Annotated in this window: 58 protein-coding genes and 3 tRNA genes (1 of these 61 running past the window's edge); 45 read left to right on the top strand and 16 right to left on the bottom strand. The window is 39.7% G+C overall.

Translation table 11 applies throughout. The features are described 5' to 3' along the window. Window positions 1-42: 42 nt before the first annotated feature. Window positions 43-118: transfer RNA gene (locus DK866_RS07920), tRNA-Gly, on the top strand. A 719-nt stretch (window positions 119-837) separates the two neighbouring features. Here DK866_RS07920 and queG read toward each other — a convergent pair. Beyond that, complete coding sequence (queG, locus tag DK866_RS07925) at window positions 838-1,992, bottom strand: tRNA epoxyqueuosine(34) reductase QueG (RefSeq protein WP_109408470.1); 1,155 nt, start codon at window positions 1,990-1,992, stop codon at window positions 838-840. A gap of 224 nt (window positions 1,993-2,216) precedes the next feature. On the opposite strand from queG, the gene tsaE reads away from it, so the two are divergent. The 17 genes from tsaE to rplI all read left to right on the top strand — a co-directional run bounded on the left by tsaE (window position 2,217) and on the right by rplI (window position 18,690). After that, window positions 2,217-2,684, top strand: a complete 468-nt coding sequence (gene tsaE, locus DK866_RS07930) for a tRNA (adenosine(37)-N6)-threonylcarbamoyltransferase complex ATPase subunit type 1 TsaE (RefSeq protein ID WP_109408471.1) — start codon at window positions 2,217-2,219, stop codon at window positions 2,682-2,684. 13 nt (window positions 2,685-2,697) lie between these two features. Then, window positions 2,698-4,023: an N-acetylmuramoyl-L-alanine amidase gene (locus tag DK866_RS07935; protein WP_109408472.1), complete on the top strand. Its 1,326-nt coding sequence runs from the start codon at window positions 2,698-2,700 to the stop codon at window positions 4,021-4,023. 23 nt (window positions 4,024-4,046) lie between these two features. After that, window positions 4,047-6,023: a DNA mismatch repair endonuclease MutL gene (gene mutL / locus DK866_RS07940; RefSeq protein ID WP_109408473.1), complete on the top strand. Its 1,977-nt coding sequence runs from the start codon at window positions 4,047-4,049 to the stop codon at window positions 6,021-6,023. After that, window positions 6,016-6,957: a tRNA (adenosine(37)-N6)-dimethylallyltransferase MiaA gene (gene miaA / locus DK866_RS07945; protein ID WP_109408474.1), complete on the top strand. Its 942-nt coding sequence runs from the start codon at window positions 6,016-6,018 to the stop codon at window positions 6,955-6,957. The genes mutL and miaA overlap by 8 nt, the downstream gene beginning before the upstream one ends. A 109-nt stretch (window positions 6,958-7,066) precedes the next feature. Beyond that, window positions 7,067-7,354: an RNA chaperone Hfq gene (gene hfq / locus DK866_RS07950; protein ID WP_072069604.1), complete on the top strand. Its 288-nt coding sequence runs from the start codon at window positions 7,067-7,069 to the stop codon at window positions 7,352-7,354. A 94-nt stretch (window positions 7,355-7,448) separates the two neighbouring features. Next, complete coding sequence (gene hflX / locus DK866_RS07955) at window positions 7,449-8,732, top strand: ribosome rescue GTPase HflX (protein ID WP_109408475.1); 1,284 nt, start codon at window positions 7,449-7,451, stop codon at window positions 8,730-8,732. A gap of 92 nt (window positions 8,733-8,824) precedes the next feature. Continuing rightward, on the top strand, window positions 8,825-10,099 hold the full coding sequence (hflK, locus tag DK866_RS07960; protein ID WP_109408476.1) for an FtsH protease activity modulator HflK: 1,275 nt from the start codon (window positions 8,825-8,827) through the stop codon (window positions 10,097-10,099). 2 nt (window positions 10,100-10,101) lie between these two features. Continuing rightward, the gene (hflC, locus tag DK866_RS07965) at window positions 10,102-11,106 is read left to right on the top strand and encodes a protease modulator HflC (RefSeq protein WP_069369876.1); all 1,005 of its coding nucleotides are present in this window, start codon (window positions 10,102-10,104) and stop codon (window positions 11,104-11,106) included. A 182-nt stretch (window positions 11,107-11,288) separates the two neighbouring features. Beyond that, window positions 11,289-11,459, top strand: a complete 171-nt coding sequence (locus DK866_RS19925; protein WP_164525857.1) for a hypothetical protein — start codon at window positions 11,289-11,291, stop codon at window positions 11,457-11,459. Window positions 11,460-11,561: 102 nt separating this feature from the next. Then, on the top strand, window positions 11,562-12,860 hold the full coding sequence (locus DK866_RS07970; RefSeq protein ID WP_109408525.1) for an adenylosuccinate synthase: 1,299 nt from the start codon (window positions 11,562-11,564) through the stop codon (window positions 12,858-12,860). Window positions 12,861-13,286: 426 nt separating this feature from the next. Further along, complete coding sequence (nsrR, locus tag DK866_RS07975; protein WP_109408477.1) at window positions 13,287-13,715, top strand: nitric oxide-sensing transcriptional repressor NsrR; 429 nt, start codon at window positions 13,287-13,289, stop codon at window positions 13,713-13,715. A gap of 39 nt (window positions 13,716-13,754) precedes the next feature. Then, window positions 13,755-16,244: a ribonuclease R gene (rnr, locus tag DK866_RS07980; RefSeq protein WP_109408478.1), complete on the top strand. Its 2,490-nt coding sequence runs from the start codon at window positions 13,755-13,757 to the stop codon at window positions 16,242-16,244. Window positions 16,245-16,333: 89 nt separating this feature from the next. Continuing rightward, window positions 16,334-17,077 carry a 23S rRNA (guanosine(2251)-2'-O)-methyltransferase RlmB gene (gene rlmB / locus DK866_RS07985; protein WP_006535748.1) on the top strand — a complete coding sequence of 248 codons (744 nt, stop codon included), beginning with the start codon at window positions 16,334-16,336 and terminating at the stop codon, window positions 17,075-17,077. 163 nt (window positions 17,078-17,240) lie between these two features. After that, window positions 17,241-17,639, top strand: a complete 399-nt coding sequence (gene rpsF, locus DK866_RS07990) for a 30S ribosomal protein S6 (protein ID WP_072069598.1) — start codon at window positions 17,241-17,243, stop codon at window positions 17,637-17,639. An 8-nt stretch (window positions 17,640-17,647) separates the two neighbouring features. Beyond that, the gene (priB, locus tag DK866_RS07995) at window positions 17,648-17,968 is read left to right on the top strand and encodes a primosomal replication protein N (RefSeq protein ID WP_109408479.1); all 321 of its coding nucleotides are present in this window, start codon (window positions 17,648-17,650) and stop codon (window positions 17,966-17,968) included. A 4-nt stretch (window positions 17,969-17,972) separates the two neighbouring features. Then, complete coding sequence (gene rpsR, locus DK866_RS08000; protein WP_000135199.1) at window positions 17,973-18,200, top strand: 30S ribosomal protein S18; 228 nt, start codon at window positions 17,973-17,975, stop codon at window positions 18,198-18,200. 40 nt (window positions 18,201-18,240) lie between these two features. Next, a complete protein-coding gene (rplI, locus tag DK866_RS08005; RefSeq protein WP_023583606.1) occupies window positions 18,241-18,690 on the top strand; it encodes a 50S ribosomal protein L9 in 450 nt (149 codons plus the stop codon). 89 nt (window positions 18,691-18,779) lie between these two features. Here the strand turns inward: rplI and DK866_RS08010 are convergent, their stop codons facing one another. Beyond that, window positions 18,780-19,448 carry a LysM-like peptidoglycan-binding domain-containing protein gene (locus DK866_RS08010; RefSeq protein ID WP_109408480.1) on the bottom strand — a complete coding sequence of 223 codons (669 nt, stop codon included), beginning with the start codon at window positions 19,446-19,448 and terminating at the stop codon, window positions 18,780-18,782. Window positions 19,449-19,501: 53 nt separating this feature from the next. Further along, window positions 19,502-21,196 carry a hypothetical protein gene (locus DK866_RS08015; RefSeq protein ID WP_109408481.1) on the bottom strand — a complete coding sequence of 565 codons (1,695 nt, stop codon included), beginning with the start codon at window positions 21,194-21,196 and terminating at the stop codon, window positions 19,502-19,504. 238 nt (window positions 21,197-21,434) lie between these two features. Here DK866_RS08015 and DK866_RS08020 point away from each other — a divergent pair, with 238 nt between their 5' ends. From DK866_RS08020 to DK866_RS08035, 4 genes are all read left to right on the top strand, one after another. Next, window positions 21,435-21,683: a type B 50S ribosomal protein L31 gene (locus DK866_RS08020; RefSeq protein WP_109408482.1), complete on the top strand. Its 249-nt coding sequence runs from the start codon at window positions 21,435-21,437 to the stop codon at window positions 21,681-21,683. Between the two features lie 13 nt (window positions 21,684-21,696). Further along, entirely contained in the window at window positions 21,697-21,822 is a 126-nt protein-coding gene (gene ykgO, locus DK866_RS08025; protein ID WP_006535739.1) for a type B 50S ribosomal protein L36, read from the top strand. 4 nt (window positions 21,823-21,826) lie between these two features. Beyond that, window positions 21,827-22,474 (top strand): metal-binding protein ZinT, encoded by a 648-nt coding sequence (gene zinT, locus DK866_RS08030; protein ID WP_109408483.1) that lies wholly within the window; start codon window positions 21,827-21,829, stop codon window positions 22,472-22,474. A 242-nt stretch (window positions 22,475-22,716) separates the two neighbouring features. Next, window positions 22,717-23,193 carry an Hcp family type VI secretion system effector gene (locus tag DK866_RS08035; RefSeq protein ID WP_109408484.1) on the top strand — a complete coding sequence of 159 codons (477 nt, stop codon included), beginning with the start codon at window positions 22,717-22,719 and terminating at the stop codon, window positions 23,191-23,193. A 31-nt stretch (window positions 23,194-23,224) separates the two neighbouring features. Here the strand turns inward: DK866_RS08035 and DK866_RS08040 are convergent, their stop codons facing one another. The 3 genes from DK866_RS08040 to DK866_RS08050 all read right to left on the bottom strand — a co-directional run bounded on the left by DK866_RS08040 (window position 23,225) and on the right by DK866_RS08050 (window position 26,281). Beyond that, complete coding sequence (locus DK866_RS08040) at window positions 23,225-23,626, bottom strand: DUF1240 domain-containing protein (RefSeq protein WP_088493996.1); 402 nt, start codon at window positions 23,624-23,626, stop codon at window positions 23,225-23,227. Then, window positions 23,619-24,455: a hypothetical protein gene (locus DK866_RS08045; protein WP_109408485.1), complete on the bottom strand. Its 837-nt coding sequence runs from the start codon at window positions 24,453-24,455 to the stop codon at window positions 23,619-23,621. The genes DK866_RS08040 and DK866_RS08045 overlap by 8 nt, the downstream gene beginning before the upstream one ends. 377 nt (window positions 24,456-24,832) lie before the next feature. Further along, on the bottom strand, window positions 24,833-26,281 hold the full coding sequence (locus DK866_RS08050) for an NAD-dependent succinate-semialdehyde dehydrogenase (protein ID WP_109408486.1): 1,449 nt from the start codon (window positions 26,279-26,281) through the stop codon (window positions 24,833-24,835). Window positions 26,282-26,541: 260 nt separating this feature from the next. Here DK866_RS08050 and DK866_RS08055 point away from each other — a divergent pair, with 260 nt between their 5' ends. Both DK866_RS08055 and cysQ read left to right on the top strand, forming a co-directional pair. Beyond that, window positions 26,542-27,162 (top strand): peptidylprolyl isomerase, encoded by a 621-nt coding sequence (locus tag DK866_RS08055; RefSeq protein WP_036939421.1) that lies wholly within the window; start codon window positions 26,542-26,544, stop codon window positions 27,160-27,162. 142 nt (window positions 27,163-27,304) lie between these two features. After that, window positions 27,305-28,045 (top strand): 3'(2'),5'-bisphosphate nucleotidase CysQ, encoded by a 741-nt coding sequence (gene cysQ / locus DK866_RS08060; RefSeq protein WP_109408487.1) that lies wholly within the window; start codon window positions 27,305-27,307, stop codon window positions 28,043-28,045. Between the two features lie 54 nt (window positions 28,046-28,099). Here the strand turns inward: cysQ and DK866_RS08065 are convergent, their stop codons facing one another. After that, the gene (locus DK866_RS08065; RefSeq protein WP_109408488.1) at window positions 28,100-28,660 is read right to left on the bottom strand and encodes a YtfJ family protein; all 561 of its coding nucleotides are present in this window, start codon (window positions 28,658-28,660) and stop codon (window positions 28,100-28,102) included. A gap of 282 nt (window positions 28,661-28,942) precedes the next feature. Between DK866_RS08065 and DK866_RS08070 the strand changes: the two genes are divergently transcribed. Beyond that, on the top strand, window positions 28,943-29,149 hold the full coding sequence (locus DK866_RS08070) for a DUF1107 domain-containing protein (protein ID WP_036939412.1): 207 nt from the start codon (window positions 28,943-28,945) through the stop codon (window positions 29,147-29,149). A 75-nt stretch (window positions 29,150-29,224) separates the two neighbouring features. Here the strand turns inward: DK866_RS08070 and DK866_RS08075 are convergent, their stop codons facing one another. Both DK866_RS08075 and msrA read right to left on the bottom strand, forming a co-directional pair. Further along, window positions 29,225-30,607, bottom strand: a complete 1,383-nt coding sequence (locus tag DK866_RS08075; RefSeq protein WP_072069589.1) for a hemolysin family protein — start codon at window positions 30,605-30,607, stop codon at window positions 29,225-29,227. 150 nt (window positions 30,608-30,757) lie between these two features. Then, window positions 30,758-31,396: a peptide-methionine (S)-S-oxide reductase MsrA gene (gene msrA, locus DK866_RS08080; RefSeq protein ID WP_109408489.1), complete on the bottom strand. Its 639-nt coding sequence runs from the start codon at window positions 31,394-31,396 to the stop codon at window positions 30,758-30,760. Window positions 31,397-31,522: 126 nt separating this feature from the next. On the opposite strand from msrA, the gene tamA reads away from it, so the two are divergent. The 3 genes from tamA to DK866_RS08095 are packed head-to-tail and all read left to right on the top strand — an operon-like array spanning window position 31,523 to window position 37,439. Next, a complete protein-coding gene (gene tamA / locus DK866_RS08085; protein ID WP_109408490.1) occupies window positions 31,523-33,265 on the top strand; it encodes an autotransporter assembly complex protein TamA in 1,743 nt (580 codons plus the stop codon). Beyond that, complete coding sequence (tamB, locus tag DK866_RS08090; protein WP_432206647.1) at window positions 33,262-37,086, top strand: autotransporter assembly complex protein TamB; 3,825 nt, start codon at window positions 33,262-33,264, stop codon at window positions 37,084-37,086. Before tamA ends, tamB begins: the two co-directional genes overlap by 4 nt. A gap of 5 nt (window positions 37,087-37,091) precedes the next feature. Continuing rightward, window positions 37,092-37,439: a gamma-glutamylcyclotransferase family protein gene (locus DK866_RS08095; RefSeq protein WP_023583593.1), complete on the top strand. Its 348-nt coding sequence runs from the start codon at window positions 37,092-37,094 to the stop codon at window positions 37,437-37,439. Between the two features lie 320 nt (window positions 37,440-37,759). Here the strand turns inward: DK866_RS08095 and ppa are convergent, their stop codons facing one another. Then, complete coding sequence (ppa, locus tag DK866_RS08100; protein WP_072069581.1) at window positions 37,760-38,287, bottom strand: inorganic diphosphatase; 528 nt, start codon at window positions 38,285-38,287, stop codon at window positions 37,760-37,762. A gap of 199 nt (window positions 38,288-38,486) precedes the next feature. Further along, window positions 38,487-39,494 carry a class 1 fructose-bisphosphatase gene (gene fbp, locus DK866_RS08105; RefSeq protein WP_023583589.1) on the bottom strand — a complete coding sequence of 336 codons (1,008 nt, stop codon included), beginning with the start codon at window positions 39,492-39,494 and terminating at the stop codon, window positions 38,487-38,489. 164 nt (window positions 39,495-39,658) lie between these two features. Here fbp and mpl point away from each other — a divergent pair, with 164 nt between their 5' ends. Further along, the gene (mpl, locus tag DK866_RS08110) at window positions 39,659-41,038 is read left to right on the top strand and encodes a UDP-N-acetylmuramate:L-alanyl-gamma-D-glutamyl-meso-diaminopimelate ligase (protein WP_109408491.1); all 1,380 of its coding nucleotides are present in this window, start codon (window positions 39,659-39,661) and stop codon (window positions 41,036-41,038) included. Window positions 41,039-41,101: 63 nt separating this feature from the next. On the opposite strand, the gene argR is transcribed toward mpl, so the two are convergent. Then, complete coding sequence (argR, locus tag DK866_RS08115; protein ID WP_006535714.1) at window positions 41,102-41,572, bottom strand: transcriptional regulator ArgR; 471 nt, start codon at window positions 41,570-41,572, stop codon at window positions 41,102-41,104. A 445-nt stretch (window positions 41,573-42,017) separates the two neighbouring features. Here argR and mdh point away from each other — a divergent pair, with 445 nt between their 5' ends. Beyond that, a complete protein-coding gene (mdh, locus tag DK866_RS08120) occupies window positions 42,018-42,956 on the top strand; it encodes a malate dehydrogenase (protein ID WP_109408492.1) in 939 nt (312 codons plus the stop codon). A 102-nt stretch (window positions 42,957-43,058) separates the two neighbouring features. Here mdh and DK866_RS08125 read toward each other — a convergent pair whose 3' ends face one another. Continuing rightward, window positions 43,059-43,325, bottom strand: a complete 267-nt coding sequence (locus DK866_RS08125; protein ID WP_109408493.1) for a helix-turn-helix domain-containing protein — start codon at window positions 43,323-43,325, stop codon at window positions 43,059-43,061. A gap of 186 nt (window positions 43,326-43,511) precedes the next feature. On the opposite strand from DK866_RS08125, the gene DK866_RS08130 reads away from it, so the two are divergent. Together DK866_RS08130 and DK866_RS08135 are read left to right on the top strand one after the other, a co-directional pair. Beyond that, window positions 43,512-43,862 carry a DNA-binding protein gene (locus DK866_RS08130; RefSeq protein WP_109408494.1) on the top strand — a complete coding sequence of 117 codons (351 nt, stop codon included), beginning with the start codon at window positions 43,512-43,514 and terminating at the stop codon, window positions 43,860-43,862. Window positions 43,863-43,944: 82 nt separating this feature from the next. Further along, entirely contained in the window at window positions 43,945-44,361 is a 417-nt protein-coding gene (locus tag DK866_RS08135; protein WP_036939375.1) for a DNA-binding protein, read from the top strand. A 49-nt stretch (window positions 44,362-44,410) separates the two neighbouring features. Here the strand turns inward: DK866_RS08135 and ispB are convergent, their stop codons facing one another. Continuing rightward, a complete protein-coding gene (gene ispB / locus DK866_RS08140; RefSeq protein WP_109408495.1) occupies window positions 44,411-45,382 on the bottom strand; it encodes an octaprenyl diphosphate synthase in 972 nt (323 codons plus the stop codon). A 263-nt stretch (window positions 45,383-45,645) separates the two neighbouring features. Between ispB and rplU the strand changes: the two genes are divergently transcribed. From rplU to cgtA, 3 genes are all read left to right on the top strand, one after another. Next, window positions 45,646-45,954, top strand: a complete 309-nt coding sequence (rplU, locus tag DK866_RS08145) for a 50S ribosomal protein L21 (protein ID WP_036939370.1) — start codon at window positions 45,646-45,648, stop codon at window positions 45,952-45,954. 19 nt (window positions 45,955-45,973) lie between these two features. Further along, window positions 45,974-46,231, top strand: a complete 258-nt coding sequence (rpmA, locus tag DK866_RS08150) for a 50S ribosomal protein L27 (RefSeq protein ID WP_006535706.1) — start codon at window positions 45,974-45,976, stop codon at window positions 46,229-46,231. 130 nt (window positions 46,232-46,361) lie between these two features. Next, complete coding sequence (gene cgtA, locus DK866_RS08155; protein ID WP_109408496.1) at window positions 46,362-47,534, top strand: Obg family GTPase CgtA; 1,173 nt, start codon at window positions 46,362-46,364, stop codon at window positions 47,532-47,534. A gap of 74 nt (window positions 47,535-47,608) precedes the next feature. Here the strand turns inward: cgtA and dacB are convergent, their stop codons facing one another. Next, window positions 47,609-49,051, bottom strand: a complete 1,443-nt coding sequence (gene dacB / locus DK866_RS08160) for a serine-type D-Ala-D-Ala carboxypeptidase (protein WP_109408497.1) — start codon at window positions 49,049-49,051, stop codon at window positions 47,609-47,611. A gap of 408 nt (window positions 49,052-49,459) precedes the next feature. On the opposite strand from dacB, the gene greA reads away from it, so the two are divergent. Further along, a complete protein-coding gene (greA, locus tag DK866_RS08165; protein ID WP_072069572.1) occupies window positions 49,460-49,936 on the top strand; it encodes a transcription elongation factor GreA in 477 nt (158 codons plus the stop codon). A gap of 121 nt (window positions 49,937-50,057) precedes the next feature. Here the strand turns inward: greA and yhbY are convergent, their stop codons facing one another. Continuing rightward, window positions 50,058-50,351, bottom strand: a complete 294-nt coding sequence (yhbY, locus tag DK866_RS08170; protein WP_036914752.1) for a ribosome assembly RNA-binding protein YhbY — start codon at window positions 50,349-50,351, stop codon at window positions 50,058-50,060. 145 nt (window positions 50,352-50,496) lie between these two features. Between yhbY and rlmE the strand changes: the two genes are divergently transcribed. From rlmE to nusA, 9 genes are all read left to right on the top strand, one after another. Further along, the gene (gene rlmE, locus DK866_RS08175; protein WP_036939360.1) at window positions 50,497-51,126 is read left to right on the top strand and encodes a 23S rRNA (uridine(2552)-2'-O)-methyltransferase RlmE; all 630 of its coding nucleotides are present in this window, start codon (window positions 50,497-50,499) and stop codon (window positions 51,124-51,126) included. Between the two features lie 47 nt (window positions 51,127-51,173). Continuing rightward, window positions 51,174-53,120, top strand: coding sequence for an ATP-dependent zinc metalloprotease FtsH (gene ftsH / locus DK866_RS08180; RefSeq protein WP_109408498.1), 1,947 nt, complete (start codon window positions 51,174-51,176; stop codon window positions 53,118-53,120). 82 nt (window positions 53,121-53,202) lie between these two features. Next, complete coding sequence (folP, locus tag DK866_RS08185; RefSeq protein WP_109408499.1) at window positions 53,203-54,045, top strand: dihydropteroate synthase; 843 nt, start codon at window positions 53,203-53,205, stop codon at window positions 54,043-54,045. Continuing rightward, the gene (gene glmM, locus DK866_RS08190; protein ID WP_109408500.1) at window positions 54,042-55,379 is read left to right on the top strand and encodes a phosphoglucosamine mutase; all 1,338 of its coding nucleotides are present in this window, start codon (window positions 54,042-54,044) and stop codon (window positions 55,377-55,379) included. The genes folP and glmM overlap by 4 nt, the downstream gene beginning before the upstream one ends. Before the next feature lie 165 nt (window positions 55,380-55,544). Next, window positions 55,545-55,889 carry a preprotein translocase subunit SecG gene (secG, locus tag DK866_RS08195; RefSeq protein WP_036914692.1) on the top strand — a complete coding sequence of 115 codons (345 nt, stop codon included), beginning with the start codon at window positions 55,545-55,547 and terminating at the stop codon, window positions 55,887-55,889. 59 nt (window positions 55,890-55,948) lie between these two features. Beyond that, window positions 55,949-56,038, top strand: a tRNA-Leu gene (locus DK866_RS08200). A gap of 60 nt (window positions 56,039-56,098) precedes the next feature. Next, window positions 56,099-56,175 (top strand) — tRNA-Met (locus tag DK866_RS08205). 202 nt (window positions 56,176-56,377) lie between these two features. Beyond that, window positions 56,378-56,830 (top strand): ribosome maturation factor RimP, encoded by a 453-nt coding sequence (gene rimP, locus DK866_RS08210; RefSeq protein WP_072069568.1) that lies wholly within the window; start codon window positions 56,378-56,380, stop codon window positions 56,828-56,830. A 20-nt stretch (window positions 56,831-56,850) separates the two neighbouring features. After that, on the top strand, window positions 56,851-57,671 hold the 5' portion of the coding sequence (nusA, locus tag DK866_RS08215; protein ID WP_006535691.1) for a transcription termination factor NusA. 688 nt of this gene lie beyond the right edge of the window; only the first 821 of its 1,509 coding nucleotides appear in the window; its start codon is at window positions 56,851-56,853; the stop codon falls past the right edge of the window.

Genomic DNA, 57,671 nt, shown 5'->3' on the forward strand with positions numbered 1-57,671 from the left:
CGCTCCAAATCTTTTACTAACTATTGTCAAAACTTACCAAATGCGGGAATAGCTCAGTTGGTAGAGCACAACCTTGCCAAGGTTGGGGTCGCGAGTTCGAGTCTCGTTTCCCGCTCCAAGTTTTTCTCTTCTGTTTCAAAAAATCTTACTTTTAATCCCCATAAAGAAAATTTTAAGTTTTTCCTCTCGCTTTTTTAAATATCGACTACACTGTTTTAGGATCATAAATTAGGGAATTTTACTTAATACACGTAAAGAGAGTGTGAGTGATTATTGTGCAAAAAAAGAAATGTCGTTAATGCATGTAAGATCAAGCTATTTTTTTGTGATCTATCTTTGATCTTTGCTTGCTTTTCTATTTTGACGGCACTAGAATGTGCGCCTTTCCTCATTTAAGGGGGAAATAAAAGGCAAGATCATTTTTTCGGTTTTAGGCCTTTATTCTGTTAAACATGCATTGAATAGTATTTTAGAAAAAAGAAAGGGTTTTAGGCGCTTTTCTTTAAAAAAATGTAATAAATATTCTACTATTCTTAAAATCTTCCCAAATTGATTTATCCACAGTGAGATGCTAATAACCACCGCATCTAAGCACTATTTATTTTTTTACTGCACAGAGTTATCCACAGATACTTATCATTAAGTGATAAGGATATTATTCTCTTCAATAAATCAATTGGATTTTATATCTATTTGATAATTCAGTTTATTTTAATTTTTTTGAAAATTGAGTCTTAGTTCGCTTGAATTTTTTTTTCATGTTGATAGGCAAGGGATTTTTATTTTATTCACAGGTGAAATTAAAGATTACTCGTTATATGTTTATTATGTTAAAAACTAAGCATCTCTCGGTAAGCCTTTAGTTATTGCTCTTACTAGACGTTTTTGTTGTGAAGTCTGTATTTTTACCTCTTTTTCATTTCGTTTTGCTGTCTGCTGGGCAATTGCCCAATTCAAATGTTCATCTAAAACATCACTTAATCCAAAGCGCTCTTTCAAGGCAAGTATAATTTTATCTTGATAAGGCGCATTTCCTAACGCCACGCTAATATTTCTAAGCCAGCGTAAGTAACCAATACGACGGATCGGCGAACCTTCTGTTATACGAAGAAATTTTTCTTCACTCCATTGAAAAAGATCGAGTAATTCAGGTGTATGAAGTGCTCGGCGGGGAGAGAAATCCTCTTCATCTGTCAATGATGAGAAGCGATTCCAAGGACAAATAAGCTGACAATCATCACAACCATAGATGCGGTTACCCATTAATGGGCGAAATTCTTCAGGGATCGCGCCATCAAGCTCAATTGTAAGATACGAAATACACCGCCGTGCATCGATAGTATAAGGCTCGACAATGGCGCCAGTCGGGCACGTTGTCATGCAAGCGACACATTTACCACATTGTTCTTCGACAGGGCTATCTGTGGGTAAAGGCAAATCGATAAGTAACTCACCTAGAAAGAACCAAGAGCCAGCTTGGTTGTTGATAACAAGTGAGTGTTTACCAACCCAGCCAAGTCCAGCTTTAACCGCTAAAGGGCGTTCCATTATAGGTGCTGAATCAACGAAAGGACGAAAATTGACGATCCCTTGATATTCATATTGTTGGCAATATTGAGTAATTTTTTCGCCGAGCTTTTTAAGACGCTGCCTTAATACTTTGTGATAATCCCGACCTAGTGCATAGCGACTAATATAGCCTTGTTCTGGATTATTTAATGTTCGTGCGAAAGCAGCATCTGTGGGAAGGTAATTCATTCTTACGCTAATAACCCGCAATGTGCCAGGCACAAGTTCATGAGGTCTTGCACGCGTCATACCATATTTCGCCATCCATGCCATTTCGCCATGATATTGTTTATCTAACCAAGCTTGTAAGCGAGGCTCTTCAAGTGATAAGTCAGTATCACATATCCCAGTTTGTTGAAAACCTAGCTCAGAACCCCATAATTTAATGTTTTGAGCGAGAAGATTAAGATCGAGTGATGACATGAATAAACCGAATCAATAGGTAAGAGGTGAGTCCTAAGAGCGCGCAGTGTATCATAGTGAGCCAGTAGGAAAAATCCTCGCAATAAATAGATTTATGGTATGGTTATTTGATAGTTATTTCGATAACTATTTGCCTTAAGAGAACATATAAAGCTTGGTATTTGAGGTTATCCAACGATCTCTCTTTATTAAGCCGTTATAACTTAACAATAGATTATATAAATATGAAAGAATGGGTTGTTACATTAGAAGATGAAGCGGCAACAGTTGAACTAGGGCGTACTGTTGCAATGGCGACTAATCATAGCGGATTGATCATTTATTTATATGGCGATCTTGGTGCTGGAAAAACAACCTTTAGCCGAGGCTTTTTGCAAGCGCTTGGTCATCAAGGGCATGTTAAAAGCCCAACATATACATTAGTTGAGCCTTATATGCTTTCGCCAAATGCTGTTTATCATTTCGATCTTTATCGTTTAGCATCGGCGGAGGAGCTGGAATTTATGGGAATACGCGACTATTTTGAGCAAGACGCGTTATGTCTTATTGAATGGCCATCACAAGGCGAAGGCTTTTTACCTAACGCCGATTTAGAACTTCATTTAAGCTATGAAGATGAAGGTCGAAAAGCGCGTTTTGTTGCCCTTACACAAAGAGGGAATACTGTTTTATCCCATATTCAGTCTGCATAAAGGAATATTGATTATGTCGAGTCTCATCACTATTGTGAGTCAAAGTCAGCGCTATGTTGTTGCCTTTCTGTTGGTTGTTTTGTCTTTATTTTTTGTGCAAATAGCACAAGCCGCTACTGTGACAGAAGTAAAAGCAGAAAACGGTATTTCAGCAACAACCCTCACATTCTCTTTTAGTGGTGGGAAGCCTAGCTATCGATATTATTCATTAAAAAATCCTGACCGTTTGGTGATGGATTTTAAACAAAGCACAAAAATTACAGGGTTGCCTGCAACATTAGGCAATGGGCAGTTAGTTCATAAAATTCGTGCAACGCAATCAAAAGATAGCCAATACCAAAGTATGGTCGTGGAACTTGCCCAGCCAGTTGTTGTGACTGAAAGTCTAATGAATGTAAGCGGTGATTATAAGTTAGCGCTTACTATCAAACCAATGAATGCTCGACAAAATAATCACTCTCAACCCACCGTGAATGTGGTCGCTTTAGCGCCGACAACAATGACGGCGTCAGCCTCAAATACAAATAGAGAAATGGCGCCTTTAACCATGACACCCAAAACAGAGATTGCCCCAGTTGCTCCTATTGTGAAACCACGTACCACTCCATCAAAACCACAAGCGGGCTCTCGTCAAATTATTATTGCGATAGATGCAGGTCATGGTGGGCAAGATCCTGGTGCGATAGGCCAGAAAGGTAATCGTGAAAAAGATGTCACTTTAAGTGTGGCAAGAAAATTAGAAACTCGTTTACATAACGATCCGATGTTTAAACCGGTATTAACTCGTAATGGTGACTATTTTATTTCCGTTGCTGGACGTTCAGAAGTTGCCCGTAAGCAAAATGCGAATATGTTAGTTTCTATCCATGCAGACTCGGCCCCTAATCGCAGCGCAAGAGGCGCTTCTGTGTGGGTGCTTTCTAATCGTCGAGCAAACAGTGAATTAGGTAAATGGCTTGAACAAAGTGAAAAGCAATCTGAATTACTTGGTGGTGCAGGTGATGCTTTATCTGATGGGGCTGATCCTTATTTAAGTCAAACGGTACTTGATTTGCAATTTGGTAATTCACAGCGTGTGGGTTATGACGTTGCTGTTGCTGTGTTATCTGAGTTGAGAAAAGTTGGGTCTTTACATAAAAAGACACCAGAACATGCGAGTTTAGGCGTGTTACGTTCACCGGATATCCCTTCAATTTTAGTTGAAACGGGTTTTATTAGTCATGCAGCTGAAGAGCAGTTACTGATTTCTGATGCTTATCAAGAAAAACTTGCCGCTTCTATTCATGCGGGTTTAAGAAATTATTTTCTGGCTCATCCTTTGCAAAATGCACCCAATTGATTGAGTAAAAGGGAATAAAGGTAATGGCGATAAATTTATTACCTCCTCAGCTTGCAAATCAAATTGCCGCAGGGGAAGTTGTTGAAAGACCTGCATCTGTGGTCAAAGAGTTACTCGAAAATAGTTTAGATGCAGGGGCAACTACAATTGATATTGATATCGATAAAGGTGGCGCCAAACTTATCCGTATTCGTGATAATGGATGTGGCATCACTCGTGATGATTTGAAGTTAGCACTTGCTCGCCATGCAACTAGTAAAATATCAAGTCTTGATGATCTTGAAGCCATAATAAGTATGGGATTTCGTGGAGAAGCATTAGCCAGTATTAGCTCTGTTTCTCGTCTAACGCTGACCTCACGCACTCAATCTCAAGATGAAGCGTGGCAAGCTTATGCAGAAGGTCGAGATATGGCTGTTACCGTTAAACCCGCAGCTCATCCTGTGGGGAGTACGGTTGAAGTCCTTGATCTGTTTTATAATACGCCGGCAAGACGTAAATTTTTACGCACTGAAAAAACAGAATTTGCACATATTGATGAAGTGGTTCGCAGAATTGCGTTATCACGCTTTGATGTCTCTATTAATCTTACCCATAATGGCAAACGTGTTCGCCAATACCGTGCAGTAAAAGATGAAAGCCAGCAAAATCGCCGTCTGAGTGCGATTTGCGGTAATAACTTTGTCAATCAATCGATGCATTTATCGTGGGAACATGGTGATTTAGCGATAAAAGGTTGGGTAGAACACCCCTTATCACCAGTGCAATGCAGTGACATTCAATATTGTTATGTGAATGGACGAATGATGCGTGATAGGTTGATTAATCATGCTATTCGTCAGGCTTATGATGGGTATTTGCAAGGAGAACAACAGCCTTCTTATATCCTCTATTTGAGCGTTGATCCTCATCAAGTGGACGTTAATGTTCATCCAGCTAAACATGAAGTCCGCTTTCATGAATCACGTTTAGTGCATGATTTTATTTATCAGGGGGTGTTGAGTGTTTTACGACAAGCCACACAGACGCCTTTATCACAGACTTTAGATGAAGAAGATAATGAAATAGCGTTGAGTTTTCCTGAAAATCGTCAAGTAGCAGGTGAAAACGTATTTTCACAGCCTTATCAAACACCCGTTAGTCAAAACGCCTCTAATAGAGTTCAGTCACATCAAGTTAATGAACGAAATACTCATCATCAAAAACAACCTCGCCAATTCGGTGAAAATCGTCAGTTTGGTGAAAGCTATCAACGTACACAAGGCGCGCTTTATCAAAAAATGATGCAAGAAAGTGCTTCTACATCAAACGATAAAGAAAAAATACCGTTATTTCCTGAGCGTGCCCCATTGAATTTAGATGAAATCGTTCATACAACTAATAATATTGAAGACGATGTGATTTCGGTGATGCCTCGTTCTGTCAATGCGAAAGAAGGGCAAACTGATTATACTTTTGGGCGAGTATTGGCAATTTATCAGCAGAAATATGCGTTAATAGAATCTTCACAAGGTCTTGGGCTGTTATCATTGGAACAAGCTGATTTTCTGTTAAAATGTGCGCAATTATTGCCTAAAGATGAAACATTGAAGCCCCAACCTTTGTTAGTGCCTTTAAAATTAGCATTAAGTAAAGAAGAAATTAATGTATTCAATCAGTTTCACGCATTAATCAGTGATTTTGGTATTACTATTGAAATTTTACAGGGTAAAGCAACAATATATGCAGTACCGTTGCCTTTGCGTCAGCAAAATTTACCTGTGTTACTGACCGCATTATTGGCGTATTTATCGATTGAAAAATCATGCACAAAACAACAACTTGGGCAGTGGTTTGCAAAACAGATAAGCGCAGAGCAAGCAACATGGTCACAAGCTCAAGCTGTCGGGTTATTGGCAGATATTGAAAGACTTTGTCCTCAATATGTCAGACAGCCAGCAAAAAACTTATTACAATTAATAGAATTACAATCGGTGGTAGCGGCATTAAATAATGAGTGATGTAAACACACAAATAAAACCTAAAGCTATTTTTTTAATGGGGCCTACAGCGTCAGGTAAAACAGCATTAGCAATAGCACTAAGACAAAAACTACCTGTAGATATTATTAGTGTGGATTCTGCTCTTATCTATCGTGGAATGGATATTGGAACAGCTAAGCCAGATGCGACAGAGCAATCGCTTGCGCCACATCGGTTAATTGATATTCTAGACCCAGCATTACCTTACTCAGCAGCTGATTTTCGCCGAGATGCATTAAGTGCAATGGAAGAAATTACAGCTGCTGGGCGAATTCCACTATTAGTGGGTGGGACTATGCTATATTTTAAAGCGTTACTTGATGGCCTATCGCCTTTGCCTAGTGCCAATCCGGAGATTCGTGCTGAAATAGAGAAAAAAGCAACGGAGAAAGGATGGGAGGCGATACATAAAGAGCTTGCATTAGTTGACCCCGTTGCTGCGCAACGAATACATCCTAATGATCCTCAACGGCTTTCTCGTGCGCTAGAAGTTTACCTGATTTCAGGTAAGACAATGACAGAGTTGACAAAAATATCAGGCGAATCTTTGCCCTATGATGTTTATCAATTTGCGATTGCTCCGAAAGATAGAAATGTTCTTCACCAACGCATTGAAGCACGTTTTAAACAGATGTTAACGTGTGGATTTGAAGATGAAGTAAAATCATTATATGAACGGGGTGATTTGCATGAAGATTTACCTTCTGTACGTTGTGTCGGTTATCGCCAGATGTGGTCATATTTATCAGGCGAAATAGATTATGATGAGATGGTTTATCGAGGGATCTGTGCTACCCGGCAATTAGCGAAACGACAAATCACCTGGTTAAGAGGCTGGAATGATATTCACTGGCTTGATAGTGAAGATCCGAAACAATCTCTTGACACTGTTTTGCAGGTAGTTAGTGCATAGATGGTAGGTTTGTGTAAAATTGATAGTTGCCAAAGCGCAATTTTTGAGTAGTTCATTTTTCGAACCAATTGGGTTCTAATATAAAACAACAAAATAAGGAAAACATAGAATGGCTAAGGGGCAATCTTTGCAAGATCCTTTCCTGAACGCATTACGTCGTGAAAGGGTTCCCGTTTCTATCTATTTGGTAAACGGTATTAAATTGCAGGGTCAGATCGAATCTTTTGACCAATTTGTTATTTTGCTGAAAAACACAGTAAGCCAGATGGTATATAAACATGCTATCTCTACCGTGGTACCTTCGCGTCCTGTTTCTCATCATAGCAACACAGGTACGAATCAAACTGGTACAGGTTATAGCGGTAGCGCTACTCAGCAGGATGATGTTGCAGAATAATTATCCATTATTATTCTTGATATAAGAAAAACATAGGTAGGGAGACTTTACCTATGTTTTTTCCTGTTTTTATAAAGTCCAAGAGGTTTCGCCTTTGTTTGATCGTTATGAAGGTGGCGAACTCGCCGTCTTAGTGCACGTCTTCTTTTCTCAGGAAAAGGATGTTGATGATTTGCAAGAATTTGAATCCTTGGTGACATCTGCGGGTGTTAAGCCAGTTCAGATTATTACAGGAAATCGTAAAGCACCTCATCCCAAATATTATGTGGGTGAAGGTAAGGCAGAAGAAATTGCCGAGGCTGTAAAAGCAAGTGGTGCAGATGTTGTTTTATTTAATCATGCACTGACACCGGCACAAGAACGAAATCTGGAAAGACTTTGTGAATGCCGTGTTGTTGATCGCACGGGAGTTATCCTTGATATTTTTGCTCAAAGAGCAAGAACTCATGAAGGAAAGCTACAGGTAGAACTCGCCCAGTTACGTCACTTATCAACTCGTTTAGTCAGAGGGTGGACTCACCTTGAAAGACAAAAAGGGGGGATTGGGTTACGAGGACCAGGTGAAACTCAGCTAGAAACGGACCGCCGCTTACTCCGAGGTAAAATTAGTCAAATTCTAATGCGATTGGGTAGGGTTGAGCGTCAGCGTGAACAAGGAAGACAAGCGCGGAGTAAAGCTGATATTCCAACATTATCCCTTGTTGGTTACACGAATGCAGGAAAATCGAGTTTATTTAATCATATTACCTGTTCTGATGTGTATGCGGCAGATCAGTTGTTTGCAACATTGGATCCTACATTAAGACGTATTCAAGTTGATGATGTGGGAACGGTTGTATTGGCTGATACCGTTGGATTTATTCGACATTTACCTCATGATCTTGTTGCTGCTTTTAAAGCGACTTTGCAAGAAACACGAGAAGCAACCTTACTTCTTCATGTTATTGATGCAGCAGATAGTCGTTTTGAGGAGAATATTCATGCAGTTGAAAGTGTATTAGAAGAGATAGATGCTCAAGAAATACCAACACTGCATGTCATGAACAAAATTGATCTTCTTGAAGACTTCACACCAAGAATTGATCGAAATGAAGAAAACTTACCCGTTAGGGTTTGGGTTTCAGCACAAACAGGCGAAGGTATTCCTCTGTTATATCAGGCGTTGACAGAACGTCTTTCAGGTGAGATCGCACACTTTGAATTACGTTTACCGCCAGAAGATACAGGGCGCTTGCGTAGTCGTTTTTATCAATTACAGTCAATAGAGCGTGAATGGATTGAAAAAGACGGTAAAGTTGGGCTAATCATACGTATGCCTATGGTAGACTGGCATCGCCTTTGCAAGCAGGAACCCAATTTATTGGATTACGTGGTCTGATATTCGGCCATAAAAAAGAACATTAACTGAGAGCTGGCGACGAAATCGGCTCTTAAGCCTGATAAATCTAATCATAATAATGGAGCTAGAACATGGCGTGGAATCAGCCCGGTAACAACGGACAAGACCGCGACCCGTGGGGTAACCGTAACAGCGGCAATAATAATGGCGATGGTAACGGTAACTCCAACGGCAATCAAGGAGGTCGGAATCGTGGAGCATCAGATCTCGATGATATGTTCCGTAAACTGAGTGAAAAACTTGGTGGTTTCGGCGGTAAAAAAGGTGGGAACTCCTCTTCTGGGCAAAATGGCGGGCCTCGTGGTAATGCTGGAAATCTTTTGATTTCTCTTGCATTAGGTGCGGTTGTCGTAGTTTGGGCTGCAAGTGGTTTTTATACCATTAAAGAAGCAGAACAGGGTGTCGTGACGCGTTTTGGTAAATTTTACCAAATCGTTGAACCCGGTCTGAACTGGAAACCGACTTTTGTTGATGAAGTTCAGCCTGTTAACGTGAAAACTATCCGTGATTTAACCACGGGTGGCATGATGTTAACGTCAGATGAAAATATGGTTCAAGTTGAGATAAACGTGCAGTACGTTGTCTCTGATCCAGAAACATTTCTGTTTAACCTCACAACGCCTATTAACAGTTTAGGTCAAGCAACTGACAGTGCTGTACGAGGTGTTATTGGTCGTTCAGAAATGGAAAAAATTCTGACTTCAAACCGTTCAGAAATTCGTGACCAGACGCGTCAAGAATTAGAAGAGACTATCCGCCCTTATAATATGGGTATCTCTATTGTGGACGTCAACTTCCAAGTTGCGCGCCCACCAGAAGCTGTAAAAGCAGCATTCGATGACGTAATTGCGGCTCGTGAAGAAGAACAAAAAACAATTCGTCAAGCTGAGGCTTATAAAAACGAAGTGTTACCGTTAGCTAAAGGTAACGCACAACGTATGATTGAAGAAGCAACAGCGTATAAAACCAGTGTGGTGATGAGAGCAGAGGGTGAGGTAGCTAGCTTTGCTAAAATCTTACCTGAGTATCGTGCAGCTCCTGAAATTACTCGCGAGCGTCTTTACATTGAAACGATGGAAAAAGTGCTATCGAAAACACGTAAAGTCATTGCAAATGATAAAGGTAACAGCATGTTAGTGCTACCTTTAGAGCAAATGCTACGTCAGCCATCTCAATCGGGTGCATCAAATACCCTTGAGGCGCCGGCTCGTATGCCTGCACCAGCTCCAACTGTAAATCCAACACCGACACAAAAACCAGCAACAACGACTTATGGTAATGGTGGATATGGTAGTAATAATGGCGGTTATGGTCAGCCTTACGGCAATAATCAAGGAGGACAATAATCATGCGTAAAGTTATCGCTGTTGTTGCAGTTATTATTTTAGCGTTGTTGTACTCCTCTGTATTTGTCGTTCAACAATATGAGCGTGGTATCATTTTACGCTTTGCGAAAGTTGTGCGTGATGCTGAAAATAAACCTGTTGTTTATGAGCCAGGTCTTCATTTTAAAATTCCATTCATTGAGAATGTGAAAAAGCTGGATGCGCGTATTCAAACTATGAATATCCAGCAAGACCGTTTCTTATCAGGTGAGAACAAAGACTTATTAGTCGATTCTTATCTAAAATGGCGTATCAGTGATTTCAGTACTTACTATCTGGCAACAGGTGGTGGTAATACAACGCAAGCTGAAACTTTACTGCGTCGTAAATTCAGTGACCGTTTACGTTCTGAAATTGGTCGTATGAGCGTAAACCAAATTATTACGGATTCTCGTGGTCGTTTAACCATTGATGTTCGTAATGCACTGAATGAAGGTACACCTTCTCGTGATACAAGTGCTGCTGATGATGCTATTGCTATTGCAGCGAAGAAAGTAGCTGAAGAAACTAAAGGTCAAGCTCCTGCTATCAATATGAACAGTATGGCAGCATTAGGTATTGAAGTGATTGACGTTCGAATCAAGCAAATCAACCTACCTATGGAAGTTTCTGAGGCGATTTATCAGCGTATGCGTGCAGAACGTGAAGCAGTTGCTCGTCGTCACCGTTCACAAGGTCAAGAGCAAGCGGTGAAAATTCGTGCAGCAGCGGATAAGACAGTAACAGAAACATTAGCTGAATCTGAGCGTGAATCTTTACGTCTTCGTGGTGAAGGTGATGCACAAGCAACAAAACTGTTTGCTGATGCATTCAACCAAGATCCTGACTTCTATGCTTTCATTCGTAGCTTACGTGCTTATGAGAAGAGCTTTAATCAAGACGGCAATGACGTCATGGTGTTAAGCCCAGATAGCGATTTCTTACGCTATATGAAAGCACCAACCAAAGCGCGTGCGATTGAAGAGTAATTAAAACGCGTTAGATTGACTGAATAAATAATAAAAATCCTCCACCTTAATAAGTGGGGGATTTTTTTTGATATCAATAAGATAAAAAGAATTACTTAGTAGCAAAATAAATAATTGTGCTTATTAAGATGAAAAATTATCCTTAATGGTTTCCAAAATGGCTTTAGCTGGGATAGTATAAAGTGAAAATTGCATTTCAAGATAAACCTTCGGCAATTCCGAAGCGTCTTCTTCGCCATTTTCACTTTTATGTCACTCTGCTTCCTATTTTTGCGATCAAAACTGTTGATGAAAGTCACAATATGTTTGTGGTGCGGATTTTTCGGGCAAAAATATTGACAATGGCAAGATAATCTATTGCTTAAAAGCGGGGATGACATAATTAGATAAAATCTACTGTAACTCTTGATTTGAGATGGTAGAATCCTTTTTTAAGCAACCGAGTGTATTTTGAAATGAGTAATAACGTTGTCGTATTGGGCACCCAGTGGGGTGACGAAGGCAAAGGCAAGATAGTCGATTTGCTGACAGAACGCGCTAAGTATGTTGTTCGCTACCAAGGTGGCCATAACGCGGGTCACACTCTAGTCATCGACGGTGAAAAAACCGTTCTTCATTTAATCCCATCAGGCATTCTCCGTGAAAATGTTGTTAGCATCATAGCAAACGGTGTCGTTTTATCACCAGAAGCGCTGATGAAGGAAATGACCCAACTTGAAGATCGTGGCATTCCTGTTCGCTCTCGTTTACTTCTGTCTGAAGCTTGCCCATTAATCCTTCCTTATCATATCGCATTAGATAATGCGCGTGAGAAAGCGCGTGGCGAGAAAGCTATCGGTACAACAGGTCGCGGTATTGGCCCTGCTTACGAAGATAAAGTTGCTCGTCGTGGTTTACGTGTTGGCGATCTGTTTGATAAAAAAGCATTTGCACAAAAACTCAAAGAAATCATCGAATACCATAACTTCCAACTGGTTAACTACTACAAAGTTGAACCCGTTGATTACCAAAAAACCTTAGACGATATCATGGCAATCGCTGATATTCTGACAGGTATGGTTGTTGATGTTTCTGACTTACTGTACAAAGCAACACAAAACGGTGAGTTAGTGATGTTTGAAGGTGCACAAGGTACTTTATTAGACATCGACCATGGTACTTATCCATATGTAACCTCTTCAAACACCACCGCTGGTGGCGTGGCAACAGGCTCAGGTTTAGGCCCTCGCTATGTTGGCTACGTATTAGGGATCATCAAAGCGTATTCTACTCGTGTCGGTGCAGGTCCATTCCCAACTGAACTGTTTGATGAAGTGGGTGACTTCCTGCGTGAGAAAGGCCAAGAATTTGGTGCAACCACTGGTCGTAGCCGTCGTACTGGTTGGTTAGATATCGTTGCTATTCGTCGCGCTGTTCAAATCAACTCACTGTCTGGCTTCTGCATGACTAAGCTGGATGTATTAGATGGTCTGAAAGAAGTGAAATTGTGCGTAGGCTATCGTTTACCAAACGGTGAAGTGATTGATACTACACCTTTAGCTGCTGATGATTGGGAAGGTATCGAGCCTATCTATGAATCAATGCCGGGTTGGAACGAAACGACATTTGGTGTGAAAGATCACGCTCAACTGCCACAAGCTGCACTAAACTACATCAAACGTGTAGAAGAGTTAACTGGTGTTCCTGTTGATATCGTTTCTACAGGCCCAGATCGCTCAGAGACTATTATTCTCCGTCATCCATTTGATGCTTAATTCGCATTAAATAGGCTTGATGTGAAAATCGTCCCTGAAAATGACAGGGGCGATTTTTTCGTATCTGTTTGTAGGTGAATTAAAGATAAAAATGCACGTTACATAATAAGATAAGACAGCTTTACACTCGGTTTTGCTTCTGTTCTATCTGTAACGAGTAAAAATAATAAGACAATGTTATTGTTGTAATGCCAGAAATAGAAAAGCGATCTGTTGAAAATCGACAGTATCGCTTTTTCTTTGCCTGTGATGTCGCTATTATTTTGTTAGTAGTCAAGTGAGAGACGGAAATAACTCACTTTTGAGCATATCTTTGCTAAATGTCCAAAAATTAAACATAATATTGCTTAATAAAATGATATTCTCATTACTAATTACTTATCCCTTAACAACTTTAATAGGGAAAACCACTTTTCAGAGGTCATTGTGCAATTAACCAGTTTTACAGATTATGGATTGCGAGCATTGATATATATGGCTTCATTGCCAGAAGGCAAAATGACGAGCATCACAGAAGTGACGCAAGTTTATGGTGTCTCACGTAATCATATGGTGAAAATTATTAATCAACTGAGCCATTTGGGGTTTGTTGAGGCTATTCGCGGTAAAAATGGAGGGATCCGTTTAGGCAAACCTGCTGTAGACATTATTGTCGGTGATGTTGTCCGTGCTTTAGAGCCACTTTCATTAGTAAACTGTAGTGCTGAGTTTTGCCACATTACCCCAGCTTGTCGATTAAAACTGGTTTTAAATCAGGCGATTGAGCAGTTTTTGAAAGAGTTAGACCGTCACACACTCGCAGAGCTAGTTGAAAACAATAGCTCCTTATATAAATTGTTATTAGAAGATGTTTGAGTCTACTATTTCATCAAATCTGATAGCTTGGAGGTCATAATGTCAAAAGATCCTTTTCAAGATAGAGAAGCAGAGAAATACGCCTCTCCAATTGCTAGTCGCGAATATATTTTAGAAGAAATGAAAAAGCGCACGGCCCCTATGAGTCGTGAAGATTTAGCGCAGGCGTTAAAAATTTCTGGAGAAGAAGACCTAGAAGCGTTACGTCGTCGTTTAAGAGCGATGGAGCGTGATGGGCAGTTAGTTTTTACTCGCCGCCAATGTTATGCGTTACCTGAGCGTCTTGATTTATGGAAAGGTAAGGTAATCGGTCACCGTGATGGCTATGGTTTTTTACGCGCAGAAGGTCAAAAAGATGATCTTTACCTTTCACAAGATGAAATGAAAAAAACCATGCATGGCGACGTTATTTTAGCCCAACCTTTAGGTATGGATAGAAAAGGTCGTCGTGAAGGTCGCGTAGTGCGTGTTATTGAACCAAGAAATAACCAAATTGTTGGTCGCTATTTTATTGAATCTGGTATGGGGTTTGTTGTACCGGATGATAGCCGCTTAAGTTTTGATATTCTTATCCCTAAAGAAGATATCATGGGTGCGCGTATGGGTAATGTGGTGGTGGTTGAAGTCACTACAAGACCAACGCGACGAACTCAAGCCGTAGGTCGTATTGTCGAAATTTTAGGCGAGACGATGGGAACGGGTATTGCAGTAGAGATCGCATTACGTACCCATGAAATTCCTTATACTTGGCCTGCAAAAGTTACAAAAGAAGTCGCTGATTTAAAAGAAGAAGTGCCTGAGTCGGCCAAAGAAGGTCGTGTTGATTTACGTGGCTTGCCTTTAATCACAATTGATGGTGAAGATGCACGAGATTTCGATGATGCGGTATACTGCCAACGTAAAAAAGGCGGTGGTTGGCGCTTATGGGTCGCAATTGCTGATGTGAGCTACTATGTGCGTCCACAAACGGCATTAGATACAGAAGCGCGTAGTCGAGGAAACTCCGTTTATTTCCCTTCTCAGGTTGTCCCGATGTTGCCAGAAGTCCTGTCTAATGGACTGTGTTCACTAAATCCACAAGTTGACCGTTTATGTATGGTTTGTGAGATGACCGTTTCTGAGCAAGGGCGCCTTTCTTCTTACAGATTCTATGAAGCTGTGATGAGCTCTCATGCACGAATGACATACACCAAAGTGTGGAAGATTATTCAAGGTGATGAAGAGTTACGTGAACACTATAAACCTATCGTTCAAGATATTGAGCATCTCTATGAGTTATACCAAGCACTTGATAAAGCGCGTGAGCAACGTGGTGCGATAGGGTTTGAGTCTGAAGAAGCGAAATTTATCTTCAATGCAGAGCGTCGTATTGAACGTATTGAGCCTGTTATTCGTAACGATGCACACAAATTAATTGAAGAGTGCATGATCTTAGCGAATATTGCTGCAGCTCGTTTTGTTGAGAAGAATGAAGAGCCTGCGTTATACCGTATTCATGATAAACCGAAAGAAGAAAGCGTACTGAATTTACGTTCAGTCTTTAATGAATTAGGTTTAACATTGCCGGGTGGATTAACACCAGAGCCAGCAGATTATGCGCGTGTCATGAAAGAGGTTGAAGACAGACCTGATCGTGAAATGCTACAAACTATGATTTTGCGTTCCATGAAACAGGCGATTTACGATCCTGAAAACCGTGGACACTTTGGTTTAGCGTTGAAGTCTTATGCACACTTTACCTCACCAATCCGTCGTTATCCTGATTTAGCCTTGCACCGAGCAATTAAATATCAAATTGCCAAACAAGAAGGCCATGGCTCACAGCGTTGGACCCCAACAGGTGGATACCATAGCGATATGGATACCATGTTGCAATTAGGTGAGCACTGTTCTTTAACAGAGCGCCGTGCTGATGAAGCAACAAGAGATGTGGCTGATTGGCTGAAATGTGACTTTATGCTGGATCAAATTGGTCAACAATTTACCGGTATTATCACCAGTGTAACGGGCTTTGGTTTCTTTGTTCGCTTAAACGATCTGTTTATCGATGGTTTAGTGCATGTTTCTACATTAAATAATGATTACTATCAATATGATAATGTGGGGCAGCGTTTAATTGGTGAGTCTTCAGGACAAGTCTATCGCCTTGGTGATGAAGTTGAAGTTAAAGTTGAAGCGGTCAGTATGGATGAACGTACTATCGATTTTTCCTTAATTTCAACAACACGCACAGCGCGTAACCCGGGTAAAACAGCACGAGTTCGCGGGTTAAAGGGCGAAAAAGACAAGAAAAACGCAAGTTCTAGTAAGTCTCGACGCCGTGATGCAAGCAAAGATAAAAACTTTGAGCCAGATAGCGCCTTTAAAAAAGGAAAATCAGCTAAAGGCAATGCAAACAAAGACAGAGCTGTAAAAGACCAAGTTGCTAAAGATAAAGCAAGTAGTAAACGCAAGAAAGCATCATCACAAACCAAAAAGATAGAAGCAAAGCTTAAAGCTAAGCGCGCGGCCAAACGCGATAAAGCATAAGGTTTATTCTTCTAGTTCTTTTTTAAAAGGCGGAGACTCCGCCTTTTATCTGTTTTGTGCCTTTTATTTTTTAATGAGTAAGCACCGCTATGAGCGAAGAAATTATTTATGGTATTCACGCAGTAAAAGCATTGCTTGAGCGTGATCCTGCACGTTTTAAAGAAGTTTATGTATTAAAAGGGCGTGAAGATCGCCGTTTAACTCCCGTTATCCACGAATTAGAAGCCCAAGGGATTTTAGTTCAAGTGGCCAATCGTCAATGGTTAGATAGTCAAACGGAAGGTGCTGTTCACCAAGGTATCATTGCAAAAGTGAAACCTGGTCGTCAGTACCAAGAACAAGATTTACCCGATTTATTAGCTAAAGTCGGTACACCTTTCTTATTAGTGCTAGATGGTGTAACAGACCCGCATAATTTAGGTGCATGTTTACGTAGCGCAGATGCTGCCGGTGTACACGCTGTTATCGTTCCTAAAGATCGTTCCGCACAATTAAATGCTACAGCGAAAAAAGTTGCGTGTGGTGCAGCGGAAAGTGTTCCTTTGATTAAAGTGACTAACCTTGCTCGTACATTGCGCTTTTTGCAAGAAGAGAACGTTTGGATTGTCGGCACAGCAGGGGAAGCAGACCATACTTTATATCAAAGCAAACTTACTGGTCCTATGGCTTTGGTGATGGGCGCTGAAGGTGAAGGAATGCGCCGTTTAACGCGTGAGCATTGTGATGAACTTATCAGTATCCCAATGGCGGGTACAGTGTCTTCGCTCAACGTTTCTGTTGCAACAGGTGTTTGCTTATTTGAAGCAATGCGCCAGCGTATTATTGTGAAATAATCGCTTAGTTTATTTTATTCTCGATACTCCCTTGAGTTTTATTGACCGCGGGGGTATAGTTACGCGTCAATTTTTTCAGTCACAACTTAAACAAGTTCCTTGCCTCCATGGGTGGTGACTGACCCTGACAGGAGGCTGATAAATCCGTAAGGAGCAATATCAAATGCGTCATTACGAAATCGTTTTTATGGTTCATCCTGACCAGAGCGAACAAGTTCCGGGCATGATCGAGCGTTATAAAACCGCTATCACTAATGCAAATGGTCAGATCCACCGTCTAGAAGACTGGGGTCGTCGTCAATTAGCTTATCCAATCAACAAACTGCACAAAGCACACTACGTTCTGATGAACGTTGAAGCTCCGCAGGAAGTGATTGATGAACTGGAAACTACTTTCCGTTTCAACGATGCCGTTCTCCGCAACATGATCATGCGTACTAAACACGCAGTAACTGAAGCTTCTCCAATGGTTAAAGCAAAAGACGAACGCCGTCGTGATATCGCTGATGACCTCGATGAAGAAGATGAAGTTGATGATGTAGCAGAGGATTCTGAAGAGTAATTAGTGCTGTGACGGCTAATAATCATTTAGTGCTAACTGGCACAGTGTGCAAAGCATTAATACGAAAAGTTAGCCCCGCTGGGGTCCCGCACTGTCAATTTGTTATTGAACATCGTTCAATGCAAGAAGAGGCGGGATTAAAAAGACAATCATGGTGTCGAATGCCCATTATTGCTAGCGGGAAAGCGTTACAAGCAGTTACTCACAGTATAACGGTCGGCAGCCAAATCACCGTTTCAGGATTCATTAGTAGCCATCAGGCGCGAAATGGATTGTTTAAATTGGTGCTTCATGCCGAGCAGATTGAATTGATAGATTCTGGAGACTAGCCATATGGCACGTTATTTCCGTCGTCGTAAGTTCTGCCGTTTCACAGCAGAAGGCGTACAAGAGATCGATTATAAAGATATCGCTACGCTGAAAAACTATATCACTGAAAGTGGTAAAATTGTACCAAGTCGTATCACCGGTACTCGTGCAAAATACCAGCGTCAGCTGGCTCGTGCTATCAAGCGCGCACGCTACCTGTCTTTATTACCTTATACTGATCGTCATCAGTAATAGGTATATAGTCCATTAATGACTTGTAGAGGATAAGGTAATGCAAATTATTCTGCTTGATAAAGTAGCGAATCTGGGTAGCCTGGGTGATCAGGTTAACGTAAAATCGGGCTATGCTCGTAACTATTTAATCCCACAGGGTAAAGCTGTTTCTGCGACTAAGAAAAACATCGAGTTTTTCGAAGCGCGTCGTGCTGAGTTAGAAGCTAAATTAGCTGAAACTTTAGCAGCAGCTGAAGCTCGTGCAGCGAAGATCAATGCACTGGGTTCTGTCACTATCAGCTCTAAAGCGGGTGACGAAGGTAAACTGTTTGGTTCAATCGGTACTCGTGACATCGCTGATGCAGTAACTGCAGCTGGCGTTGAAATGTGTAAGAGCGAAGTTCGCCTGCCAAATGGCGTTCTGCGTACTACTGGTGACCACGAAGTTCACTTCCAAGTTCACAGTGACGTATTCGCTGAACTGAATGTTATCATCGTTGCTGAATAATCTTTGATTAAACAGTTAATGTTGATAAAGAAAACGCCAGCTTAGCTGGCGTTTTTTTTTGAATAAATTTAATCTTCTTACCACCATTTCTATGGTGTGCGGTAATAACTTCCATCACTTAAGCGAGTGTAAGTAATGACAGTACCTGCACTGTTTGTCACTTCCAGCATACTGATATCACCTTGTGGATTGCGTTGTAATCGAATTGCCTGCCCTGAACGCAGTTGGCTTAATGATTTTTGTTGATCTTCAGATTTTGCCATAGAAAAAGCATCATTTACTGGAAGTTGATTATCTCTAAAGAGCTGCGCTAAGGTTTGCCCTTCTTTAATGGTATATGTTTGCCATTTTTGTGAGGATGTTGAAGCGGACCCTTGTGGTTGTGCTGTTTGATCAACACCTTCATCTATATTGTTTGTCGTTGAATTTTCACTAGGAAGCCCCGTTCCTTGATCAGCATCTAAGCTATCTTGTGCTTGAGGGATCGGTGCTTGATAAATTGGATCTTCGTTAGTGACTGATGGTGCAATGGGCACAGGAAGATCTTGTGTCGATGATGACGGTTGAGGTGGCTCACCGTTATTTTCACTTGTTGGCCAAAAAAATACGACCAACAAAACCACGGCAATAACCAGTATTGCTCGACGATGTAAGCCAGGGAATTTGCCCATATTCACCTCATTATTGATCTGTGAATCAGTATTATGAATTGCTGTAACATCTTTTTTATTCCTTGTAGCCATACTAGCACGAACCATGATCCTAACCTGCTCCCTGAATTCTTTTCAGAATTATCTATTCGCTCTAACCATTAATGTTCTTCATTTCCTTGATGGTTAACTAAAAATAGCTTTATACGTTGATAAGCATTTTTATCGGTTTCTATGGTTAAGGCTTGTGTTAATTCACCATAAAGATCATGAGGCAATAATGTATCAGACCAAGTTGAAAGAACATTCAGCGCCATATTTCTATCACGCAATGTCGGGCTACGTAACTGCCGTTTGATGAGTGACCAGCCGATACCGGGAAAACCACCAAGATCTTGCATAATGTATTCAACGGCATGATGAGGCTGATATTCAGAGTCAGTAGTTATTAATGGATCATCTGTGCTACCTAATTGTGTTAATGCAATTTGTTGTTCTGCAAGTTTGACTACCCTTTCTATTTTATGAGAAGCATCTGTTTGCATTAACTGATGCCACCAGTCTGCATTGGGATTATCTTTTTGCAGTGAAAAAAGCAATTCCCAGATATCAAGACGAAGAGATTTTGCTACCAAACTTGCTTGGTAATTTTTTGAGCGAGAGGGGTGTTGTAATGCTTCAATAATGAGTGTTGACCACTCTGGTTTTTGAATAATATTTTGTGAAACAGACATAATTTGCTGTTGGATATGGTCATCCCATCCTAAAGTTTCGAGTAATAACCAATCCTCACCACTATTTTGTACAAAATCAGCGATTTCACAAACGCAATGAAGCAATTTTAGCTCTTTTGGTGGCAGTGCATCGACCTGTGAAATAAATGCTTTGCAAACTTGAACACCCTCAATGTAATCATAAATATCTTTTGCTGGGCCGCCATTAAGCAATGAACGCAATAAATCACTACAACCCAGTAGCAGTGTGTTATCTAAAGGATGCGTATGGAGCATCTCTAATAGTTTGCCTTTCGTTACACAGTCATAGGCGACATATTCTGTCATTACATTATTTTTATAACCTTCAGTGAGTAACCAATAACGGTTATTTACCGAAAGTGCTGTTGGCAGATATTCAATAAATTGAATACGTCCCCAACCCTTAGTACGTTGACCAAGTGGATATAAAAAAGGCTCAAATTCTTCACAGGAAAGGCGTTGTTTTAGTGAACGAATAGCATAGAGTGTAAATTCAGGATGAAGAGCAAACAATAAAAGCAAACGTTGAGAAGTATTATCACGAAATGATCTTAACAACCCTAAAGCGATTTTAACGGGATTCTTATCAGGGCTCAGTTTTAAGATCCATAAGATCAACTGAAAATAGATCTCATTTTTAAACAATGCTTCATCTTGTTCTATTTGCTCGATCAACTGGGAAAGATAAGTTATTGGGGCGAGTTTATCCTGACAGGCTATTGCATAAAAAGAAGTGATATGATCTTTATCGGGTAACAGCACAACATGTTTGATTGCGTTATAGAGTGATAGGACAAATTCCTCACATGATTGCTGCGAAGGTTGCTGTTCGATCGCGCGACCTATCCGTTGATGTAGAATAATGCCTTCACGGGCGCCAGCTGACCAACTAAAAGGAATAGATTCATTATTTGATTTTTCTTTTAAGTGGCTTTCTGACAATAGATTTAATTCATCAGGTAAAGGCTCATCGCCTATTTCATAAGGAATTAACAGTGAAAAAAGCGAAGGAGTAGAAGTAGGAAAAACATTAGGAAAGTCTATATTAAGATCAATAGACAGAGGTGACTTACTGAAAAGCTTATCGCGCCAATTAGTCATAATATGTCCTATTTGTTTTGCCGTCTTAGTATAACTCTAGCGGAAAATAGATAAACTGGATAAAAAAAGGCCAGAAAACCCACTTATATCACTTAAAAAGTCACACCTAAAACAGCCTCCTTTTTTCTAAGATTGAAAACAGATTAAAAAAAACTAGTCAAGGAAATTAAAAAGCGCTACATTACTGCAATTCAATATTGTTATATTATAACATTACAAACACGAATTGGAGTTTTATATGAAACCAGGTATTCATCCACAATATCGAACTGTCATTTTTCATGACACTAGTGCAGATGCTTACTTTAAAGTGGGTTCAACCATTAAGACGGAAAAAACGATAGAGTATGAAGGGGAAACTTACCCTTATGTCACGTTAGATGTCTCTTCTCAATCTCATCCATTTTATACCGGTAAGCAAAAAACACATTCTCAAGAAGGTAATGTGGCGCGCTTTAATAAACGTTTTGGCCGTTTTGTTAAGTAAAAAGGAAAGAAAAATGCAGGTATTAAGTTCATTAAAAAGTGCAAAACAGCGTCATCCTGATTGTAAGGTTGTGCGTCGCCGTGGCCGTCTTTATGTGATTTGTAAGTCGAATCCACGTTTTAAAGCAGTTCAGGGGTAAGATCATGCAAAGACCGATACTTTCTTGTGTTTTGATTATGGGATTGTTGAGTAGTGCGATGTCTGTTTTGGCTCATGGGCACCATCATGAAAAAGTACAAACACAAGCTCAACGAGATGCCGCTAATGGAATTTTTGAAGGTAAGGATGTTCTTGATCGCCAACTCAGTGATTGGGATGGTGTATGGCAATCTGTAGAGCCTTATCTTCTCAGCGGTGAATTAGATGAGGTGTTGCAAAAGAAAGCGGAAACAAAAAAAGATAAAACGGTTGAAGAGTACCGAGCTTACTATACACAAGGCTATAAAACTGATGTGGATATGATTGGTATTGAAAACAATATCATTGAGTTCCACCGTGGAGAGAAAGTCGATAGCTGTGAATATCACTATGATGGTTATCGTATTCTGTATTATGAGTCGGGTAAAAAAGGGGTACGTTATCTTTTCCGCTGTGATGATGCCAAAAGCCAAGCGCCCAAATTTATTCAATTTAGCGACCACATTATTGCACCAGAGAAAGCAGGGCACTTCCATTTATATATGGGCAATACATCGCAAGATGAATTACTTAAAGAATTAAGTAATTGGCCAACATATTACCCTTATTCGATGAAAGCAGATGATATTGTTCACGAAATGCTTTATCACTGATTTAAGTGGAATAAATAGAAAATAAAGTAATAAAAATCTTTAGCAAAGGAGTGCTAGATTTTTTTTAATTAATTATTTGATATAAAAAGAACAATAAAAGAATTCATGTGAAAGCCATTTGATTAGTAACTATACTTATGTTTATTTGGTGATAAAATAAATTATATCAAATTAAGTTTCTTCATTTTTATTATCTAATATATGTAATTAATTATTGATTAATTTTTTTAAAAGGAATTTTTATGGCATATCCTATTTATCTAACTTTAAAAGGAAAAGTCCAAGGGTTAATTTCTGTAGGTTGTTCATCTCTTGATTCGATAGGAAACCGTTACCAACTTAATCATGAGGATGAAATTCAAGTTATTAGTTTAAATAATAGTTCTGTTCGTGCACAAAATGCATCTTATCAACCAGTTATATTTACTAAGCCTATAGATAAATCATCACCATTACTTTCAACAGCTTTAGATAATAACGAAGTCTTAGAAGCAATATTCACTTTTTATAGAACAAGCCAACATGGGCAACTTGAAAAATATTATGAAATTAAATTGACTGAAGTTTCTCTAATTGAGGTTTCTGATATTTTTCCTGATTCAATAAATGATAATGAATCAATGCCATATCAACGTATTCAAATGAAATACACCTCAATATCCAGGGTTCATTTGGTTGCTAATACATCAAGTTATAGTATTAACAGTGATATGATTTAATAAGCTTTAGTTCATTATCAAAAGATATGTGCTATTTACACATATCTTTTGATATAACATATTCACTTGGTGCAAAAATTGATTGTTTATAACAAATATAATACCCCTTAGAGACTAAATCATATCTGACATAAAATGAAAAAAAGAAACTGAAAATAATACCTGCTATTGCCATAATTGCGAGGTAACCAGCTATTTTATTATTCATTTTTTGTGTTTTTTTCTTATATGCACAAATAAAAATCAAATAAGAAAAATATATTAATAGGGGAGAACCAAAACACAATAATGCTGTCTGGAAAGAGAATAATATACGTTCTTTCATTGAAAAATATTCAATGTAATATGATATTGAAAAATAAAAACAAAAAATAGATAATAAAAAAACAAATAAAGAAGTTAAAAATAATTTCAGTGGGCTTATTTTATCCACGGCTAAGTCTTCCCCATTGTGTGAAAAATTGATCAGGGTGATAAGGTGTTTCAGGTTTCTTTTCCCGATAAGATTTTAGATTTTTAATTATGGTTTCACTGATCTTAAATTCATCATCTAACTTATAGAGAAAATATGAAATTGCAAGACCCAGTAAAAATATTCCTACAGATACAACAATGATACTTCCTCCTGAAATTATCCTTAATGTTGTTATAACACCGACTATAGTTGCACTTACTTGTGTTGCAATAGCCAATTTTGCCATATCCATAGTGATATTTACGAAAAAATTAGTGAGATCATATTCATCTCTAAATATGAGTTCTACAATTCTATAAGCTGCTGAAAATACAATTGCAAAACGTACACCTCCTGCTGAAACGGAATTCATTCCTTGGGTTCCTACTCCCATATATATAATACGAGGATTATTTGCTAGGTAACGAGTTGCATTTAAATAAGCTCTAACGCCTGCATGACCTGAAATTTTTATATAAACATTTCCATTTTTACCTACATACTCAGTCGCTGTGATATTGATATTTCTAAACTCATTAACAATTCTTTCGACTCTATATGATTCATAGATATTTCCAGAATATGATGAAGCGATATCACCAATACTAAATAAAGTATCTTTCGATGATTTGTAAGGTGTTGGGGTGGATAAGTTTTTTAGAACATAATCAGCTTCTTCAAGGGTGATCAGTGCCGCAACATTTTCATCATCTTCGGTATCATTAAGGATCCGCTCAATTCTTTTCTTATTGTTGTATTGTTCTTCTCTGTCCCAATCAATAACGGTGGTATCGTATATATAGCCCATATAAAAAGATCCTTTTTTTATAAATTTAAATTAGATTAATAAAATTTATGATTTTATGCAATTAAAAATATCTGCTGTTAGATTAATTAATTAAAAGTTAGCTTAACAATAAGTGTGCTTTTATTTTTTATTATGTAAAATTCTATTTTTATTGTTTTTATTATTTCTTTTAAGTGGATAGTATCCTTCACTATAAAAGAAGTTATTTTTATATTTCTTATATAAGTAATAAATAAACTGAGAATATATAAATCTAATTTTATATCTTTATGTTAAAAATATAATTTTTAATATTTTTTGATAATAGGAGAAAATAGTAAGGGAAAAAGCAGTAGCATCCATGCTGACTTACTTTTATAAGTTGGGTTAAAGGTTATTTATAATCCTTGGCAGAGATATTTCATCTCCATATAATCTTCAATACCGTGTTCAGAGCCCTCACGACCTAAACCTGATTGTTTAATACCACCAAATGGTGCAACTTCATTGGAAATTAAACCGGTGTTAATACCCACCATGCCGTATTCTAAATTTTCAGCAACACGCCAAATACGTTGTGGATTTTCACTATAAAAATAAGCGGCTAAGCCATAAATGGTATTATTAGCTAAATGCACCACTTCATCTTCATTTTCAAAAATAACTAAAGGTGCAACAGGGCCAAATATTTCTTCTTCAAGGATATGGCTATCAGCAGGAACATTGCCAACAACGGTAGGTTGGAAGAAGTTCTCACCCGCTTTGTCATTATCTCCGCCACAAAGCAGTGTTGCACCGCGTTTTAATGTATCAGCAAGCAATGATTGTGATTTTTCAACAGCTTTACGGTTAATGAGAGGCCCAATAGTGACACCTTCTTCAAAACCATTCCCCACTTTGAGTTTTTTAACGGCGGCAACAAAGCGTTCGCTAAATTGTTGATAAACATCTTTATGAATATAAAAACGGTTAGCACAAACACAGGTTTGTCCTGCATTACGGAATTTTGCTCCCATAGCACCTTCAACCGCTTTATCAATATCGGCATCGTTAAACACGATAAATGGTGCATTGCCACCTAATTCCAAAGAGACTTTTTTTACACTATCTGAACACTGGCGCATTAATAAACGTCCAACACCCGTAGAGCCAGTGAAACTTAATTTGCGAACACGGTTATCAGAGGTAAAGACTTCGCCAATTTTAATGGCATCTCCGGTTACAATATTAATAACACCAGCGGGAATGCCTGCTTGAGCCGCTAATTCTGCTAAAGCCAGTGCAGTATAAGGTGTTTCATTGGCAGGTTTAATTACCATAGTACAACCCGCTGCTAATGCAGGAGCCGCTTTGCGGGTGATCATAGCAGCCGGAAAGTTCCAAGGTGTAATAGCAGCACAGACACCAATACCTTGTTTGATCACCATTAAGCGTTTATCAGCAGAAGGGGAGGGAATAATTTCACCGTTGGTTCTCTTACCTTGCTCTGCAAACCACTCAATAAAAGAAGCCGCATAAGTAATTTCACCTTCAGCTTCAGCAACGGGTTTACCTTGCTCAAATGTCATTAACTCAGCAAGTTTTCTTTTATTTTCAGTAATTAATCTAAACCAATTTTGCAATAATGCTCCGCGCTGATGTGCTGTGAGTGCGCGCCATTTTGGTAAGGCTTTTTGTGCAGCATCAACAGCCATTATTGCTTCTTGTGTTGCCATATTGGGTACAGTACCCAGTAAAGTACCTGTGGCAGGATCGATAACATCAACAGTTTCGTTGTTTTTAGCGTTACACCAAAGACCATCAATATAGCCTTGTTCGCGGAAATAGGGATTTGTCGTTATCTTCACTTAATACCTCTCTGAACACATTATATATTGATATTTATAAAGCTAGGCAGTTCTGTGCCTGTTTATAAGTATATGCCTGCGTTACGATGTTGTGAAAATAAGTATGAAAAATCACACTAAAAAGTGCTAAAAACAGGATAAATAGAGCCAATTGTTTAGGTTTTTAATGAATAATTCCCATAACACAAGACAGAAGGTTTACGCTGTACCTTACCACTGTTATTCTTGGGTTTAACTTTCATAAAAAACAGGTATTTTTCATGTCAAAACCATCATTTGATTCTATCGAATCACAGGCAAGTTACGGTATTGGTCTGCAAGTCGGTCAACAACTGACTGAATCAGGTCTTCAAGGATTAGAGCCCGCAGCACTGTTAGCTGGCTTGACCGATGCATTAGAAGGTAATGCGCCTTCTGTACCTGTTGAAACATTACACAATGCCTTACGTACTATGCATGAGCGTGCTGAAGCTGTTCGCCAAGAACGCCAAGCTGAGCTTGCTGATGCGGGTAAAATTTTCTTAGAAGAAAATGTGAAAAATGAAGGCGTTCAAGTTACAGAATCAGGTTTACAGTATAAAGTACTGACAGCGGGTGAAGGTGCTATCCCTGCACGTACTGATCATGTTCGTGTTCACTACACGGGGCGTTTAATTGATGGCACTGTATTTGACAGTTCTGTTCAACGCGGTCAGCCAGCAGAATTCCCTGTAAATGGTGTTATCGCAGGTTGGATTGAAGCATTAACATTAATGCCAGTAGGCTCTAAATGGGAATTATATATCCCTTATCAATTAGCTTATGGCGAACGCGGAGCTGGTGCGGCTATTCCTCCATTCGCAACATTAGTATTTGAAGTAGAATTATTAGAAATTTTATAATTTCTTATTCTGCGGTAAATCAGAGTAAAAAATAGCCGGTTTTGCCGGCTATTGTTGTCTCTATACTAAAATAAAGAGATAGTAGGGTAATTGATTTTTATAAGAGAAGTGATCATGCTTATAGAAATAAGAGAGGTGCATTATGTTAGAACAAGTCAGCAAATTAGCTCGCCAAGCCGGTATGGCGATAATGCAGATTTATCAGCAATCCGAGCCGATCCAAGTGCAGGAAAAAAGTGATAATTCACCTGTTACAGAAGCAGATTTAGCCGCTCATCAAATTATCAAACAAGGACTTGCTTCTATTGCTCCTGATATACCTCAATTATCTGAAGAAGATCCACCTGAATGGGAAGTTCGCCGCCATTGGGATCGTTATTGGCTAATTGACCCATTAGATGGTACTAAAGAATTTATCAGTAAGAATGGTGAGTTTACGGTAAATATAGCCTTAATCGAAAAGGGTATTCCGATTTTAGGGGTCGTTTATGCACCAGTGCAAAATGTGTTATATGCGGCTGCCAATAAAAAAGCGTGGAAAGAGGAGTGTGGCCAGCGATTACCTATTCATGCAAGTCGGGCAGAACCCCCTGTGATAGTGATCAGCCGTTCTCATCAAGATGATGAATTAAAAGAATACTTATCACAGTTAGGTGAACATCAAACGGTCGCCGTCGGCTCATCTCTAAAATTTTGTCTTGTTGCAGAAGGTAAAGCCCAACTTTATCCTCGTTTTGGACCCACGCATACGTGGGATACGGCGGCAGGTCATGCCATAGCGATTGCTGCTGGCGCACATGTCACAGATTGGAAAGGGGTAACGTTAGATTATTCTCCTAAAGAGTCGCTAATAAACCCAGGATTTAGAGTTTCTATATTTTAGTATGTAGAGAGGCGGTCGGAGCCTTTTGTTTAATAAAGGCTCCGATATCTCACATCATTCTTTAATTAAATCATTGATAAGATTGATAGCTGTGGTTATCTCAGCACCACTTAATACGCCTTCTTTCACAAAACGTACTTTGCCTTGTTTATCAAGCACAATAATCGCTGAATTCTCTTTTTCTAATCCCCAGCCTTTTAATGCTGCGCCATCGGCATCAACAATAAATTGTGACCAAGGAAACTCTTTTTTACTGTCTTCAACACTGCCACGTACAAAGGGGCCCGTCCCAAATACTGCATCATCTGTATTAATAATTGTCGTTGTTTGATAGCTCGCTTGTGGGAATTTGGCCAATTTAACCGCTTCAATAAACGGTGCATTCATCTCCTTTGCCTTACTACGTCCCGCTATATGCTGAACTGTACGTACTTTTCCACTAAGCAGACCACTGTTCCAATTTTGGTAGCTAAACTTATCTTTAGTTGTGTCATAAAGCAGTTCACCTTTGTCATTGATGGTGACTGCTGGGAGTACGGTATTCTCAGTGATGTTATGAGCAAATACCCATGTTGATGTGCTAAGTAAAAGTGCAGCTAAGGTGAGTTTGTGCATAGCCATTGTCCTATTATTGAGATGACGTTAGGTTCTATTTAAGCATAGAAGCTAGTGAAGAATAATACCGCATTCTTGATACATTTATTTAACATTCAGAGGGTAAGATATTGCTTACGTTATCTTGATTTATATTCTTTACTGTCAATAAATGTAAAAATAGATAAGAAATTTAAATAAGTTGAACCTAGTACTTATAATTAGGTCTTTAAATTTGATATATAAAGATAAGTTTTTATGACTTATTAAACTCAACAACGAGCATGGGAGACTAACTGAAAGATGAAAATCTTCAATCGCTATAACCCTGAAAAAATTGCTCTCTACGTTAAGACGTTATTTCGTGGACGGTTTTACATCAAAGGAATGGGTGCATTTGAATTTGATTACGGCAAAATTTTACTGCCTAAAATAAAAGATAAGCTACATTTTAATGTTATGAGTGAAGTAAACCAGCAGGTTATTTTACTTAAAGCTGAAATGGGTTAACTTTTATCTGATAGATAACTGAGTCTTTCTCTTTGAGTTTTCAGATAAGACTCAGTTATTAATTTCATTTAGTTACTAATCAGTAATTTTATTTTCATCTTTTTTGATTTCTACTTCCGTTGTTGTTGTCTGTGTAACAGGAACATGCTCCTGTAAGACGGGTTTAACGGGAGGAATATCATCAATTTTTGTCACAAGTAATTGATCAATTTTATAATTATCAATATCGACAACTTCAAACTTATACCCTGAGAACTTCACATAATCTGTGCGTTTTGGGATCTTGCGTAAGCGAAACATCATAAAACCAGCAATAGTTTCGTAATTACTTGAATCAGGGAAATCATCAATATCAAGTGCGCGCATCACATCATCAATTGGTGTACCACCTTCAACTAACCATGAATGCTCATCACGACTGACAATTTGCTCTTCTTGTCCTGGCCCAATTAAATCTCCCATCAATGTTGTCATCACGTCATTTAACGTAATAACACCCATTACCATGGCATATTCATTGAGGATAATGGCAAAATCTTCACCTGATGTTTTAAAACTTTCTAACATATCTGAAAGTGTTAATGTATCAGGAATAATGAGCGCTTTACGGATATGAACACCTTCATTGAGATTTAGGCTTTGTCCATTAATAACGCGATTAAGAAGCTCTTTAGAATCCACATAACCAATAATATGGTCGATATCACCTTCACAAACTAAAAATTTAGAGTGAGGCTGGGTGGCAATTTTTTCTTTAATGTCGTTTTCAGTTTCTTCTCGATCAAAATAAACCACATCTTCCCTAGGCGTCATTGCAGAAGGCACGGTACGTGATTCTAATTCAAAGACATTTTCAATGAGTTCATGTTCTTGTTTACGTAAAACCCCTGCAACAGCTCCAGCTTCCACTATGGCGAAGATATCATCAGAAGTAATATCTTCATTTCTGACCATCGGAATTTTAAACAGTTTGAAGATGAGATCAGCCATGCCATTAAATAACCATACTAAAGGGCGGAAAAAAGCAAGGCAGAAACGCATTGGATTCACAATTCTTAATGCGATAGCTTCAGGCTTAATCATACCAATGCGTTTTGGGGTTAAGTCAGCCAGTAAAATAAACATTGATGTGACAATAATAAAAGAGCAGATAGACCCAAGCTGTTGAGCTAGAGGCTCTTCAAAAAATTGTAGGTAGAAACTTTTTAGTGAAGGAGAGAATGCAGACTCACCAACGATACCCGCCAAAATGGCAACTGCATTTAATCCAATTTGAACGACAGTAAAAAACATGCCTGGCATTTCTTGCATTTTTAAGACGCGGGCAGCGTTAATATTACCTTCATCAACGAGTTGTTTGAGTTTAATTCGACGAGAGGCGGCAAGAGAAATTTCAGACAGCGAAAAAAAGGCGCTGATAGCACAAAGCAAAAGCACAATGAGTAAACTATTAAGCATATAAGGCTCACATCACCCCAAGTATTTAATCCAAAGGGCAATACTAGAGTGTTAAAAATAGAAGATAAATCAATATATTGTGATGGATTTATTCACAAAGATAGATAAGAGGGCGCAATTATATCATCGCCCTGCTATTTTCTGCTAGTGTTACTTTTCAGGTGGAAAACAGACACCTATCCCGCCTAATCCACAATAGCCTTGTGGGTTTTTGTGTAAATATTGCTGATGGTAATCTTCAGCAAAATAAAAAGGGCCAGTTGGCTGTATTTCTGTCGTAATTTCCGTTGTTGCGCCTTGAGCATTCATTGCTTGTTGATAACGCTTTTTTGATTCAATAGCTTGTTCATATTGCTCTGCGTTAACAGTATAAATGGCAGAACGATATTGGCTGCCAATATCATTACCTTGGCGCATACCTTGTGATGGATTATGATTTTCCCAAAAAAGAGCCAGAAGTTGTTGGTAGCTAATTACTGCAGGATCAAAAACAACTCTCACCACTTCACTATGGCCAGTTAAACCTTGGCAAACTTGTTGATAGGTTGGATTTTCTGTTACACCACCGCTATAACCCGCACTTGTTGAGTAAACACCTGGTTGTTGCCAAAACAGACGTTCAACTCCCCAAAAACAACCCATGGCAAAATAAGCGATACTCATCTTTTTAGGAATATCATTTATAGAATGCCCATTTACTGCATGATTAGCAGATATTTCTAATGGTGTCGAGGTACCCCTTAAGGCATTCTCTGGTTGGTAAGCTTTATGTTGCAAGGTAGACTCCATTTTTTATATTTGTAAACGCTTTACTATGGTAAAGGCTTAATATTGTTATAAACTAAATCTACAATAAAGCTTAAAACAGTTTGTCGTCAATTCATCACATGGATTAAATCATATTGAGGAGAAAACGTGCCGAGATACTCCGTTATCTACGTTCTCTGTCTGTCTTTTATCGCACCGGTTGCCTATGGGGCAAGTTTGCGTTTAAAAGTAGAAGGTTTAGAAGGGCAACTCGAAAAAAATGCGCGAGTCCAGCTATCAAACATTACAACAGAAGAAGTTGCACCTGACGGGCGTTTTCGTGCGCGTGTTGAAAAAGCAATTCAAGAAGGGCTTCGCCCTTTAGGCTATTATCAGCCTAGTGTGACATTTTCTTATCAAGAAAATACACCGCCAACGCGCTCTGTATTAACCGCTAAAGTTGAGCCCGGTATTCCTATCTTACTTAAAGGAGTCGATATTGTTCTTGAAGGTGGTGCTAAAACCGACGAACAATATGCAAAGGTAATTAAAGAAAATACTCCTCCTCTTGATAGTGTTTTAAACCATGGTGATTATGAAAAGCTCAAAGGTTCATTAACAGGGCTTGCTATCCGTCGTGGTTACTTTGATGCAGAAATGGATAAAAGTCAGCTAGGTGTCTCGTTAGATAACCATGCATCATATTGGGATTTTGTCTTTAATAGTGGTGAACGTTATCGCTTTGGCAAAGTAAATTATACTGGTTCTCAAATTCGTGAAGACTATTTACAAAATATTGTTCCCTTTAAAGAAGGGCAATATTACGCGTCTGAAGATCTTGCTGAATTTAATCGTCGTTTAGCCGCAACAGGGTGGTTTAACTCTGCGGTTGTTACTCCTGATATTGCAAAAGCACGAGCCGAAGGTTCCCATCTTTTACCAATGAGTGCGGTTGTCACTCCGCGTTCTCGTAACTACGTAGAGCTTGGTGGTGGTTATGCCACCGATGTTGGTCCTCGCCTTAATATGCAGTGGGATAAACCATGGATGAACTCGCGTGGTCATAGTCTAACCTCCAACATTAGCGTTTCTCAGCCTGAACAATCTATTGGTGCTAACTATAAAATTCCACTTAAGGTTAATCCATTAGAGCAATATTATGGTGTTCAAGGTGGTTTTAAACGTACCGATTTAAATGATACTCGTTCTGATACCACAACGTTAAATGTGTCTCGTAACTGGGATATGTCTACGGGCTGGCAATACAGTGTGAATACACGTTGGAGTCTTAGCCACTTTACCCAAGGTGAAGTTACAAATACCACCATGTTGCTTTATCCCGGTGTTACTGCCAGCCGTGTACGTCAACGTGGTGGGATGATGCCTTCTTGGGGAGACAGTCAACGTTACTCATTAGACTACTCTAATAAAATATGGGGTTCGGATGTCGAGTTTGCAGCGTTCCAAGCGCAACAGGTTTGGATCCGTACACCATGGGAAGGGCATCGTTTTGTGGTAAGAGGTAATTTTGGCTGGATTGAAACGAATGCTTTTGAACAAGTTCCTCCAGAGCTACGCTTCTTTGCAGGGGGTGATAGGAGTGTTCGAGGCTTTAAATACCAAAGTATTTCGCCAGAAGATAGTAAAGGTAATTTAACAGGGGCATCAAGGATGCTCGTTGGATCGGCAGAATATCAATATAACGTTACGGGTAATTGGTGGAGTGCTGTCTTTATTGATAGTGGCGAAGCGGTTAATGATTTTACTCGCAGTGATTTTAAAACAGGTGCAGGTGCCGGTGTGCGCTGGGCATCACCTGTTGGGCCAATTAAATTTGATTTAGCACTACCAGTGAGTGACGTTGATAAACGTAGACTCCAGTTTTATATCGGGTTAGGAGCAGAGTTATGATAAAAAAGTGGTTGAAATGGATTGCGTTAACACTCCTTATCATTATTTTGCTTACATTTGGTGCTGTAGCTTGGATCTTAGGAACACAATCAGGTTTGCATTTTGCCATTAATAGTGCTGCTCGCTGGGTTCCAGGCTTAGTTATCAAGGATGTTAATGGTGACTGGAAAGATCTGCGTTTAACGGGTGTTGAGTATCAAATGCCCGGAGTTGATGTGAACGTAGGTGAGTTATCATTAGGATTACGTTTAGCATGCCTGACGGATAAACAAGTTTGCGTTGATACATTGGCGACACGCGATGTGGTTGTTAATGTTGATACTAGTGCTTTCCCACCCTCTGAAGAAACACCACCATCAGAACCTTTAACTGAGCTCAATGCTCCGTTACCTATCTATTTAAACTCGCTCTCATTAGAAAATACGCATGTGAAGATTGACGATATGGCAATCTCGCTGGATGAGTTTAAAACAGGTGCTCAGTGGGAAGGTCGTCAAGTTACATTAAATCCAACCATTATTAATGATTTGCTGGTGGCGCTACCCAAAACGCCAGAAGAAGGTAGTGTTGAAGCGGTTGCCCAAGATGTAAAAGAAGTCGTAACTGCAAAACCTAAAACTGAGCCTAAAACACCAGAAGAAAAAGAACAAGCATTAGCAGACACAATTAAAACGATCTTTGCTAAGCCATTATTGGCTGAATTACCTGAAATTATTATTCCTGTAGATATCAATATTGAAGGTATTGAAGGTAAGCAATTACAAGTGAGTGGGGATACCCCAGTTACCATCAATCAATTATCTTTTGAGGCAAATACTCAAGGTAAGCAAGTTAATCTCACTAAATTACGTGTTGATGCGCCTGAAGGTGAGGTCAGTTTAAATGGGGGGATCACGCTTGATAAACAATGGCCTGTTAATTTAGATATCAACGCAACCATTCGTGATGTTGTGGGGCTTGAAGATTTTAAAGATCAAAAAGCGACACTTTCTTTACAAGGTGCGTTACTCGAAGAGCTTAAATTAGCACTTTCTTTAACTGGAACAGTAACCGCTACACTTGATGCACAGGCTGAGTTAGCCAAGCCACATCTTCCATTAAAACTGACCTTAGAGAGTCAAAAAGTACGTTGGCCATTAACTGGTGATGCACAATATCAACTTAATGACACTCGACTACGTCTCAATGGCCAGACGGATAATTACGATCTTTCATTGCGTTCTGATATCCAAGGTCAGGAGATCCCACCGGCTAAATTAATGTTGGATGCAAAAGGTAATGAGGAAAAAATAGAGTTAACACGTCTGCGTTTAGCAGCATTACAAGGTCATGCTGATATCACTGGTGTTGCTGATTGGAGTAAAGCAATTAGTTGGAATGCATTGCTCACTATTTCAGGAATTAATACCACAAAACAGTATCCTGATATGCCAGCCAAATTAGATGGGCGTATTGCTACAACGGGAAGCCTGTATGGTGGAAGTTGGCAATTACGTGTTCCTGAAATCACTTTAGATGGCAATATCAAAAATAATCTTATCAAGGCGAGAGGAAATGCCTATGGTAATGATTCTGGGCAATGGAATATTCCTCAATTAAATCTGATACTGGGTAAGAATAAACTCGATATCGAAGGACATCTAGGTGACAAGTGGGCATTAGATGCCAATATTAATGCGCCAGGATTAAATGGTTTAGTGCCAGGACTTGCTGGTGTTGTAAAAGGTAAGGTGAATATTCGAGGTGATATTAATGCACCGAAGATTATTGCTGATATCAACGCTCAAGGTATTAAATGGCAAGACCAAGTGAGTGTTGAATCTATTACGATTAAAGGCGATGTTCAGTCTGATAAAGAGATTGGTGGCAAACTGGCTATTACTGCACGTCAGTTAAAACAAGCTGATTTAATTATCCGTAATTTAACGTTAGATGCAGCAGGCACAGAAAAACAACATAAACTCACGTTGAAAATGGATGGTGAGCCTGTTTCTGGTGGGCTGACATTAGCTGGATCATTTGATAAAGAGAAACAACAGTGGAAAGGAACACTAAATAATACAGCTTTTGATACCCCTGTGGGTGAATGGCGTTTAAATAAAGCAATGGCGCTGAATTTGTTGGCAGAAAAGCAAGAGATCACTATTGGCTCTCATTGCTGGGTGAACCCAAATGCGCAAGTTTGTGTTCCTAAAGCGATAACAGTGGGTGAAAGTGGAACTGCTGCAATAACGCTAACACGTTTTGATTTAGCAATGATAAAGCCGTTCTTGCCACCTGAAACTTCTGTTCGAGGTGTATTTACAGGGGATGCCACTGCAACATGGAACTCAAAAGGTGGATTACCGAAAGCATCTGTCAATCTAAAAGGGCAAGGTGTCGCAGTAAAACAGAATATTGAAGGAACAATTTTACCTATTGATTTCGATGCTATTACCTTAAATGCAGGTATGAATAATGGTAAAGCAACATTGCAATGGCTGATTAGCATTGCAGGCAATGGTGACTTTAAAGGTAATGTACATGTTGCCGATCTTGAGAAAAAGCGCCAACTATCAGGTACGGTTGATATTGATAATTTGACATTAGATTTAATTAAACCGTTCTTAGGTAAAGGTGAAATTGCTCAAGGGAATATTGGCGCTCAATTACGTTTAGGAGGAAGTGCTCAATCGCCACTGTTATTTGGTCAATTCGGGATTAATCAATTAAAAGTGGTCGGGCATTGGATCCCATTTGATATTACGAAAGGTAATGTTGATGTTCGATTCAATGGAGCAACATCGGACTTAGGTGGCAGAATTGAAACGCCAGAAGGTTATTTGAATCTTACTGGGAATGCCGATTGGCGTAAGTTAGATGAATGGCGCGCAGTGGTCGCCGCTAATGGTAATAAGCTACGAGTGTCATTGCCTCCAATGGTGCGTATTGATGTTAATCCTGATCTCGTCTTTGAGGCTGGCCCTCATTTACTGAAATTAGATGGTCGTATTGATATCCCTTGGGCTCGTATTGTGGTTCAAGAATTACCAGAATCAGCGGTATCGGCATCTTCTGATGAAGTGATGCTAGATAAAAACTTGCAACCTATAGCACCAAAAGAGACATCGATTCCAATTCAAAGTAATTTAGCGATTAATATTGGTGATGATGTGACGCTGGACGCATTTGGACTTAGCGCCCGATTGACGGGAACACTTAAAGTCAATCAGAATAAACAAGGGCTAGGTTTAAATGGGCAAGTTGATATTCCAAGAGGGGCATTCAAAGCCTATGGACAAGACTTACAAGTACGTAAGGGCCAAATCTTGTTCTCTGGACCTGTTGATCAACCTTACTTAAATATCGAGGCTATTCGTAATCCAGATAATACTGCAGATAATGTCATTGCAGGGGTTCGAGTAACAGGACTTGCTGACCAGCCTAAAGTGGAAATTTTCTCTGAGCCGGCTAAAACACAACAAGAAGCATTATCTTACTTGTTAAGAGGCGAAGGTCTAGACAGTGGTGATGCTGATTCATCACAAATGACAGCAATGCTGATAGGATTAGGCGTTGGTCAGAGTGGCCAGCTTGTAGGGCGCATAGGTGAAACCTTTGGTGTTTCGGATTTAGCGCTTGATACACAAGGTGTGGGGGATAACTCACAAGTTGTGGTCAGCGGTAAGATAACGAACGATCTACAAGTGAAGTATGGAGTGGGTATATTTGATTCGCTAGCGACGTTAACCTTACGTTATCGCTTGATGCCCAGGTTGTATTTACAAGCAGTGTCTGGTATGAATCAGGCAATAGATCTGCTTTATCAATTTGAGTTTTAAATTATATGCGAATTATTGTTTATGGAAGTTTACGGCAAAACCAAGGTAACCATCACTGGATGACGTATGCGCAACTTTTAGGTGAGCATAAGTTAGTGGGGTACAAACTCTATGATTTAGGGTTTTACCCTGCGGTTATTGAAGGTGAAGGAGAGATAGAGTGCGAAGTCTATCGGATAACCCCTTCTATCTTGACAGAGCTTGATGAATTGAAAAAGAATGATCAGGATTACAAGCGACAACTGATTTCAACGCCTTATGGCAGTGCTTGGATCTACCTTTATCAAAAGCCGGTGGATGGTTTACGTGAAATAAAATGTGGTGATTGGTTAAAGCGCCACGAAGAAGAGTAATCGGTTATTACCCTTTTACTCAATGTTATGCAAAAACGGCTTGATAGGAATATTGAGCCGTTTTTATTTTTATAAAAGGGGAATAATTTTAATCGAAAATACTATTTATAATTAATCGTTGTTTAATCTAATAAAATAAATTAGTGGGTTATACATTAATGATAGTCGGCATTGCGATTACATTGATAAGTGGTAGATTACGTATAATGTGTTTGAAGAAAAGAGTAGTACCATCATAAAAAAGCTCTTCAATAAGAAGAGCTTATTCATCAGTAAATTATAAAATAATAACTTACTTAGTTATTCTGATAGCATCAGAATTATTTTTTAGCACGTTCGAAAGAAGACAGAATTTCAGCTTTAGCGGCTTCTACACCTTCCCAACCGTCAACTTTAACCCATTTACCAGCTTCTAAATCTTTGTAGTGCTCAAAGAAATGTTTGATCTGTGCTTTTAACAGTTCTGGTAGATCAGTCACATCTTTAATGTGATCGTATTCTTTGCTCAGTTTAGTGTGTGGTACTGCAACCAGTTTCGCATCTTCACCTGATTCGTCAGTCATTTTTAGTACGCCAACAGGACGGCAACGAATAACTGAACCTGGTTGTAATGGGTATGGAGTTGGAACCAGAACGTCTACTGGGTCACCATCTAAAGATAATGTGTTGTTGATGTAACCGTAGTTGCATGGGTAGAACATTGCGGTTGACATAAAACGGTCAACAAACAGTGCGCCACTTTCTTTATCAACTTCGTATTTGATAGGATCAGCATTTGCTGGGATTTCAATAACAACATAGATATCTTCTGGTAGTTCTTTACCAGCAGGAACATGATTCAGGCTCATAAAAAATTTCCTATAAAAAAATTAATTTTACGTGGCCTGTAGTATAGCGAAAAGTTTTTAACAATACCCGTTTTTTGCCGAACATGTTGCGTTATGACGTAAAAATAAGCAGTAAATAAAAGGAAGTTCTATTTTCAAAGATGAAAAAACCGGACGAAAAAGAAGCCCGGTTTATCTATGTTGGAGCTAGACCAATGAATTATTCTTCGTCTGGATATTGCGCCATAAAGCTTTCAGCTTGCTCAACCATCGATTTAGTACCTACAAAGAAAGGCATACGTTGGTGAAGCTCTTTAGGTTCGATATCAAGAATACGTTCTTTACCATTACTCGCTTTACCGCCAGCTTGTTCTGCTAAAAACGCCATTGGGTTACATTCATAGAGTAAACGTAATTTACCAGTAGGGTGGCTTGCAGTGCTTGGATAGATATAAATGCCACCTTTCAGTAAGTTACGGTGAAAATCAGCGACTAAAGAACCGATGTAACGAGTGGTATAAGGGCGATTAGTGGCTGCATCTTGTTCTTGGCAATACTTAATGTATTTTTTGACACCTAATGGGAATTTGATGTAGTTACCTTCATTGATAGAGTACATATTTCCTGTTGGTGGGAAATGCACACTTTCATGAGATAGGCAGAACACACCTAAAGAAGGGTCATAAGTAAAGGCGTGAACACCACAACCTGTTGTATAAACTAACATGGTTGATGAGCCATAAACGACATAGCCTGCTGCAACTTGACGATGACCCGGTTGTAAGAAGTCATCTAATGTTACAGATTGGCCAATAGGCGTAATACGGTGGTAAATAGAGAAAATTGTCCCGACGGAAACGTTTACATCAATATTCGACGAACCGTCTAAAGGGTCCATTAGTACAACATACTTAGCATTCTCAGCACGATCACCTTCAAAGATTACAATATCATCTTCTTCTTCTGATCCGATACCCGCAACTTCACCACGTGCTTTTAATGCCGCTTTTAGTTTCTCATTCGCGTAAAGATCCAGTTTCATCTGGGCTTCACCTTGAACATTAGAAACACCGTTAGTACCCAGAATATCGACTAACCCTGCTTTATTAATATCACGGTGGATAATTTTAGCCCCAAGCTTAATTGCCGAAAGCAATGCAGTAAGTTCGCCAGTTGCATGGGGAAAATCTTGTTGTTTCTCGACGATAAATTCGCCTAATGTTTTCATGACGCAGGTCCTGAATGTGAGTGGGTAAAGTAAAAAAGGAGGAAAATCTCCTTGGTGGTGGCAAGTTTAGCCAAAGAATCGAATGATTCAAAGGTTAATCCGTTCCTTATCTGCTTTTTGATCGTTAGAATAGTGACCAACTTCATGCTATTGGACAGAAATTCATGCACATTCATATTCTTGGTATTTGTGGCACCTTTATGGGAAGTCTTGCCATTTTAGCTCGAGCTAAGGGACATAAAGTCACAGGCTCTGATGCTAATGTCTATCCACCAATGAGTACCTTATTAGAAAATCAGGGAATTGAACTGATTGAGGGATATGACCCTAAACAATTAGAACCTGCTCCTGACATGGTGATTATTGGTAATGCAATGACACGAGGAAATCCTTGTGTTGAAGCTGTACTTGAAAAAGGTCTGCCTTATACATCAGGCCCTCAATGGCTACATGATTATATTTTACCTGAACGTTGGGTATTAGCGGTTGCAGGAACCCATGGTAAAACAACAACGGCAGGTATGTTAGCTTGGGTTTTAGAAGATTGTGGCTATAAGCCGGGTTTTTTAATTGGGGGTGTGCCTGGTAATTTCCAAGTTTCAGCACAATTAGGTGAAAGTCCTTTCTTTGTGATTGAAGCCGACGAGTACGATAGCGCTTTCTTCGATAAACGTTCTAAATTTGTACATTACTCACCTCGCACACTGATTTTAAATAACCTTGAATTTGATCATGCCGATATTTTTGATGATTTAGCGGCAATTCAAAAACAATTCCATCATTTAGTTCGTATTGTTCCAGGCAGCGGAAAAATCATCATGCCTGACAACGATATAAATTTAAAACAGACCATTGGAATGGGATGTTGGAGCGAACAAGAATTCACGGGTGAAACAGGCGATTGGCAAGCTAAAAAACTCACTAATGACAGTAGTCATTTTGAGGTGTTTCATAAAGGTGAGCGAGTCGGAGAAGTGTGTTGGGGGCTTTCTGGTGAGCACAACATGCAAAATGGCTTAATGGCAATAGTGGCTACACACCATGTTGGTGTTTTACCTGCTGACGCTTGTGAAGCATTAGATAAGTTTGTTAATGCACGTCGTCGCTTAGAGTTACGTGGTGAAGTTAATCAGGTCAGTGTTTATGATGATTTTGCACATCATCCTACGGCGATTTTAGCAACGCTTGAAGCGCTACGCAGTAAAGTCGGTGGAACCGCGCGTATTATTGCGGTGTTAGAGCCTCGTTCAAATACCATGAAAATGGGAATTAGCAAGGATGATATTGCCCCAGCATTAGGTCGAGCTGATGAAGTATTTTTATTCCAGCCACCGAATATTCAATGGTTAGTGAGTGATATTGCAGAGCATTGCGTACAACCAGCTCGTTGGAGTACCGATCTTGATACATTAGTGGATATGATTGCGAAAGAAGCACAAGCGGGCGATCATATTTTAATTATGAGTAATGGTGGCTTTGGTGGGATACATGAAAAGCTGCTTAAAAAATTAGCTCAGCCTAAAGGATCAGAGATTCAGTATTAATAAGAAATAAAAATAAGCCACTGAATGTTTAGTGGCTTATTTTAGGACGTTAGAGTAAAGCGATTATAATTCCTGATCAAACAGGTTTAGGATTGCATCTCGCAACTCTTCTGTTGAAAATCCTGGCGCTGGTGTTGAGAAAATAGTGTCATCACCTGCAATACTGCCAAGTATCCCTTCTGCTTTGCCTAATGAATCTAATAAACGTGCAATAAGTTGTGCCGCACCTGGGCTCGTTCTTATCACCACAACCGAATGGTTATGGTCGATATCGAGTACCAAATTTTTTAATGGGCTACTTGCTGTTGGTACGCCAAGTTCAGTTGGAAGGCAATATACCATTTCCATTTTGGCGTTTCGGGTTCTTACTGCACCAAATTTTGTTAGCATACGAGAGATTTTGGATTGATTAATATTATCAAATCCGGCCTCTTGTAATGCCGTCACAATCTCGCCTTGTGAACTGAATTTTTCTTCTTTCAGCAGGGCTTTAAACGCTTTAACCAAGTCTTCTTGCTTAGAAGGAACGCGCATAGTTCACCTTTAGTGAGTTATCAATAACCTGCGTATTATGCAGAGAAGTGAATTTTTATGCAACAAAAGACGATGAACGGTGAGAGGTAATCTACTGAAAATTGTAAAGTAGAATGTACTGCAAAAAAGTTTTATTTATCGACTTTGAATGTGATAATTTAAGGAAGTAAAATATTTGTTAAATAAATGATAAGCTTAAATGATTATCATAAGGAGATAGTGCCACTTAACATTTTACCCAATTTATTGGAATTATTTATCAAAAGAGTGCCCACTATCTCATTAACAGATAAGCAATTTGTTTAGAATAACCAAAGTATTATTTTCCACTGTAAATGCCTTATTATGCAATATTGCTGTTAAATAATTGTTTTTCAAAAGGTGTATTGCGTAATAGTGAGTCTCTCTAAGGCGTTCCACTATCTCGTAACTAAGGAGTATCAGAATGAAAGTAGCAGTTCTCGGTGCAGCGGGTGGTATTGGTCAGGCACTGGCACTTCTTCTTAAAAACCAGCTTCCAGCTGGTAGTGAACTCTCTTTATATGATATCGCTCCCGTCACACCGGGCGTCGCAGCTGACTTAAGCCATATCCCAACTCAAGTGACTGTAAAAGGTTTTGCCGGTGAAGATCCATCTCCTGCATTAAAAGGCGCTGATGTTGTTCTGATTTCTGCGGGTGTTGCTCGTAAACCTGGTATGGATCGTTCAGATCTTTTCAACGTTAACGCAGGCATTGTGCGCAACTTAATTGAAAAGGTAGCACAAAATTGCCCTAAAGCACTTATCGGTATCATTACTAACCCTGTAAATACGACAGTTGCTATTGCGGCTGAAGTACTTAAAAAAGCAGGTGTTTACGATAAAAAACGTCTTTTCGGTATCACCACACTTGATATCATTCGTGCTAATACTTTTGTTGCTGAATTAAAAGGCCAAGATCCTCAGAAAACCAATGTTCCTGTTATTGGTGGGCATTCTGGTGTCACCATTCTTCCTCTACTTTCTCAAGTTGCTGGCGTATCATTTACAGATGATGAAATCGCAGCACTGACAAAACGTATCCAAAATGCAGGTACTGAAGTTGTAGAAGCGAAAGCTGGTGGTGGATCAGCAACATTATCAATGGGACAAGCAGCTGCTCGTTTTGGTCTTTCATTAATTCGCGCTTTAAATGGCGAGAAAAATGTTATTGAATGTACCTATACAGAAGGTGACGGAGAATATGCCCGTTTCTTTGCACAACCTATTCTTTTAGGTAAAAACGGTGTAGAGGAATATTTATCTATTGGTAAATTAAGTGATTTTGAAAAACAATCTCTTAATGGCATGTTAGACGTATTGAAAAAAGATATAATTCTTGGTGAAGAATTTATTAATAAATAAAGAAATACTTTTTTTGCTATAAAAATAATGCAAAATTAAATAAAAACCGCTGATATAGTATCAGCGGTTTTTTTTATTAATTATAATGTATGTAATTATTAGTTAATTATTAGTTTTGTCACGAATCTTTCGTTCAAGTAATTCTCCTGTTTCAGGATGAAAATAACGGCTTGGCCAAATTTCAGAAGGAGCAATACCAAGATAATCAGCAATGATTTTTTCTCCTTTAGGCCAAGGGCGTGACAGTGCATTAGCGAGTGTTGAAGAGCTTAACCCTGCTTGGCGAGAGATGGCAGCAAGTGTTGTTCCTCGTTTTCTAAGTGCGGCAATAATATCGGCAGGATGCCAATCAGATTTCCTTGAAATCATTTTTAATCCTTTTTCTATAAAATTAATTGCTGTGTTAGTGGTATAAATAACAGTTTATTAGAAATGTCCTAAAGCATTTAAACTGATTATTTAGAAAATAAAATAACATTATTTTTCTAAAAAGATTTCTGATTTTTTTCTTAATAATTTCTTTTTTGAAGTTGATAACAATTTTAGAGAAACATAATGAAAAAAGAGTGGTATACGGCAAAGGAATTGACGGGTATAGGTGGATTACCTAAATCACCACAAGGTGTAAATGCAAAAGCTAAACGTGAATTTTGGCAAAAACAAAAGATAAAGAATAAGCAAGGTAATGGTGTTGAATATCATTATTCTTGTTTACCAGATAAAACTTTAATTGCTCTGGAACTTTATGAACCATTAGCACATTACAAACTAAATAAAAAAGAGGAGCCACTCGTTATCTGGGTGAAAGCATTCCAACAACTAAATGATGGTGAACAAAAAACATTAACAGAGCTGATATTGCGGGATGGTATTAGAAGTTTTTTAGAAAAACTCATCAATGATTAGGCGAGTTTAAAGAATCTATTATTGCGTTATCCGCAACAGATATCTATCTGACTAACCTCTTAGTTGAATGTGAGATGAGATCATGAAAAAAGAATGGTATACAGCGAAAGAATTAGTGGGGCTTGCGGGGTTACCTAACTCACCGCAGGGAGTGAACTTGATGGCGCGTCGTGAAGGGTGGGAAAATCGTCGTAAACGTGGTGTGCAGGGGAAAGCTGTCGAGTATTCAGTGAAAAGTCTACCTGATGAGGTCATTGGGGTATTAGCTGCACATGAACCTCCCGCAGAGTATTTATCAAAGCGTCAGGATGCTTTTTTGATCTGGGTGGAAGCGTATTATCAATTAACCAAATCAGAACGTGAAAAAATTGTGAAGTTTGTGCTTCGAGAAGGGTTAGCAAAGCTCATTAGTTATATTGATGCTGATAATCAAGACGCAATTGAGCGAGAAAATGAAGAAGTACTCAATAAATTAAAAAACCCACCAGAGTCGACATAGTCGCTCTGGCAGGCTTTTCTATACCATTAATGGGGTAGTATTATTAGGATTACGATTGACGTTGTACAGCAACGTGAGCAAGCCCAATAAGCGCTTCTTTATAAGGTGAATCAGGTATGATAGATAAAGCTTCAATTGCTTTGTCTGCTTCTTCTTCTGCTTTTTGGCGGGTATATTCCAAAGATCCACTTTGTTTCATGGTATTTAAAACGGTATCCAATAAATGGCGACCATTACCTTGCTCAATAGCTTGGCGAATTAATTGAGATTCTTCTTCATTACCATTATGCATGGCATGAAGTAATGGCAACGTAGGTTTGCCTTCATCAAGATCATCGCCTGTGTTTTTACCCAACTGACTGTTGTCAGCATCATAATCAAGCAGATCGTCAATGAGCTGGAAAGCAGTACCAAGATAACGTCCATAATCTTGGAATGCTTTTTCTTGCTCAGGTGTGGCACCAGAAAGAATGGCTGACGCATGAGAAGCCGCTTCAAATAGGCGCGCTGTTTTACTGTAAATAACTTGCATATAGTCATCTTCAGAAATGTTAGGATCGTTACAATTCATTAATTGTAAGACTTCACCTTCGGCGATCACATTGGTGGCGCTAGACATTAATTTTAATACACGCATTGAATCAAGATCCGTCATCATCTGAAAAGATCGTGTATAAATAAAGTCGCCAACAAGCACACTTGCTGCATTTCCAAAGACGGCATTTGCCGTTTGTTTTCCTCTACGCATATCAGATTCATCAACAACATCATCATGTAACAACGTTGCAGTATGAATAAACTCGATAAGCGCTGCGACCGAGATATGTTTGTCACCTTGATAGTCCAATGCTCGTCCAGTGAGCACTGCGATCATTGGTCGGATCCTTTTACCACCACCACTAATGATGTAGTAACCAAGTTGGTTTATCAAAGAAACATCTGAATTAAGCTGGTAAAGGATTGCCTCATTTACCGCAGCCATATCAGCGGATGTTAGTTTTATAATAGATTCTAAATTCATGTTTTTTCGACTTTGGCTCGCCAATGAGCGCGTTATTATTAATAAAAAATGATCATGCCATAGATTTTACTCTCTTATAATTTAGATTGTACTTTAAAAATGGCTGAAATAAATATCGCATAAAAAACTCTTTTTTTTAACGCTAGTTTGCGATCTGTACTTGTCATCGGCACTAAATTTGCGTAGAATTCGCGCCCTATGTGAATATTTTAATTGTGCACTCAAATTATACATATTGGGAGTGTGCGGAAAGCGGAGTTTATATGTACGCGGTTTTCCAAAGTGGTGGTAAACAACACCGAGTCAGCGAAGGTCAAACTATTCGTTTAGAGAAACTTGAAGTAGCTACTGGCGAAACAATCGAGTTTGACACTGTAATGATGGTCGCTAATGGCGATGATATTCAAATTGGCGCTCCAATCCTTGCGGGCGTTAAAGTTAAAGCGGAAGTGGTTGCTCACGGTCGCGGCGAGAAAGTTAAGATTGTTAAGTTCCGTCGTCGTAAACATAGCCGTAAACAACAGGGCCACCGTCAGTGGTTTACTGATGTTAAAATCACTGGTATCGCTTAAGGTTTAGGAGAGTAGTTCAATGGCACATAAAAAGGCTGGCGGCTCGACTCGTAACGGTCGTGATTCCGAAGCAAAACGTCTGGGTGTTAAACGTTTCGGTGGTGAAGCTGTATTAGCAGGTAGCATCATCGTTCGTCAACGTGGTACTAAGTTCCATGCAGGTACTAACGTTGGTTGTGGTCGTGACCACACCCTGTTTGCATTAGCTGACGGAAAAATTAAGTTCGAAGTTAAAGGTCCAAACAACCGTAAATTTATCAGCATCGAAGCTGAATAATTACCGGTCCTTTAATCACCGAGTCAAAAGCCCTGCAAGTCTGTTGCGGGGCTTTTTATATTTAAAAAAGGCCATCTCTGGGTAATTTCGGCCATCCAGCACGTTAATGGCTACTATACGGAGTAAAATCATGAAATTTGTTGATGAGGCCAAGATCCTGATCGTCGCGGGCGATGGTGGTAACGGCTGTGTGAGCTTTCGTCGCGAAAAATATATCCCTAATGGGGGGCCAGACGGTGGTGATGGCGGTGATGGTGGTGATGTCTACATGATTGCAGACGAAAACCTCAACACTCTAATTGATTACCGTTTTACAAAATCTTATCGCGCAGAACGTGGTGAAAATGGTCACAGCCGTGACTGCACCGGTAAGCGTGGTCAAGACATTACAATTAGTGTTCCTGTTGGAACACGAGTCCGTGATTTAGCCACCAATGAAATTATTGCTGACTTAACTGTTCATGGACAAAAACAAATGGTCGCTAAAGGCGGCTTTCACGGTTTAGGTAATACTCGCTTTAAATCTTCGGTTAACCGTGCTCCACGCCAACGTACTATGGGTACTCCGGGTGAATCTCGTGAAGTTCTCTTAGAGCTAATGTTATTAGCCGATGTAGGTATGTTAGGTATGCCGAATGCGGGTAAATCAACGTTTATTCGTGCAGTATCGGCAGCAAAACCTAAAGTTGCCGATTATCCGTTTACCACCTTAGTACCGAGCTTAGGTGTGGTACGTATGGATAATCATCAGAGCTTTGTTGTTGCTGATATTCCTGGATTAATCGAAGGCGCTGCTGATGGTGCAGGTCTTGGGATCCAATTCTTAAAACACTTAGAACGCTGTCGTGTGTTATTGCACTTGATCGACATCGATCCTATTGATGGATCAGATCCTGTTGAGAACGCACAAATTATTGTCTCTGAATTAGAGAAATACAGCGAAAAATTAGCACAAAAACCACGTTGGTTAGTATTCAATAAAGTGGATCTTCTTGATGCTGAAGAAGCAAAAGAGAAGGCAAAAGCGATTGTTGAAGCACTGGGTTGGGATGAAAACTATTACATGATAGCGGCCATCAACCAAGAAGGTGTGAAAAAACTTTGCTGGAATATCATGGAATTCCTGAATGTAACACCACGTGAGCAAGATTTAGTGGCGACAGTTGCAGAGCCAGGAAAAGTTGACTTTATGTGGGATGATTACCACAAAGAACAGCTTGAAAATCCTGATTTTGAAGAAGATGACGATGATGATTGGGATGAAGAAGATGATGATGGTATAGAGTTTATCTACCAACGTTAATTATCATTCTTATCATGAAAAAATAAAAAACGCCTGATTTATCAGGCGTTTTCTTTTATCTCGATATCGTAAACTTAGCGGTTATTGTACATATCTTTATACAGGTTAGTTTCAAAACGTACTAAATAGGCGCGCCCTGCATTACGATTTTGTGTTGGTGGTGAATATGCAGAGACGTACTGAACAAAAGCAACTTTTTGTCCATTAGCTGTCGTCATAAAGCCAGCAAGATTATAGACCCCTTTTAGTGAACCCGTTTTGGCAGAAACTTTGCCATCGACACCTGCTTCATGAAAACCGCCTCGGTATTGTAATGTTCCATCGTGTCCAGAGAGGGGAAGCATAGTAATAAAGTTGAGTTCATTTTCATGTTGCCCTATATATTGAAGGACTTGCATCATTGTTGCAGGCGAAATGAGGTTATGGCGAGAAAGACCTGAACCATCAACCATTACTGTATTACCTAAGTCAATTCCTGCTTTTTGTTTTAAAATCGCACGAGTTGCTTCCGCGCCTGAACGCCACGTTCCAGCAACACCATAATATTCACGTCCAATGGTTCTAAATACAGTGTCTGCAATCATATTGTCAGACTCTTTTAACATTGTAGTGAGCAAGTTATGTAGAGGCTTAGATTGTGTTTGTGCTAATACAGTAACCGGTGCTTTAACGTAAGAGCGACGTTTTATATAGCCATCAAGTTCAATATTGGCTCTTTGTAACTCTTCTTTTAAAATTGTGCCTGCCCAATGCGCACCGTCTTGAATAGAAAACATTAAAGGCACTGCATCGTCACGTTTAGGAATACATCCTGTTATTACATAGGTATTTAAATCACGGACAGTGACATCTAATTCGCAAAAACGAGTACGTGTTGAGCCTTTCTCATAAGTTTCAACTTCGCTTAAAACGGTAACTGGGTAAAATGAAGCTTTGCGTATTGTGGCAATATCGCCATCTTTATTGCCACTTTGCAATAAGACAGAAAAACAGTTTTTATCAACAATTGCGGCACTAGGTGGCGCACTAAAACATTGAGTCATATCATTCCAAACCCAACCAGGTGCTTTGTCATGACTCGAAAAAGCAGAAGTATCAATCAGCAAATCGCCATGGACTTTAGTGATGCCGGATTGTTTTAATACCGCGACCATTCCTCTTAACTGTTGGCGAGTTAATGTTGGATCACCGCTGAAACGAAAGATCAAATCTCCGTTGAGTTGATCATTTTTTATTTTGCCTTCCGTCTCCATTGTTGTGGTGAATTGGTAATCACCCCCTAATTGAAGTAATGCCGCCAAGGCGGTGACTACTTTTTGAGTACTGGCAGGAAGAGCTAATTGATCTGCATGATAATTGAGATTAGGAGAAGCTGCGCCCACAGGCTGGGTAATCAAACCCACTTGTGTTCCTTCAGGAAGAAGGGATGTATAGTTTTCAACGGGTATTGCTTGGGTTGAAAAACTGATGATACTTAATGTGTAAAGTATCCGTCGAAATGTTGATAATAAGCGCATAATTTCTCTGTCCGTGACTATAGCGTACAAACGTTACAGTATTGATTGCCAGAGGCTAATACTAAAGGGCAATGAGGGCAAAAGTAAACGATATAACGAGCGATTACTGCATTATCAGAAAATATCTGTTTATTGATTTATAAAGAGAGATAAGGCGTGAAGCAATGCGTCTGTTGTGTTAGATTTAGTTTTAGGTCTGGGGGCTAAGTTTGCTTCCCAACAGCATGAATAAGGGAATAAACGTCTTTCCTTATTCACCGAACATATGTAGAGACAGGCCCAATTTAAGGTTGCCTGTGTCTTTTTTTGTCTTGAGAAGAGTAAATAGATCCTTTTCTCTGTGTTGTTAGTATAAAAAATCAGGATGATACCTATTTTTTATTAGGAATAGTATTGAGGTATTAACACATGAATCAGATCCCTATGACCGTTCTTGGTGCGGAAAAACTACGCGAAGAGCTGGAATATTTAAAAAGTGTTCGTCGTCCCGAAATTATCGCGGCTATTGCAGAAGCGCGTGAGCACGGAGACTTAAAAGAAAACGCAGAATATCATGCAGCAAGAGAGCAACAAGGTTTCTGTGAAGGGCGAGTACAAGAAATTGAAGCAAAATTATCAAATGCTCAGGTCATTGATATTACTAAGATGAATAACAATGGCCGTATTATTTTTGGTTCAACAGTGACATTGTTAAATGTTGAAACTGAAGAAGAGCAGACCTACCGCATTGTGGGTGATGATGAAGCAAACATTAAAGTTAACTTAATCTCTGTAAATTCACCAATTGCGCGTGGATTAATTGGTAAAGAGTTAGATGATGTTGTTGTTATCACAACACCGGGTGGACAAGTTGAGTACGAAGTTTTAAACGTAGAATACATTTAATTTATAATTTTACGTTTCTATAGAAAACTAGGCTGCTATCCTGTGGTAATATAAAAAAGGCCTTAAAAGGCCTTTTTTGCCATAGAGTTACTTATGGCATTTTTATATAAAGATACAAGTATTATTTCGGTAAAATAATCTTGCGTGCTTCTGAAGGACGATAAAGAACAAGAATTTTTCCGATTACTTGTACATTCTGTGCACCGCTTTCGCGTACAATCGCTGCCACGATCAAGTTTTTAACATCTCGATCTTCGCCTGCGATTTTGACTTTGATAAGCTCATGGTGTGCCAGAGCGAGTTCAATTTCTGCAAGAACGCCTTCAGTCAACCCGTTGTTACCAATCATAACGACCGGATTCAGGTGATGAGCGAGCCCTTTCAGGTGTTGAATTTGTTTTTTGTTAAGAGTCATCATTAATTTTTGCTTTGTTGGGATTGAAAACACACTATTCTAACGCCATCTCTCACTTATCACCATAAAATGTCGTTAAGACGAGGTTAAATGAGTGAAAGAGTAAAAATTTTGATAGCTAAGTGTATGATAGTTGGAAAACGCAATGGCCAATAAGAAACGTTCTGCAAGCTCTAGCCGCTGGTTACAAGAACATTTTAGTGATAAATATGTTCAGCAAGCAAAGAAAAAAGGGTTTCGCTCTCGTGCTTGGTTTAAACTGGAAGAAATTCAGCAAAGTGACAATATCTTTAAACCAGGTATGACCGTTGTCGATTTAGGGGCAGCCCCAGGTGGGTGGTCTCAATATGTTGTACAGCAGTTAGGAAGTAAAGGTCGAATCATCGCATGTGACCTTTTGCCTATGGATCCTATCGTCGGAGTCGATTTCCTTCAAGGCGATTTTCGTGATGAACTTGTGTTGAAGGCATTGCTTGATAGAGTAGGTGAAAATAAAGTCCAGGTTGTCATGTCTGACATGGCTCCAAACATGAGCGGTACACCCGCGGTCGATATCCCTCGATCCATGTATTTAGTAGAGTTAGCGCTTGATATGTGTCGTGATGTACTGGCTCCCGGGGGAAGTTTTATTGTCAAGGTGTTTCAGGGAGAAGGCTTTGATGAGTACCTGGGGCAAATACGCTCCCTGTTTACGAAAGTGAAAGTTCGTAAACCAGACGCTTCGCGGTCTCGTTCTCGTGAGGTATATATTGTAGCCACAGGGCGTAAACTTTAGTACCCTAAAGCTATTTGTTAACACAGTTGTAATATGAGGTTAATCCCTTGAGTGACATGGCGAAAAACCTGATCCTCTGGCTAGTTATTGCAGTCGTTTTGATGTCATTATTCCAGAGCTTCGGACCCAGCGATTCGAATAGTCGTAAGGTGGATTACTCTACCTTTATCAATGAGTTAACTAATAACCAATTACGCGAGGTCAGCATAAGTGGTTATGATATTAATGTAACTAAAACAGATAACTCAAAGTACAGCACGTATATGCCTATGCGTGATGACAACCTGCTGACCACTTTAATGAACCGTAATGTAAAAGTAACGGGTGAACCACTTGAAGGCCAAAGCCTTCTGACTCAAATTTTTGTGTCTTGGTTCCCAATGCTATTACTTATTGGTCTTTGGATTTTCTTTATGCGCCAAATGCAAGGTGGTGGCGGTAAAGGTGCGATGTCTTTCGGTAAAAGTAAGGCTCGCATGTTGACAGAAGACCAAATCAAAACAACCTTTGCTGATGTTGCAGGTTGTGATGAAGCAAAAGAAGAAGTAAGCGAATTAGTTGAATATTTACGTGATCCGGGTCGCTTCCAGAAATTAGGGGGTAAAATCCCTAAAGGTATTCTGATGGTAGGGCCTCCTGGTACAGGTAAAACGTTATTAGCGAAAGCTATTGCAGGCGAAGCAAAAGTACCATTCTTCACCATTTCAGGTTCTGATTTCGTTGAAATGTTTGTGGGTGTTGGTGCTTCACGTGTTCGTGACATGTTCGAACAAGCTAAAAAAACCGCGCCTTGTATTATCTTTATCGATGAAATAGATGCCGTAGGGCGTCAACGTGGTGCTGGTTTAGGTGGTGGTCATGATGAACGTGAACAAACATTGAACCAAATGCTTGTTGAAATGGATGGTTTTGAAGGAAATGAAGGGATTATCGTTATTGCGGCAACTAACCGCCCTGACGTTTTAGACCCTGCGTTACTCCGTCCTGGCCGTTTTGACCGTCAAGTGGTTGTAGGTTTACCTGATGTCCGTGGACGTGAACAAATTCTTAAAGTCCATATGCGTCGCGTACCTTTATCACCAGATGTTGATCCTGCAATTCTAGCACGCGGTACACCGGGTTTCTCTGGTGCAGATTTAGCTAACTTAGTTAATGAGGCTGCTTTATTTGCTGCTCGTGGTAATAAACGTGTTGTTTCAATGGTCGAGTTTGAAAAAGCAAAAGATAAGATAATGATGGGTGCTGAACGTCGTTCGATGGTGATGACGGAAGAACAAAAAGCATCAACAGCTTATCATGAAGCCGGTCACGCGATTATTGGACGTTTAGTACCAGAACATGATCCTGTGCATAAAGTGACGATTATTCCTCGCGGACGTGCATTAGGTGTGACTTTCTTCTTACCTGAAGGTGACCAAATCAGTGCTAGCCGTCAGAAATTAGAGAGCCAAATTTCAACACTGTATGGTGGACGCTTAGCAGAAGAAATCATTTATGGTGTTGAGCATGTTTCTACAGGTGCCTCTAACGACATTAAAGTAGCAACAAATATTGCACGTAACATGGTGACACAGTGGGGTTTCTCTGAAAAATTAGGGCCATTACTGTATGCAGAAGAAGACGGCGAAGTATTCTTAGGTCGTTCTGTTGCGAAAGCGCAACATATGTCTGATGAAACTGCTCGTACTATTGATGAAGAAATTAAAGCTATCGTTGATCGTAACTATGTTCGTGCTCGTCAGATCTTGATGGATAATCTTGATATTCTTCATTCAATGAAAGATGCACTGATGACTTATGAAACTATCGATGCACCTCAAATTGATGATTTAATGAATCGTCGTGATGTTCGCCCACCTGCAGGTTGGGAAGGCAGTAATGGCAATAGTAATGCAACAACTACTGCCCAGCCGACTCAAACGCATGTGGCAAGTGAGCCAAAAGATAAGTCTGAGTCAGAAAGTGATACACCTTCTGATAAAAATACTCACTAATCCTTATTGGGTTATACATATTGAGTAAGCTATAAATACAAACCCCAGGCTTCTGGGGTTTTTTTATGAAGGTATCAATGAAATGAAATTAATTGCTAGAGGAAGAGAACTTAATTTATCAACACCTCAAGTTATGGGGATTTTGAATGTCACTCCGGATTCTTTCTCTGATGGTGGCACTCATAATTCACTTAATGATGCGGTTAACCACGCAGCAAAATTAATTGCTGAAGGGGCTTCTATCATCGATATAGGTGGTGAATCGACAAGACCTGGTGCAAATGATGTATCTATAAATGAAGAGTTACAACGTGTTGTTCCTGTTGTTGAAGCTATTCGTCAGCGTTTTGATGTTTGGATTTCTGTTGATACATCTAAAGCTCAAGTAATTACTGAATCGGCAAATGTTGGGGCTTCAATTATCAATGATATTCGCTCTTTACAAGAACCAGGAGCGCTTGAAGCTGCAGCTAAAACGGGTTTACCTGTGTGTATTATGCATATGCAAGGTGACCCTAAAACTATGCAACAATCACCACATTATGAGAATGTGATGATAGATGTGGATTGTTTTTTACGAGAAAATATTCAACGTTGCGTTGATGCTGGTATTGAAAAAAATCAAATTATTCTTGATCCAGGGTTCGGCTTTGGTAAAAATTTAGCGCATAATTACCAATTATTAGCGCACTTAAGTGAACTTCATCACTTTGGTCTACCTATACTTGCTGGGATGTCACGCAAATCAATGGTTGGACAACTATTGAATGTGCCACCACAAGAGCGTGTTGCTGGTAGCGTGGCCTGTGCTGTCATTGCGGCAATGCAAGGCGCACAAATTATTCGTGTACACGATGTTAAAGAGACAGTTGATGCGATGAAAGTCGTACAAGCGACTCTTTCTGCAAAGGAAAATAATGAATGAGCGAACGTAAATACTTTGGAACAGATGGTATCCGTGGAAAAGTAGGTGATAGTCCAATTACACCTGATTTTGTATTAAAACTGGGTTGGGCTGCGGGCAAAGTATTAGCACGTCATGGCTCTCGTAAAATCATTATTGGTAAAGATACACGAATTTCAGGCTATATGCTGGAGTCTGCATTAGAAGCCGGTTTAGCGGCAGCGGGATTATCAGCCTCATTTACAGGGCCAATGCCAACACCTGCGGTTGCTTATTTAACACGCACATTTCGCGCTGAAGCAGGGATTGTGATTTCAGCTTCTCATAACCCTTATTACGATAATGGGATCAAATTTTTCTCTATTGATGGTACAAAATTACCAGATGAAGTAGAAGAAGCCATTGAAGCAGAAATGGAAAAGCCGATTACTTGTGTTGAATCAGCAGAGCTGGGTCGAGCAAATCGGATCGTGGATGCAGCAGGTCGTTATATTGAATTTTGTAAAGGCACATTCCCTAACGAAAACAATCTTAATGGCTTAAAAGTGGTTGTTGATTGTGCACATGGTGCAACATACCACATTGCACCTAATGTATTTCGTGAATTAGGCGCGGAAGTTATTACGATTGGTTGTGAACCAACGGGGATTAATATAAATGCTGAATGTGGTGCAACCGATGTTCGTATGTTGCAACAACGTGTACTTGAAGAAGGTGCAGACGTTGGTTTAGCATTCGATGGTGACGGTGACCGTATTATTATGGTTGATCATCAAGGCTTAAAAGTTGATGGTGACCAGATTCTCTATATTATTGCGAGAGAAGCGTTGCGCCAAGGCCAATTACGTGGTGGTGCCGTTGGTACACTGATGAGTAATATGGGACTGGAAATTGCACTTAAGCAACTAGGTATTCCTTTTGTACGAGCTAAAGTGGGTGACCGCTATGTGCTTGAAAAATTACAAGAGAAAGGCTGGCGTTTAGGTGCTGAAAACTCAGGCCACATTATTTTATTAGATAAAACAACCACAGGTGATGGCATTGTTGCAGGCTTACAAGTTTTAAGTGCAATGGTTCGTAATCATATGAGTTTGCATGATTTATGCAGTGGCATGAAACTATTACCTCAAATTTTAGTGAATGTTCGCTTCACAGGAAGTCATGATCCATTACAAACACCTGAAGTTCAGAAAGTCGCTAAAGCGGTTGAAGAAGAACTTGCGGGTAAAGGGCGTGTACTGTTACGTAAATCAGGCACAGAGCCTTTAATTCGAGTGATGGTTGAAGGCGAAAATGAAGAACAAGTTACAGCGATGGCTAATCGTATTGCTGACGCTGTGAAGCACGTAGGTTAATTGATGCTTTTTTCTTCAATTAATCACTTTGTCGCAAAATAACCTTGCTTGTCAGTTCAGCTTTGGTTAGTATTCACACCCGCTTAGTAAGGTCTTGAACTAAAGCGGGTGAAGCAATCGAAGGTTATCGTTAAGACGATAAGTTCCATAGAAAAGGTAACGCAAATGTATACGGCACTCATTGTTATTCTTATCATTGTAGCAACAGGGCTAGTTGGTCTGATCCTGTTACAGCAGGGTAAAGGTGCTGATATGGGCGCTTCTTTTGGTGCAGGTGCTTCCGGTACAGTATTTGGTTCAAGCGGTTCAGCTAACTTTATGACCCGTATGACCGCTGTTTTAGCAACAGCTTTTATTGTACTTGCCCTTATTTTAGGTAATCTAAGTGCCAATAAAACTGTGCGTGAAGACAGCAAATGGATGTCTATCGAGCAGACTACAGAAGAAGCAAAAAAAGCTGAGCAATTAGCAGCGCCTGTAGCGCCAGCAAATACAGATATTCCGCAGTAAACTAAGTAAAGATTTAAATGAGATTGTTAATATTTACGCAATAACAGTCTCATTAAAGTGCCGAGGTGGTGAAATTGGTATACACGCTACCTTGAGGTGGTAGTGCCTATAAAACGGGCGTACGGGTTCAAGTCCCGTTCTCGGCACCATTATTCCAGATAGCTTGCGTTTTGCTTGTTATCAGCGTAAAATTTGCCACGTTTTTCGAACGCGGGGTGGAGCAGCTTGGTAGCTCGTCGGGCTCATAACCCGAAGGTCGTCGGTTCAAATCCGGCCCCCGCAACCACTTCTAACAATACAGCACTTTTCTCATTAATCATCTTTTTGAACCGATTATGATCCTGAGTGGAATGTGCCGTAAGAAGAGGTTATTCTCGAATGGCAAGTTACAGGGTCCAGTTGCATAAAGCCCCGAATTTCGGGGTTTTTTGTTATCAGAGAATAGAATACTGGGCTATAGGCCCTTTTTTTATGCCTTGGGGGTGGGTTTGTCCACATTAGAGCAAAAATTAACAGCGATGATTTCAGCACCAGTAGAAGCATTAGGCTTTGAATTTGTCGGTCTTGAGTTTATTCGTGGCCGAGAATCAACATTGCGCATCTATATTGATAGTGAAGACGGTATCACTGTTGATGATTGTGCTGATGTTAGCCACCAGGTCAGTGCTGTGCTGGATGTTGAAGATCCAATTCAAACAGTTTATAACCTTGAGATCTCGTCTCCTGGTTTAGAACGACCTTTATTCACTGCAACGCATTATGAGCAATTTATCGGTGAAGAAGCCGCTATCGTATTACGAATTGCAATGCAAAACCGCCGTAAATGGCAGGGCATTATTAAGTCTGTCGCTGGCGAAATGATCACGGTTACTGTGGATGGTAAAGACGAAGTGTTCGCACTGAGCAACATCCAGAAAGCTAACCTGGTACCCCACTTTTAAGTTTTGAAGAGGCAACTAGGATGAACAAAGAGATTCTGGCTGTTGTGGAAGCGGTCTCTAACGAAAAATCTCTTCCTCGTGAAAAGATTTTTGAAGCACTGGAAACCGCACTAGCGACAGCAACTAAGAAAAAATACGAGCAAGAAATTGATGTTCGCGTATGTATCGACCGTAAAACCGGTGACTTTGATACATTCCGCCGTTGGGTTGCTGTAGATGAAGTGACTCAGCCTACTCGTGAAATTACACTTGAAGCTGCTCAATATGAAGATCCTAGTATCGAACTAGGTGGTTATATTGAAGATCAGATTGAATCAGTTACTTTCGACCGTATTACAACACAAACTGCAAAACAAGTTATCGTACAAAAAGTACGTGAAGCTGAAAGAGCAATGGTTGTTGATCAATTCCGCGAACAATTAGGCGAAATTATCACGGGTGTTGTGAAGAAAGTAAATCGTGAAAACATCACCCTAGACTTAGGAAATAACGCAGAAGCCGTTATTTTACGCGAAGATATGTTACCGCGTGAAAACTTCCGTCCGGGCGACCGTTTACGCGGTGTATTATATGATGTACGTACAGAAACTCGTGGTGCACAACTTTTCGTGACGCGTTCTCGCCCTGAAATGCTGGTTGAACTTTTCCGCATTGAAGTGCCAGAAATTGGCGAAGAAATCATTGAAATTAAAGCTGCAGCGCGTGATCCAGGTTCTCGTGCCAAAATCGCAGTAAAAACTAACGACAAGCGTATTGACCCAGTGGGTGCTTGTGTTGGTATGCGTGGCGCACGTGTACAAGCCGTTTCCAGTGAATTGGGCGGCGAGCGAATTGATATTGT

It is taken from the genome of Proteus genomosp. 4 str. ATCC 51469 (assembly GCF_003144375.1).
Classification (GTDB): domain Bacteria; phylum Pseudomonadota; class Gammaproteobacteria; order Enterobacterales; family Enterobacteriaceae; genus Proteus.

Coding starts and splice junctions, on each gene's coding strand:
- queG (WP_109408470.1), bottom strand. CDS start 1,992: ATGTCATCACTCGATCTTAATCTTCTCGCTCAAAACATTAAATTATGG.
- tsaE (WP_109408471.1), top strand. CDS start 2,217: ATGAAAGAATGGGTTGTTACATTAGAAGATGAAGCGGCAACAGTTGAA.
- DK866_RS07935 (WP_109408472.1), top strand. CDS start 2,698: ATGTCGAGTCTCATCACTATTGTGAGTCAAAGTCAGCGCTATGTTGTT.
- mutL (WP_109408473.1), top strand. CDS start 4,047: ATGGCGATAAATTTATTACCTCCTCAGCTTGCAAATCAAATTGCCGCA.
- miaA (WP_109408474.1), top strand. CDS start 6,016: ATGAGTGATGTAAACACACAAATAAAACCTAAAGCTATTTTTTTAATG.
- hfq (WP_072069604.1), top strand. CDS start 7,067: ATGGCTAAGGGGCAATCTTTGCAAGATCCTTTCCTGAACGCATTACGT.
- hflK (WP_109408476.1), top strand. CDS start 8,825: ATGGCGTGGAATCAGCCCGGTAACAACGGACAAGACCGCGACCCGTGG.
- hflC (WP_069369876.1), top strand. CDS start 10,102: ATGCGTAAAGTTATCGCTGTTGTTGCAGTTATTATTTTAGCGTTGTTG.
- DK866_RS07970 (WP_109408525.1), top strand. CDS start 11,562: ATGAGTAATAACGTTGTCGTATTGGGCACCCAGTGGGGTGACGAAGGC.
- rnr (WP_109408478.1), top strand. CDS start 13,755: ATGTCAAAAGATCCTTTTCAAGATAGAGAAGCAGAGAAATACGCCTCT.
- rlmB (WP_006535748.1), top strand. CDS start 16,334: ATGAGCGAAGAAATTATTTATGGTATTCACGCAGTAAAAGCATTGCTT.
- rpsF (WP_072069598.1), top strand. CDS start 17,241: ATGCGTCATTACGAAATCGTTTTTATGGTTCATCCTGACCAGAGCGAA.
- rpsR (WP_000135199.1), top strand. CDS start 17,973: ATGGCACGTTATTTCCGTCGTCGTAAGTTCTGCCGTTTCACAGCAGAA.
- rplI (WP_023583606.1), top strand. CDS start 18,241: ATGCAAATTATTCTGCTTGATAAAGTAGCGAATCTGGGTAGCCTGGGT.
- DK866_RS08010 (WP_109408480.1), bottom strand. CDS start 19,448: ATGGTTCGTGCTAGTATGGCTACAAGGAATAAAAAAGATGTTACAGCA.
- DK866_RS08015 (WP_109408481.1), bottom strand. CDS start 21,196: ATGACTAATTGGCGCGATAAGCTTTTCAGTAAGTCACCTCTGTCTATT.
- DK866_RS08020 (WP_109408482.1), top strand. CDS start 21,435: ATGAAACCAGGTATTCATCCACAATATCGAACTGTCATTTTTCATGAC.
- ykgO (WP_006535739.1), top strand. CDS start 21,697: ATGCAGGTATTAAGTTCATTAAAAAGTGCAAAACAGCGTCATCCTGAT.
- zinT (WP_109408483.1), top strand. CDS start 21,827: ATGCAAAGACCGATACTTTCTTGTGTTTTGATTATGGGATTGTTGAGT.
- DK866_RS08035 (WP_109408484.1), top strand. CDS start 22,717: ATGGCATATCCTATTTATCTAACTTTAAAAGGAAAAGTCCAAGGGTTA.
- DK866_RS08045 (WP_109408485.1), bottom strand. CDS start 24,455: ATGGGCTATATATACGATACCACCGTTATTGATTGGGACAGAGAAGAA.
- DK866_RS08055 (WP_036939421.1), top strand. CDS start 26,542: ATGTCAAAACCATCATTTGATTCTATCGAATCACAGGCAAGTTACGGT.
- cysQ (WP_109408487.1), top strand. CDS start 27,305: ATGTTAGAACAAGTCAGCAAATTAGCTCGCCAAGCCGGTATGGCGATA.
- DK866_RS08065 (WP_109408488.1), bottom strand. CDS start 28,660: ATGCACAAACTCACCTTAGCTGCACTTTTACTTAGCACATCAACATGG.
- DK866_RS08070 (WP_036939412.1), top strand. CDS start 28,943: ATGAAAATCTTCAATCGCTATAACCCTGAAAAAATTGCTCTCTACGTT.
- DK866_RS08075 (WP_072069589.1), bottom strand. CDS start 30,607: ATGCTTAATAGTTTACTCATTGTGCTTTTGCTTTGTGCTATCAGCGCC.
- msrA (WP_109408489.1), bottom strand. CDS start 31,396: ATGGAGTCTACCTTGCAACATAAAGCTTACCAACCAGAGAATGCCTTA.
- tamB (WP_432206647.1), top strand. CDS start 33,262: ATGATAAAAAAGTGGTTGAAATGGATTGCGTTAACACTCCTTATCATT.
- DK866_RS08095 (WP_023583593.1), top strand. CDS start 37,092: ATGCGAATTATTGTTTATGGAAGTTTACGGCAAAACCAAGGTAACCAT.
- ppa (WP_072069581.1), bottom strand. CDS start 38,287: ATGAGCCTGAATCATGTTCCTGCTGGTAAAGAACTACCAGAAGATATC.
- fbp (WP_023583589.1), bottom strand. CDS start 39,494: ATGAAAACATTAGGCGAATTTATCGTCGAGAAACAACAAGATTTTCCC.
- mpl (WP_109408491.1), top strand. CDS start 39,659: ATGCACATTCATATTCTTGGTATTTGTGGCACCTTTATGGGAAGTCTT.
- argR (WP_006535714.1), bottom strand. CDS start 41,572: ATGCGCGTTCCTTCTAAGCAAGAAGACTTGGTTAAAGCGTTTAAAGCC.
- mdh (WP_109408492.1), top strand. CDS start 42,018: ATGAAAGTAGCAGTTCTCGGTGCAGCGGGTGGTATTGGTCAGGCACTG.
- DK866_RS08125 (WP_109408493.1), bottom strand. CDS start 43,325: ATGATTTCAAGGAAATCTGATTGGCATCCTGCCGATATTATTGCCGCA.
- DK866_RS08130 (WP_109408494.1), top strand. CDS start 43,512: ATGAAAAAAGAGTGGTATACGGCAAAGGAATTGACGGGTATAGGTGGA.
- DK866_RS08135 (WP_036939375.1), top strand. CDS start 43,945: ATGAAAAAAGAATGGTATACAGCGAAAGAATTAGTGGGGCTTGCGGGG.
- ispB (WP_109408495.1), bottom strand. CDS start 45,382: ATGAATTTAGAATCTATTATAAAACTAACATCCGCTGATATGGCTGCG.
- rplU (WP_036939370.1), top strand. CDS start 45,646: ATGTACGCGGTTTTCCAAAGTGGTGGTAAACAACACCGAGTCAGCGAA.
- rpmA (WP_006535706.1), top strand. CDS start 45,974: ATGGCACATAAAAAGGCTGGCGGCTCGACTCGTAACGGTCGTGATTCC.
- cgtA (WP_109408496.1), top strand. CDS start 46,362: ATGAAATTTGTTGATGAGGCCAAGATCCTGATCGTCGCGGGCGATGGT.
- dacB (WP_109408497.1), bottom strand. CDS start 49,051: ATGCGCTTATTATCAACATTTCGACGGATACTTTACACATTAAGTATC.
- greA (WP_072069572.1), top strand. CDS start 49,460: ATGAATCAGATCCCTATGACCGTTCTTGGTGCGGAAAAACTACGCGAA.
- yhbY (WP_036914752.1), bottom strand. CDS start 50,351: ATGACTCTTAACAAAAAACAAATTCAACACCTGAAAGGGCTCGCTCAT.
- rlmE (WP_036939360.1), top strand. CDS start 50,497: ATGGCCAATAAGAAACGTTCTGCAAGCTCTAGCCGCTGGTTACAAGAA.
- folP (WP_109408499.1), top strand. CDS start 53,203: ATGAAATTAATTGCTAGAGGAAGAGAACTTAATTTATCAACACCTCAA.
- glmM (WP_109408500.1), top strand. CDS start 54,042: ATGAGCGAACGTAAATACTTTGGAACAGATGGTATCCGTGGAAAAGTA.
- secG (WP_036914692.1), top strand. CDS start 55,545: ATGTATACGGCACTCATTGTTATTCTTATCATTGTAGCAACAGGGCTA.